General features: G+C 48.4%; 51 protein-coding genes and 1 pseudogene (1 of these 52 running past the window's edge). 20 read left to right on the forward strand and 32 right to left on the reverse strand.

What is annotated here, in order from left to right:
• Positions 1-323 precede the first annotated feature (323 nt).
• The 7 genes from I2I11_RS17095 to I2I11_RS17125 form a co-directional block, all read right to left on the reverse strand.
• Positions 324-1,178, reverse strand: coding sequence for an SDR family oxidoreductase (locus I2I11_RS17095; protein ID WP_196268964.1), 855 nt, complete (start codon positions 1,176-1,178; stop codon positions 324-326).
• Between the two features lie 104 nt (positions 1,179-1,282).
• Positions 1,283-1,954, reverse strand: a complete 672-nt coding sequence (locus I2I11_RS17100) for an alpha/beta hydrolase (RefSeq protein WP_196268965.1) — start codon at positions 1,952-1,954, stop codon at positions 1,283-1,285.
• 27 nt (positions 1,955-1,981) lie between these two features.
• Positions 1,982-2,815 (reverse strand): 4,5-DOPA-extradiol-dioxygenase, encoded by an 834-nt coding sequence (gene ygiD / locus I2I11_RS17105; protein ID WP_196269097.1) that lies wholly within the window; start codon positions 2,813-2,815, stop codon positions 1,982-1,984.
• Between the two features lie 115 nt (positions 2,816-2,930).
• On the reverse strand, positions 2,931-3,383 hold the full coding sequence (locus I2I11_RS17110) for a DoxX family protein (RefSeq protein WP_196268966.1): 453 nt from the start codon (positions 3,381-3,383) through the stop codon (positions 2,931-2,933).
• 19 nt (positions 3,384-3,402) lie between these two features.
• Positions 3,403-3,975, reverse strand: coding sequence for a YceI family protein (locus I2I11_RS17115; RefSeq protein ID WP_196268967.1), 573 nt, complete (start codon positions 3,973-3,975; stop codon positions 3,403-3,405).
• Positions 3,976-4,048: 73 nt separating this feature from the next.
• The gene (locus I2I11_RS17120) at positions 4,049-4,711 is read right to left on the reverse strand and encodes an NADPH-dependent F420 reductase (protein WP_196268968.1); all 663 of its coding nucleotides are present in this window, start codon (positions 4,709-4,711) and stop codon (positions 4,049-4,051) included.
• Between the two features lie 105 nt (positions 4,712-4,816).
• Positions 4,817-5,398, reverse strand: coding sequence for a Crp/Fnr family transcriptional regulator (locus I2I11_RS17125; RefSeq protein WP_196268969.1), 582 nt, complete (start codon positions 5,396-5,398; stop codon positions 4,817-4,819).
• 543 nt (positions 5,399-5,941) lie between these two features.
• On the opposite strand from I2I11_RS17125, the pseudogene uraH reads away from it, so the two are divergent.
• From uraH to I2I11_RS17140, 3 genes and pseudogenes are all read left to right on the forward strand, one after another.
• A pseudogene (gene uraH / locus I2I11_RS17130) lies at positions 5,942-6,219 on the forward strand (hydroxyisourate hydrolase).
• Between the two features lie 618 nt (positions 6,220-6,837).
• Positions 6,838-7,929: an amidohydrolase gene (locus I2I11_RS17135; protein WP_370583004.1), complete on the forward strand. Its 1,092-nt coding sequence runs from the start codon at positions 6,838-6,840 to the stop codon at positions 7,927-7,929.
• 19 nt (positions 7,930-7,948) lie between these two features.
• Positions 7,949-8,590, forward strand: a complete 642-nt coding sequence (locus tag I2I11_RS17140) for a trimeric intracellular cation channel family protein (RefSeq protein ID WP_196268970.1) — start codon at positions 7,949-7,951, stop codon at positions 8,588-8,590.
• A gap of 338 nt (positions 8,591-8,928) precedes the next feature.
• Here I2I11_RS17140 and I2I11_RS17145 read toward each other — a convergent pair whose 3' ends face one another.
• The 6 genes from I2I11_RS17145 to I2I11_RS17170 form a co-directional block, all read right to left on the reverse strand.
• A complete protein-coding gene (locus I2I11_RS17145; RefSeq protein WP_196268971.1) occupies positions 8,929-9,462 on the reverse strand; it encodes a dihydrofolate reductase family protein in 534 nt (177 codons plus the stop codon).
• An 81-nt stretch (positions 9,463-9,543) separates the two neighbouring features.
• Positions 9,544-10,278: a helix-turn-helix transcriptional regulator gene (locus tag I2I11_RS17150; RefSeq protein WP_196268972.1), complete on the reverse strand. Its 735-nt coding sequence runs from the start codon at positions 10,276-10,278 to the stop codon at positions 9,544-9,546.
• A 121-nt stretch (positions 10,279-10,399) separates the two neighbouring features.
• Positions 10,400-10,729, reverse strand: coding sequence for a hypothetical protein (locus tag I2I11_RS17155; protein ID WP_196268973.1), 330 nt, complete (start codon positions 10,727-10,729; stop codon positions 10,400-10,402).
• Between the two features lie 929 nt (positions 10,730-11,658).
• Entirely contained in the window at positions 11,659-11,877 is a 219-nt protein-coding gene (locus tag I2I11_RS17160) for a tyrosine-type recombinase/integrase (RefSeq protein WP_370583005.1), read from the reverse strand.
• Positions 11,878-12,162: 285 nt separating this feature from the next.
• Positions 12,163-14,127 (reverse strand): DNA topoisomerase (ATP-hydrolyzing) subunit B, encoded by a 1,965-nt coding sequence (gene gyrB, locus I2I11_RS17165; protein ID WP_196268974.1) that lies wholly within the window; start codon positions 14,125-14,127, stop codon positions 12,163-12,165.
• Between the two features lie 320 nt (positions 14,128-14,447).
• Positions 14,448-15,083, reverse strand: coding sequence for an SIMPL domain-containing protein (locus tag I2I11_RS17170; RefSeq protein WP_196268975.1), 636 nt, complete (start codon positions 15,081-15,083; stop codon positions 14,448-14,450).
• 142 nt (positions 15,084-15,225) lie between these two features.
• Here I2I11_RS17170 and I2I11_RS17175 point away from each other — a divergent pair, with 142 nt between their 5' ends.
• Complete coding sequence (locus tag I2I11_RS17175) at positions 15,226-15,555, forward strand: DMT family protein (protein ID WP_196268976.1); 330 nt, start codon at positions 15,226-15,228, stop codon at positions 15,553-15,555.
• 244 nt (positions 15,556-15,799) lie between these two features.
• Complete coding sequence (locus I2I11_RS17180) at positions 15,800-17,290, forward strand: P-loop ATPase, Sll1717 family (RefSeq protein WP_230680386.1); 1,491 nt, start codon at positions 15,800-15,802, stop codon at positions 17,288-17,290.
• Positions 17,291-17,489: 199 nt separating this feature from the next.
• Here I2I11_RS17180 and I2I11_RS17185 read toward each other — a convergent pair whose 3' ends face one another.
• Positions 17,490-18,269 (reverse strand): phytanoyl-CoA dioxygenase family protein, encoded by a 780-nt coding sequence (locus tag I2I11_RS17185; protein WP_196268977.1) that lies wholly within the window; start codon positions 18,267-18,269, stop codon positions 17,490-17,492.
• A gap of 271 nt (positions 18,270-18,540) precedes the next feature.
• Here I2I11_RS17185 and I2I11_RS17190 point away from each other — a divergent pair, with 271 nt between their 5' ends.
• From I2I11_RS17190 to I2I11_RS17205, 4 genes are all read left to right on the forward strand, one after another.
• Complete coding sequence (locus I2I11_RS17190; protein ID WP_196268978.1) at positions 18,541-18,924, forward strand: hypothetical protein; 384 nt, start codon at positions 18,541-18,543, stop codon at positions 18,922-18,924.
• Positions 18,925-19,136: 212 nt separating this feature from the next.
• A complete protein-coding gene (locus tag I2I11_RS17195; RefSeq protein WP_230680387.1) occupies positions 19,137-19,577 on the forward strand; it encodes a hypothetical protein in 441 nt (146 codons plus the stop codon).
• Positions 19,564-20,250 (forward strand): SCO family protein, encoded by a 687-nt coding sequence (locus tag I2I11_RS17200; RefSeq protein ID WP_196268979.1) that lies wholly within the window; start codon positions 19,564-19,566, stop codon positions 20,248-20,250. The genes I2I11_RS17195 and I2I11_RS17200 overlap by 14 nt, the downstream gene beginning before the upstream one ends.
• A complete protein-coding gene (locus tag I2I11_RS17205) occupies positions 20,237-20,647 on the forward strand; it encodes a c-type cytochrome (RefSeq protein WP_196268980.1) in 411 nt (136 codons plus the stop codon). Before I2I11_RS17200 ends, I2I11_RS17205 begins: the two co-directional genes overlap by 14 nt.
• A gap of 212 nt (positions 20,648-20,859) precedes the next feature.
• On the opposite strand, the gene nudC is transcribed toward I2I11_RS17205, so the two are convergent.
• The 3 genes from nudC to I2I11_RS17220 form a co-directional block, all read right to left on the reverse strand.
• Complete coding sequence (gene nudC, locus I2I11_RS17210) at positions 20,860-21,819, reverse strand: NAD(+) diphosphatase (RefSeq protein WP_196268981.1); 960 nt, start codon at positions 21,817-21,819, stop codon at positions 20,860-20,862.
• A 31-nt stretch (positions 21,820-21,850) separates the two neighbouring features.
• On the reverse strand, positions 21,851-22,423 hold the full coding sequence (locus I2I11_RS17215; RefSeq protein ID WP_196268982.1) for a heme NO-binding domain-containing protein: 573 nt from the start codon (positions 22,421-22,423) through the stop codon (positions 21,851-21,853).
• Between the two features lie 88 nt (positions 22,424-22,511).
• Positions 22,512-22,925, reverse strand: a complete 414-nt coding sequence (locus tag I2I11_RS17220; RefSeq protein ID WP_196268983.1) for a hypothetical protein — start codon at positions 22,923-22,925, stop codon at positions 22,512-22,514.
• Positions 22,926-23,152: 227 nt separating this feature from the next.
• On the opposite strand from I2I11_RS17220, the gene I2I11_RS17225 reads away from it, so the two are divergent.
• Entirely contained in the window at positions 23,153-24,799 is a 1,647-nt protein-coding gene (locus I2I11_RS17225) for a UxaA family hydrolase (protein WP_196268984.1), read from the forward strand.
• Positions 24,800-24,912: 113 nt separating this feature from the next.
• Here I2I11_RS17225 and I2I11_RS17230 read toward each other — a convergent pair whose 3' ends face one another.
• The 15 genes from I2I11_RS17230 to I2I11_RS17300 form a co-directional block, all read right to left on the reverse strand.
• The gene (locus I2I11_RS17230) at positions 24,913-25,305 is read right to left on the reverse strand and encodes a VOC family protein (RefSeq protein WP_196268985.1); all 393 of its coding nucleotides are present in this window, start codon (positions 25,303-25,305) and stop codon (positions 24,913-24,915) included.
• Positions 25,306-25,348: 43 nt separating this feature from the next.
• Positions 25,349-26,587, reverse strand: a complete 1,239-nt coding sequence (locus I2I11_RS17235) for a dienelactone hydrolase family protein (RefSeq protein WP_230680388.1) — start codon at positions 26,585-26,587, stop codon at positions 25,349-25,351.
• Between the two features lie 198 nt (positions 26,588-26,785).
• Entirely contained in the window at positions 26,786-27,604 is an 819-nt protein-coding gene (locus tag I2I11_RS17240) for a rhamnogalacturonan acetylesterase (RefSeq protein ID WP_196268986.1), read from the reverse strand.
• Positions 27,605-27,801: 197 nt separating this feature from the next.
• On the reverse strand, positions 27,802-28,557 hold the full coding sequence (locus tag I2I11_RS17245; protein WP_196268987.1) for a rhamnogalacturonan acetylesterase: 756 nt from the start codon (positions 28,555-28,557) through the stop codon (positions 27,802-27,804).
• 95 nt (positions 28,558-28,652) lie between these two features.
• Positions 28,653-30,401: a glycoside hydrolase family 28 protein gene (locus I2I11_RS17250; protein ID WP_196268988.1), complete on the reverse strand. Its 1,749-nt coding sequence runs from the start codon at positions 30,399-30,401 to the stop codon at positions 28,653-28,655.
• A complete protein-coding gene (locus I2I11_RS17255) occupies positions 30,379-32,109 on the reverse strand; it encodes a glycoside hydrolase family 43 protein (RefSeq protein WP_196268989.1) in 1,731 nt (576 codons plus the stop codon). The genes I2I11_RS17250 and I2I11_RS17255 overlap by 23 nt, the downstream gene beginning before the upstream one ends.
• 39 nt (positions 32,110-32,148) lie before the next feature.
• Positions 32,149-33,882: a FlgD immunoglobulin-like domain containing protein gene (locus I2I11_RS17260; protein WP_196268990.1), complete on the reverse strand. Its 1,734-nt coding sequence runs from the start codon at positions 33,880-33,882 to the stop codon at positions 32,149-32,151.
• 30 nt (positions 33,883-33,912) lie between these two features.
• Positions 33,913-34,902 (reverse strand): pectinesterase family protein, encoded by a 990-nt coding sequence (locus I2I11_RS17265; protein WP_370583006.1) that lies wholly within the window; start codon positions 34,900-34,902, stop codon positions 33,913-33,915.
• A 7-nt stretch (positions 34,903-34,909) separates the two neighbouring features.
• Positions 34,910-36,139 carry a glycoside hydrolase family 88/105 protein gene (locus tag I2I11_RS17270; protein WP_196268991.1) on the reverse strand — a complete coding sequence of 410 codons (1,230 nt, stop codon included), beginning with the start codon at positions 36,137-36,139 and terminating at the stop codon, positions 34,910-34,912.
• A 58-nt stretch (positions 36,140-36,197) separates the two neighbouring features.
• Positions 36,198-37,139, reverse strand: a complete 942-nt coding sequence (locus tag I2I11_RS17275; protein WP_196268992.1) for a pectinesterase family protein — start codon at positions 37,137-37,139, stop codon at positions 36,198-36,200.
• Positions 37,140-37,147: 8 nt separating this feature from the next.
• The gene (locus I2I11_RS17280) at positions 37,148-38,581 is read right to left on the reverse strand and encodes a pectate lyase family protein (RefSeq protein ID WP_230680389.1); all 1,434 of its coding nucleotides are present in this window, start codon (positions 38,579-38,581) and stop codon (positions 37,148-37,150) included.
• 93 nt (positions 38,582-38,674) lie between these two features.
• Entirely contained in the window at positions 38,675-39,958 is a 1,284-nt protein-coding gene (locus I2I11_RS17285; RefSeq protein WP_196268993.1) for a DUF4861 domain-containing protein, read from the reverse strand.
• Between the two features lie 201 nt (positions 39,959-40,159).
• Positions 40,160-41,749, reverse strand: a complete 1,590-nt coding sequence (locus I2I11_RS17290; RefSeq protein ID WP_196268994.1) for a DUF5123 domain-containing protein — start codon at positions 41,747-41,749, stop codon at positions 40,160-40,162.
• Positions 41,750-41,767: 18 nt separating this feature from the next.
• The gene (locus I2I11_RS17295; RefSeq protein WP_196268995.1) at positions 41,768-43,600 is read right to left on the reverse strand and encodes a RagB/SusD family nutrient uptake outer membrane protein; all 1,833 of its coding nucleotides are present in this window, start codon (positions 43,598-43,600) and stop codon (positions 41,768-41,770) included.
• A 34-nt stretch (positions 43,601-43,634) separates the two neighbouring features.
• Positions 43,635-46,889, reverse strand: coding sequence for a SusC/RagA family TonB-linked outer membrane protein (locus I2I11_RS17300; protein ID WP_230680390.1), 3,255 nt, complete (start codon positions 46,887-46,889; stop codon positions 43,635-43,637).
• 485 nt (positions 46,890-47,374) lie between these two features.
• Here I2I11_RS17300 and kduI point away from each other — a divergent pair, with 485 nt between their 5' ends.
• The 10 genes from kduI to I2I11_RS17350 form a co-directional block, all read left to right on the forward strand.
• Positions 47,375-48,214, forward strand: coding sequence for a 5-dehydro-4-deoxy-D-glucuronate isomerase (gene kduI / locus I2I11_RS17305; RefSeq protein WP_196268996.1), 840 nt, complete (start codon positions 47,375-47,377; stop codon positions 48,212-48,214).
• A gap of 3 nt (positions 48,215-48,217) precedes the next feature.
• Entirely contained in the window at positions 48,218-48,385 is a 168-nt protein-coding gene (locus I2I11_RS17310) for a hypothetical protein (RefSeq protein WP_196268997.1), read from the forward strand.
• Between the two features lies 1 nt (position 48,386).
• Entirely contained in the window at positions 48,387-49,421 is a 1,035-nt protein-coding gene (locus tag I2I11_RS17315; RefSeq protein WP_196268998.1) for a LacI family DNA-binding transcriptional regulator, read from the forward strand.
• Between the two features lie 155 nt (positions 49,422-49,576).
• Complete coding sequence (locus I2I11_RS17320) at positions 49,577-51,010, forward strand: tagaturonate reductase (protein WP_196269104.1); 1,434 nt, start codon at positions 49,577-49,579, stop codon at positions 51,008-51,010.
• A gap of 65 nt (positions 51,011-51,075) precedes the next feature.
• Positions 51,076-52,476 carry a glucuronate isomerase gene (gene uxaC / locus I2I11_RS17325; protein ID WP_196268999.1) on the forward strand — a complete coding sequence of 467 codons (1,401 nt, stop codon included), beginning with the start codon at positions 51,076-51,078 and terminating at the stop codon, positions 52,474-52,476.
• Positions 52,477-52,485: 9 nt separating this feature from the next.
• Positions 52,486-53,505, forward strand: coding sequence for a sugar kinase (locus tag I2I11_RS17330; protein ID WP_196269000.1), 1,020 nt, complete (start codon positions 52,486-52,488; stop codon positions 53,503-53,505).
• Complete coding sequence (locus I2I11_RS17335) at positions 53,495-54,157, forward strand: beta/alpha barrel domain-containing protein (RefSeq protein ID WP_196269001.1); 663 nt, start codon at positions 53,495-53,497, stop codon at positions 54,155-54,157. The genes I2I11_RS17330 and I2I11_RS17335 overlap by 11 nt, the downstream gene beginning before the upstream one ends.
• A gap of 29 nt (positions 54,158-54,186) precedes the next feature.
• Positions 54,187-55,500, forward strand: a complete 1,314-nt coding sequence (locus tag I2I11_RS17340; protein ID WP_196269002.1) for an MFS transporter — start codon at positions 54,187-54,189, stop codon at positions 55,498-55,500.
• A 455-nt stretch (positions 55,501-55,955) separates the two neighbouring features.
• Positions 55,956-57,260 (forward strand): DUF4861 domain-containing protein, encoded by a 1,305-nt coding sequence (locus I2I11_RS17345; RefSeq protein ID WP_196269003.1) that lies wholly within the window; start codon positions 55,956-55,958, stop codon positions 57,258-57,260.
• Between the two features lie 250 nt (positions 57,261-57,510).
• Positions 57,511-57,671: the beginning of a glycoside hydrolase family 88/105 protein gene (locus tag I2I11_RS17350; RefSeq protein ID WP_230680392.1), read on the forward strand. 1,162 nt of this gene lie beyond the right edge of the window; the window shows 161 of its 1,323 coding nt (coding positions 1-161); the start codon lies at positions 57,511-57,513; its stop codon lies beyond the right edge, outside the window.

Consider the following 57,671-nt stretch of genomic DNA (forward strand, 5'->3'; position numbering starts at 1 on the left):
AGCAGGCTTGTTGAAAGCAAATTTGCATTCTCTTCGCTTATGGTAAAGATATGAGGTTCGATATTTCACTCCTTCGGTCTACTACAATGAAAAGCCGCTTCACATCAAATGGAGCGGCTTTTTTGTTTTCAGAGTAACAGAAAAAAAATTTCTTCTATTGCTGTCCCTTGTTACCCCTTAAGCTCTGTTCAACTTAGTTGCATTAAAAGCTCATCCCTTTATTAAACTGTATATTGATGTATGACGGGCTATTTTTAACAAAGGCCTTTAATTAGTCTAATATGTCTACTTATTAATCTTAGCTATAAAATATCAAACATAGCCTATACCACTCCTTTTAACGTTTCATCTACAGTGTCAGACAATGGCGTGGTTGGCCGCCTGATCAGTTTAGAAAGCTGTCGGCTGTCATTATGCAAAGCACCCTCCGAAGCAGAAACATCCCAGCCGGCAATGGCCTGAGCCAAGCCTTCCGGTAGTCCGAAGCCTGCCAGTGCACTTGCATACTCTGTTTCCGGCAGGTTCTTATAAGGAATGTCTTTGCCGGTCTGGCGGGAAATCTCGGCTGCCAGATCACTCAACGTATACGCTTCGTCTCCAGCCAGTTCGTATACTTTGCCTTCGTGACCTTCTCCGGTCAGTACCGCAACTGCTGCATCAGCAAAATCTTCTCTGGATGCAGATGAAATCTTGCCTTCTCCGGCACTACCCATAAAGGCGCCACCTGCAAGCGCTCCTTGTATCGAGCCGGTATAATTCTCAGTGTACCAGCCATTTCGCATAATGGTGTAAGGTATACCTGCTTCTTTCAGCATAGCTTCTGTTGCGCGGTGCTCATCAGCAAGGCTAAGGGTTGAAGTGTCTGCATGGAGCAGGCTGGTATAAACGATGTGTTTTATACCACTTATTTTGGCAGCTTCAATCACGTTCTTATGCTGAGTAGCACGCAGCCCCACCTCGCTGGATGAGATCAAAAGCAGGGTATCTATGCCCTGCAAAGCGCTGTTCAGCGTTTCCGGTTGGGTATAATCCGCTTTCCGGACTTCTACGCCCAATGCTTCCGCTTTTTGCGGCGTACGTACCAGCGCTACAATTTTATCCGGGTCTACCTTTGCTTTTAGTTTTGCAACAACTAGCCTTCCTAACTGGCCTGTTGCTCCTGTGATACCTATTTTCATAATTATTATTTGTAGTTTATACTTTAGTTTTACTATTTAAGCAAAGTACTTATACCTGCTATTGTCAGTTGTTACTGAACTCAAGGGAAAGTAACCGACCACACTTAAGTTAGGTTCTTCAGCCAGTCACGTACATCTACTATTAACTCTCCTGTGATCTGATGTCCCATATTTAATTCATGGTAATCAGGTGTAATCCCTTTACCTTCTAAAAACACTTTTGCTTCGCGGGCATAGTGTACAGGCAGGGTGCCATCTTGCGTGCCATGCGCTATCAACACATTCAGGTTCTTCAGTTTATCCGTATCTGTAACCAAAGGTCTTATTTCCTCAAGTATTCTTCCACTGAAAGCGATTACTCCGCTCACCAGTTCAGGCTGTGTCAGGCCAATCGTGTAACTCATGATGGCGCCTTGGCTGAATCCGCCCAGGTATACTTCATCTAAGTTATACTTCGCTTTTACCTGCGCTACAAACTCCTGAATAATGTTCCGGCTCTGCGATTCCTGTGCAGCGTTTATCTCCGGCTTACCCGTTGAAAAACCGACCTGATACCAGGCAAAACGTTTTTCTCCCAGTACAAAGGGACCACGCGGCGAAATTACCGTAAAATTTTCAGGTATGTAGGGTGCCAGGCTCATCAGATCCTGCTCGTTGCTTCCCACCCCGTGCAGCAGGATCAGCGCTTTTTGCTTTTCAACACCTGCAACTGCGGGGCGCACTAGGTATTTTAGCACCAGGTCCGATTCAGCTACATTAGTTTGTTGGCTTTCCATATTCTGATATTTTATACTTTATCATTATTATCCGATCTTCACCGACGTCATAGTCAGTGAGCCGCCCACTACTTTGTCGTTAAAGAAAGTAACATCGTCCATCGCACCTTTCAACCCTAGGGTATACATCAGCGGCCAGTAGTGCTCCGGCGTTGGGATAGCGAGTGCGGCTTCTTTGCCAAGGCTATCATATTTTATCAGCTTGTCGTGGTGGCCGTTGCTGATGAGATCTTTAAATGTCGAATTTATCTGCTTCGCCCAATCATAGCCGTATTCCGGCTCATTCATTTTGTCCCAGGCCACCATGCGCAGGTTGTGCACCATGTTGCCGCTTCCCATGATAAGCACTCCTTTTTTTCGAAGGCTTGTCAGTTCTTTCGACAGATCGTAATGGTACTGCGGACCTTTGGTGTAATCTATACTTAGCTGCAATACCGGAATATTGGCTTCCGGGTACATGTGCCGGATAATGGTCCAGGCACCGTGGTCCAGTCCCCAGTCATGGTCCAGCGCTACATCAGCCGATTTGATAATAGAAGCTGTTTCCCTGGCCAGCTCCGGGTTGCCCGGCGCCTTATACTGCACATCAAACAGCTCCTGCGGAAAGCCGCCAAAGTCGTGGATGGTTTGCGGAAAATCCATGGCCGTAATGCGGGTGCCTTTGCTCAGCCAGTGTGCCGAAACTACAAGCACCGCCTTGGGTGTAGGCATCTCCTTAGCCAGCTTTTTCCAGTACTGGCTGAAAACGTTGTCTTCTATGCCGTTCATAGGTGAGCCGTGTCCGACAAAAAGAACTGGCATCAGCTGCTCCTGCTCGCTTAAGTTATCTGTAAATCTGTTAAATGCTGCTATCGTTGTCATACCTGCTACTCCTGTAATTAATGTTTTAATGAACTGATTCCTTTTCATAAAAGCTCAGTGTGTTTAATATGAAGTAAAGAAAACCTCCTCTTCCTGCTGAAATGCTCACAAAGAATTATTCCATAGAAAGCCTTCTGACATAAACCGCCTCCGATAACTTTTGCTGCAACAAATGGTCAAGAGCGTATTTACCGCTACCCATAAATAAGAGTGTTATGTAAGGCAACAGGTAAAGTATAGCTAGCTCTTTCTGAGCAAACGGATCTGCGCCGTGCACAAAAAATGCAGCCACCAGCATGGTAATGATCAGTGGAATAACGGCCAGCCTTGTTCCCAGTCCGACCAGGATCAGTACAGAGCAAGCCACTTCGGCAAAAACGGCCAGGGTAAGAGAGCTTGCTGCGCTTAGTCCAAAAACAGCCGGAAACTGTAACGCATCACCGGAGAAAAGCATCTCCAACTTAGGTAAGCCGTGGGCCAGCATCAGGCCGGCCACACTTACTCTTACTATCAGCAGCGCCACATGTTTATTACCGCTGCCCAGATAAAAATTTATGAACTTTCCCATAGTTGGTTTCTACTATTACTTATTGAATGAATTCGCCATCGGCCTTGATGCGTACTTCGTCGCTGATCATTGGAGCCGGGAAGCCACTGCCCAGGTTAAAGTCGGAGCGCTTGATCGTGCCTGTTACCTGGAAACCTGCTGTTTGTTTTTTGTTCATCGGGTTTTCAACTGTGCCCCTGTATACCATGTCCATTGTAACGGGCTTGGTAATACCGTTCATGGTTAGGTTGCCAGTGATTTTGTAGTTGTCCTTGCCCTGCTTTTTAACAGAAGTACTCTTATAGGTCAGGGTTGGGTATTTTTCTGCGTGAAAGAAATCTGCGCTCTTCAGGTGTGTATCCCTGTCTTCTACTTTGGTATCGATAGATGCTGTTTTTGCTGTCAGTTCAACTACTGCGTCACTGAAATCCGGTTTAGCAGAAGTGATCTTCACATCGAAGTCGTTGAAGGTACCGGTCACATCGGCAATACCCAGGTGAGAAACCGTAAAGCCAAGCCGCGAATGAGCGTCATCATTCGTCCAGGTACCGTTCAGGATCGTGAAGGCCGAAAGAGAAAAGAAAGCGAATACTATAACTAATAACTTTTTCATTTTGATTTAAATGTTTGTGGTTGAATAAATGGTGTGAAGGTGTAACCCAATGGATTACTGAATTCTGATGGCCTTACCGGTGTAAGATCTTCCAGCCTGCCAGCCAGTTGTAATCATACTTCATGTTTAACTGAATGAGCAGCAACTGCATACGCTCCAACGTACCGCTCACAGCCAGATCACCCGCTATGACGGGATTAAAACCGGCGGTGCTTACCAATTCAGAAACGGTCTGCAAGGCCTCCCCGTCATTGCCTGCTATAAAGGCATCTGCCTGCTTGCCATCTATCACCGGTGTGGAGAAATCAGCGGCAAAAGTGGTGTTGAAAGCCTTTATTACTTTTGAATTTGGCAACAACTTCTGCAATTCTTCAGCGGCGCTGGTATCAGGCGCTGTTACTAATCCATCATAAGTGTCGTTCAGTGGGTTGGCAATGCTGATAACGATCTTCTGGTTGGCTACTTCCCGTATCTTTTGGGCTACTTTTTCTTCAGCAGCATAAGGAACAGCTGCGATGATGATGTCGGCTTCCCAGGAAGCATCCACAGCGCAATCTACTGTTTCTACCGTGGCGGCTGGCTTACTTTTTTTAATTTCATCTGCAACAGCCTGCACTTTGTCTTGCTCACTGGCGCAAAGAAGTAATCTGTAATTGCCCTTTGCCAGGCTTTTTGAAATGGCAGCCCCCATGTTTCCGGAGGCTCCAATAATGGCGATTGTTTGTATTGTCTTCATAATTATTATCTTTTAACAATACAAAGGTACGGCCACGAAAAGCCCTGCGCATTGCGCCTTGTCAAGAAAAACCCTTGACTTTTGTCAATGAAACAGAAGGGGGCTTTATTTACGGTCGGCCATTTTCTTTCTTACCCGGCTCAGGGTTTCGGGCGTCAGGCCGATGTAGGAGGCGATCATGTGCTGCGGCACGCGCTGGGCAATGTCCGGGTACGTTTCGGTGAAGCGGGTGTAGCGTTCATCTGCAGGCAAACTGATGTTAGAGGTCAGGCGCCGTTGCAGGGCAATGTAAGCACCTGTAATAAGCAGTCGTATGTATTTTTCGTATTTTGGCTGAGTTCTGAGGAGTTCTTCGTGCGCAGTGCGGGTAATCAGCAGTAGTTCGGCATCTTCCAGGGCATCGATGTTATAAGTGGCAGGTTCAGCAGTCAGGAAGCTGAAAAGGTCCGAAATCGTCCAGCCTTCTATAGCAAACTGAATGATGTGCTCATTACTGTTTTCGTCGACAGTGTAGGCGCGAAGTGCCCCTTTCTCTACAAAGGAGATGGCTTTGCACACATCCCCTTCCTGTAAGATGTATTGTCTTTTCCGTAATTTCTTAGGAGTAAGGTATTCTTTTATCTGCTCCTGCTCTTCGGAAGTAAGCGGAACCTTCTCATTAAATTTCTGAAAGAAAAGCTCGTTCATTGATTGTTTGAGTATAGAGAATTTTAAATCTGCAGCCCATCTGGCACACAAGTATAATTCATAATTATAAGCAGATATCCTACAACTTCAGTTTCACATAGAGGCTAATAAACAAGATTCCTTTTAAATCTGCAATTATCCTTACTATCTCATAATATTCTATACATATCATATGGCACAAAACTTACTAAAATGAAAAATCAGAACACTGTAAGCTAGCTAGTAATAGCTACATGCGGTATACTTCTTCTCTCCTGCTACAGCGAACAAGCTGATCAACAAACAGCGTCTATACAGAGCTCCAGGAACCAGAATACAGGTTCACAGACAACCACAGAAAATCAGCAACCCGTTGAAGAGTGCTTACACAGCTTATGCTCCCTGGACTTTCAGTTCTACAACAACCAGGATTGGGATGCTTTTTTAGTTTTATCCCTGTTGTTTCTTCTGGCAACAAGCGTAGCCTTTGCACAGACCAACCCCTACCAGTTATCAAGTCATATTCTGGATATTTCTACCGGTACACCTGCCAAAGGAGTTCCGGTGAGGTTAGAAAAGCTGGATGAGAAGACCCAAGTATGGAAGCAGCTGGATGAGAAAGTAACAGACGAAAACGGCGCATCAAGGAGTTCCTATCCACCAAAAAAGATAACAAAGGCGTTTATCGACTCCGTTTTTTAATGGCTGATTATTTCAAAAGCCAACATACCGAAAGCTTCTATCCGTTTATTGAGGTAGTTTTCCAAATCAAAGACAGCGAGCATTACCATGTTCCTATCACAATGCCTCCTTACGGTTACGCTACTTACAGAGGAAACTAATACTACTTCAATAAGAGCCATCACACGGGTTACTTCTTTAGCCCGTGCCACGCCCCGGCTAATTCCTTCTTATTCTTTTCAAGCTCATGCCTCGCTCCCTTCCTGAAGCAGGCATGGGCCTGCTTTTTACAAACTAAACTTGACTTGTAGCTTTTCTGATTTCCGGGAGCTAACATTCGAGGCTGTTTTAAGGCTTATAGTTCACCTGGTCTGAAAAATCAAAAAGGCGTGGGTAAAGTTCCTTGGTGAAAAGGCAGCTAAGGAAACAAAGCAGGTAGAATAAAAGCCGTCCTATAAATTTATGGCCCGGACTGATAGTATAAATATACGGTATGCAGCCGGCATTGGGCTGCTGTTTAACGTATTTATGATTGTAGTACAATCCCGATGAGCAGCCCGAAAGATGCGATTGCATTATCCGATTATAATTTTCCGATCAAATTAACCTTACATGTATGGACATTCCTCAAATAATAGCTTTCAATACTAAGCTGGACAGCTTTATAGATCAGCTGCTGCCCGAACTCGAAGCGATCTATAAAGATATTCATCAGAACCCGGAGTTGTTTCCGGACATCCAGGATTGCTGCAGATTATTTAACCCGATACCAGTTCAAAGTGACAGCGGGTATCGGGGTGACCGGTGTAGTAGGTATAATGAGGAATGGAGACGGGCCTGTGGTGATGCTTCGGGCGGATATGGATGCGCTTCCTGTTACAGAAGACACGGGGCTGCCTTATGCCAGTACGAAGGTAGCCAGAGATCCGGAAGGAGTTGAAGAAGGCGTGTCGCATGTATGCGGACACGACCTGCATGTTACCTGGCTGATGGGTGCAGCCAGGTTATTTTCGGAACATAAGGACCTTTGGCAGGGAACGTTGATGGCCGTCTTCCAGCCCGGCGAAGAAGTTGGCCGTGGGGCGCAAAGTATGATTGATGATGGCATGATGGATCGCTTCCCCAAGCCGGATATTATTCTGGGGCAGCACGTCATGGTGGGCGAAGCTGGTACAGTTGGTCATCGCAGCGGTGCTATTTTATCTGCCGGAAACAGTCTTAAAGTGAAACTTTTTGGCCGCGGCGCACATGGTTCCCAGCCACAAACCTCTGTTGACCCCGTGGTGATGGCGGCAGCTACCACCATGCGTTTGCAAACCATTATTTCGCGTGAGGTAGCGCCCATAGAAAATGCCGTACTAACCGTTGGCGCCTTACAGGCAGGTACCAAAGAAAATATTATCCCCGAAGAGGCCACACTGAAGTTAAATATCCGCACCTTTAATGATGTCGTACGTGACCATATCCTTTCAGCAGTTAAGCGAATATGTTGTGCGGAATGTGCTGCCTCCAATGCACCCAGAGACCCGGAATTTACGGAACTGGACAGTTATCCGCTTACGGAGAATGATGCCATGGCCACCGCAAAAGTAGCTGAAGCCTTTGAAGCACAGTTTGGGGATAGATCTTATGAGACCAAACCAGCTTCTGCCAGCGAAGACTTCAGTGTTTTTGGGCGGAACTGGAAAGTGCCATATGTTTTCTGGTTTGTAGGTGGAACCGATCCCCAAACATACCTGGAGGCAAAAAAAGCAAATAAAATAAATTCCATACCTAGCAATCATTCGCCTAAATTTGCGCCTGTACTAAACCCGACCTTAAAAACCGGCTTGCTAACGATGATGACAGCCGCTGCAGCCTGGTTCAATTAACGGGGCTTGGATTATCAGGATGAAAGAACTACACTCTTTATATTATGTACTCGAACTGGCAGGCACTTTTGCTTTTGCCATAAGCGGGGCAACGGCCGCAAGAAAACGCAACCTTGACCTCTTTGGAATCTGCGCGATAGCCTTTACAGTGGCCTGCGGCGGCGGTATTATCCGCGACCTTTGTATCGGGGCTATTCCACCGGCCGGATTAACGAACTGGCATTATCTGGTTGTGGCCATTATTGCTGCCGGGCTAACCATCAGATTATATCCTGTTGTGCAGCGGCTTAACCGCCCGGTACTGTTCTTCGATGCCGTAGGCTTATCATTGTTCGCTGTAACAGGTGCAGAAAAAGCGCTGACATATGAACATAACGGAGAAGTTGCCATTCTGCTGGGCATCACTACAGCTGTTGGAGGCGGCGTAATACGTGATGTTTTACTCACCCGGATCCCTGTGATTATGGAAAAAGAGATTTATGCATCGGCTGCGCTACTAGGTGCTGTAATTGTAGTTTTAGGAAATTATCTGAATTGGATACCAAGCGATTGGGTAGCGATCATTGCTTTAACCGCCTCTTTTACCTTACGAATGTTGGCGCTCCATTTTCATTGGAACCTGCCTACTCCTTCAAATGATAAAACCGGGGCGGATAAATAAAATATCAGGTAATGTATTATAAAGTATAAACCACTTTCCCATTCCGCACAATACTATATGATAATTCAGGTAATGGCTTGTTGCTAAAAGCAAAACTATTTAACCTTGAAGTAAGCCATTAATCTCACCAAAACTTGATAGAAAAGGTCCGATAATTCTATCTGACGGGCTACCAATAGGGAGAAGCCAGTTTCACGACTGCTTTTCCCTCTTTCTATTTGCCCCGTTTTATGCGAAATAATGTTGTTCCTTAAATCAGCCTTATTTATAGTTGTTGGGTTTTCTGGTGTATACCGGCCTCGTACAGGTAATAGGTAAAGCTCTGGCGGTTTGCTGTTCTATGACTTACGTTTGTAATGCAGCTGCGTTAATCCTGTATCAAATGTTTTTGCCTGCACAAGTTCAAGTAGTTGTTCAGGTCTTCCGTCTTTGAATAGCCTTGTTCCATTACCAACCAATATGGGAATGACGGAGATAATAAATTCATCAATTAAATCATTTTTTAAAAGTTCATTTATTATTTCCGCTCCCCCGTCACAGTAAATATTTTTCCCGTTTTCTGATTTTAGTTGTTGCACCAGTTCATATATGTCACCTGTGTAGAACTGCGTTTTCCCAACACCAGGCCTGTCTTTTCTTGTTATGACGTATACATTTCTTTCTCCGTTGTCGTAGTGAGATGGACCTATTTCTTTTGTCACCCAATCGTATGTTTTTCTGCCAAGTATGATGGTATCTATCGTATCGGTAAATTCTTTGTATCCATAGTCTTCTCCTTCTTTTTCCATTAATTTCAGAAAACTAAGGTCATCATTGGGTTTTGCAATGTAGCCATCTAAACTTGTCGCTATAAAAATTGATAATTTTCTCATTTTCCTTTAATTGGTTTGTTTATGTTCCTCGCTGCAAAGTGAAGAGGAGGCACTCCTTTTTACTTTGGAAAAAACGACAAATTAAAGTTGCGATGGTGAAAGTCCGGTGTTGCGTTTGATTTCGTTTGTAAGATGCGAATGGTCATAAAAACCACACTCAAAAGCAATATCTAATAAACTTTTATTATTGTCTAAGTTTTTAATTCTAGTCAAAGCATTCTGAAAACGGACAATATTTGCATACGCTTTAGGTGTAATTCCAACGTGAGTTTTGAAATTTCGCTCCAGCTGTCTTATTGATGTGAAATTTCTTTTGGCAATTTCGTTTATGCTTAATTGCCCGTTCGAGTGGTGAATATCGTCAATAACCGTTTGTAACAGTCTCTTTTTGCTCTGTAATCTGTCAATAAAAAAGCTATTCAGATAGTGAACTGGGTTTTTAGTGGTTTTATCAACGTCGAACGAATATGTGTTTTCAAGCTGAACAGTTTTGTCTGTGAGTTCATTTTGCGGAGCATAATTATAAAAGTTGGAGAACGCTCCGGGCTTAAGGCAGACACCAAACAGATGTGTGTCGCTTTCAATGAAACTGTCTTTAAATGATGTCATTGCTCCTGCAACATACGTCTTACCAAAATTCATTACAACTGTACCGTTGTCAGTAATACAAGTACTTCCTGCATTGAGAACCAAACCGGAACATCCATCAGGGAAATTTCGCTCCCAATATCTGTCATTTTCATCACCTTTCAACTCCCAAAAAGAATGAATGTATGGCTCTAATGCAGTACAGGGTTTTATTTCATTATATTCCATAGATTATAGAATCTCGTTTTACAATTTCGGTCAACGTTCTTGGCTAAACGACGGCGAGGGCCGCCGTATAGGTGTGGTTAGGCAAAGGAAGTTTTTTAAACACTTATTGTAAAATCTTAACTCATTTTAAAATTACAACCAGTATTGAACAGCCAACTAATATATATCCCCAATATTCCATGGGAATAAAAAATAATTCATGTTTGGTTTTAAAGGTAACTTCTTGCCTTGTTTCCTTGTCAATAAATACTTTTCCTTTCTTATTATTAAGACCTTTACCAATTAAACCTATTATTATTCCTGCTATAAAAAATGCTACTACCATTGGACTTTTATTTTCCTGATAGTAGTTTTCATCATTAGTTAACGATTCGCTAATAAGTTCACCTGCAAGTAGTGCCAAAAATGTAATGACTACTACTAAAAAGCCCATGCCTCTCCAAATTATCATATATTTAAATTTTTACATTATTTTGCCTAGCGTGTTTGTGCATAATGTGGGCAAGGCGTAGCCAAAGCCTAAATTATGCACCTTGTTGGGCTATCGTTTTTATACTATTAACTTAGTGACTCATGCTACTCTAAATCCAAGGGAAGAAACTAATATGTTTCACATGCTTATTTATATACTTATTTAATAAATGACAAATAAGAGGCAAAGATTGAATGTACTCGACTTAATTGTCGCTTCTCTCTACCTATACTACCGAAAGAGAGAAGACCATTTTTTAAGCGCATTTTGGGCTAAGTTTTTTTTGGCAGTCATTTCTACTTTATTCATCTTTATTCCAATTAGAGTCATAACTCAGTATGTTCCTATAAATTGGCGATGTAGTTTTGATAATTACCTGTTGATAGTGTTTTTCCTCCTATGGGGAGTAATGTATGTAGTATTAAGTATAGGTACTATCCCGTTTTCGGACCTTGCCAGTATTGAGCTACAAGCCGATGAGTACAAGAGAGGTAATCGTTTAGCTACCGTATGTACAGTAATATGTTTTGTTATGTTTGTGTCAGTAATGTTTTTAATGGGGCCAAGCGGAGCAGGATGCTGACATAATTTAGGTAAGCCTCCAAATGCAAGTATAATAAAGTCAGCTCTTCTATCCGTTCGTCTCAAAACCTCTCAGCAGTTATTTGTGCTGGAAATCAACACTCCTATGATTTGAATGCAGCCCAACTATAGTGTATAAGGAGGACTTCCGGTTATTGGCCCTTTAGCTGGAATGCTCGGAGCCTGCTTTTTACAATCTTCAGGCTTCAGATAAGGCACCGACTTCATGCTTGTATACATTTTAAAATAAAGATATAACACTTCTATACATTATCAAGCGGGCTTACAATACTTTTCAGTCCGTGGCTGGTGATGTGGTTGTAAATCTATGTGGTCTTGCTGCTCTTGTACCCCAGCAGCGACTGAATGTAGCGTAGGTTTATGCCCTGCTCCAACAAATGCGTGGCAAAGGAACGCCTGAGCGTGTGCGGCATGGCTTTTGTCTTTACCCCCATCTTTTCCTTACAGGCATGAAAGACGCTCCTTAGGCTCTCTGACGTGTACTGCCCGCCATGTCGTCCTTCAAAAGCCACTGCTTTGAGCACTGTAAGCAGGGCATGTATGGACGCGTGGGCCGGCGGCAGGGTAAAAGCAGCGGAGCGCCGGCACCCAGGTGGCTGTGTTGCTACACTACAGGCACTCCTATGTCTTTATTAAACTGAAAGCTAAGTTGTACCAAAGCTTTGCCATCCTACCCGAAGAGAAGGTGCTCGTCGTAAATCACCAGCCTTTTACGGAGCAGAAACTCAGGTAAAAGCACCACAAAAAGCAGCGGCTGTACCTCAGGAGAAGTACAGCCGCTGCTTTTTAAAGTATGAGAGCCGAAAAATTTATACGTCTATGCGGGCATACTTGGCGTTGCGCTCAATAAAGTCGCGGCGCGGCCCTACTTCGTCGCCCATCAGCATCGAGAACAGGTGATCAGCTTCGGCCGCCGACTCAATCGATACTCTCTTCAGGCTGCGGGTATCCGGGTCCATGGTTGTATTCCAGAGTTGCTCAGGGTTCATCTCGCCCAGACCTTTGTAGCGCTGCACGCCCACACTGTCTTCACGGCCTTTGCCCAGTTCCTGTATGGCATTTATCCGGTCCTGCTCGCTCCAGCAGTAGCGCTCTTCCTTGCCTTTCTTCACCAGGTATAGTGGCGGAAGCGCGATGTAGATATAGCCGTTTTCTATCAGCTCTTTCATGTAGCGGAAAAAGAACGTCAGAATCAGGGTACGGATGTGAGAACCGTCCACGTCAGCATCCGTCATGATGATTACCCTGTGGTAACGCAGTTTTGTCATATTCAGCGCCTTGTCGTCGTCTGCCGTGCCGAAGCTCACGCCAAGGGCCGTAATCATGTTCTTGATTTCGTCGTTCTCGTAGATGCGGTGCTCCTGCGCTTTCTCCACGTTCAGGATTTTACCGCGCAGCGGCAGTATCGCCTGAAACTTACGGTCGCGCCCCTGTTTGGCGGAGCCACCGGCTGAGTCGCCCTCTACCAGGTATATCTCGCAGTTTTCCGGGTTATTATCGGAGCAGTCGGCCAGCTTGCCGGGCAGGCTGGTGCTGGACAGGATGCTCTTGCGCTGCACCATTTCGCGGGCCTTGCGGGCGGCAAAACGGGCCTGCGCCGCCAGTATAACTTTCTGTACAATAATACGGGCCTCTTTCGGGTGCTCCTCCAGGTACTCATTCAGCATCTCGCCTACCGCTGTATCCACAGCGCCGGATACTTCCGAGTTGCCCAGCTTGGTCTTGGTCTGGCCTTCAAACTGCGGCTCCGCCACTTTCACCGAGATAACGGCTGTTAAACCTTCACGGAAGTCATCGCCGGCAATTTCAATCTTCACCTTGTCCAGCATACCGGATCTATCGGCATAAGATTTCAGGGTACGGGTAAGCGCGCGGCGGAAACCGGCTACGTGCGTGCCGCCCTCAATGGTATTGATGTTGTTGACGTACGAGAAGATGTTCTCGGCATACGAAGTATTGTACTGCAGCGCAATCTCTACGGGCACGCCGTTTTTCTCGCTCTCGACATGGATAGGCTCCGGAATCAGGTTTTCGCGCGTTTCATCCAGGTATGTCACAAACTCCTTCAGGCCGCCTTCAGAATAGAAAGAATCCTTGTTGATGGGTTCGCCCTGTTCGTTGCGTTCGCGCAAATCCTGCAGGTTAATGCGTATGCCTTTGTTCAGGAACGACAGCTCGCGCATGCGGCTGGCAATGGTGTCATACTTAAAATCGGTAGTGGTAAAGATTGACGCATCGGGCAGGAAACGCGTGGTGGTACCTGTTTCGTCTGTCTCTCCTATTTCACGTACCGGGTATTGCGGCGCCCCAATTTTGTAGGCCTGTTCAAATACTTTTCCGTTGCGCCGTACGGTTACAAGCAGGTCTGTGGAAAGTGCATTTACGCACGATACCCCCACACCATGCAAACCGCCGGAAACTTTATAGGTATCTTTATCGAATTTACCGCCGGCATGCAGCACCGTCATTACAACTTCCAGGGCTGATCGGCCTTCTTTCTGGTGAAAGTCTGTAGGTATCCCGCGCCCGTTGTCGGACACGGTTACGGAGTTATCTTCGTTGATGGTTACTGAAATTTCGTCACAATGACCGGCCATCGCTTCGTCGATGGAGTTATCTACAACCTCCCACACCAGGTGGTGCAGCCCCTTTATACCGATATCGCCGATGTACATGGCCGGGCGTTTGCGAACCGCCTCCAGCCCTTCCAGTACCTGAATACTATCTGCTGAATAATTATTGGCTATTTGTTTTGTTGCTTCTACTTCACTCATGTGTGTTATACTGTAGATTAGTAGGTAAAATTACTACTTTTATTTTGTTTATACTATACTTTTGGCAGCCTTGCCTGCTGCTGTACAAGCATCGCTTCTGCACACCGGCAGTGCCGCAGGTATAAGCGCCTGATTATTAACAAAAATGCCCCCTGTTTAGTGCCTGTAACAGGCGGTATTCCTCTCTAAAATACAAAAAACTGCAGATAATAAGCAGCCCGGCTGAAGTATAATACAGTAGGCCTGATGTGGCAGCAATAGTGCGCTCCAGCACTTGCAGTTGTATGTACTGTCGGGCTGTTTATACTTGTCCGGGCGTTTTAATCTAGCCGGGCTTTCACTCTTACCCGTGCCACCATTCTCCGGTTAAAATCATAATATTCGGGACCATAGGGCGTGGTATTATCCAACTCCTCTATGCTGACAATCTCATACGTGCGGTTTTTGCCTGACAGGAAGGTAAGCTTTGCTTTTGCGTCGCTGAGCGCCTGCTGCAGCATCTGCTGCTGCAATTGCTTTTCGCGGTCCGGCTCCAGGTACGAACCGGTAATGTTGATGCTGAACGGAAAACTGCGCTGCAACAGGTCCGCGGAAATCCGGCTATACAACGCGCTGTCTTTTACAGATAGCAGGTAGGTGACACTGGTCTGGTACATGTCTTTGCTGATTCCGTGGCCCGTTTGCCCGGGCATGTAGTTCACGTAAATACTTTCGTTGGTTTTCACCATGCCGGGCACTTTCTGCCGCAGCGAGTCGGCCCAGGCTACAAACTGGTCGCGTGTATCCAGGGGGCCATTATACGACAGGTTCAGGCGGTAGCCTGTTTCGGGCATTTGCTGTTCGTGCTGTCCGATTACCTCCACGTAATTCTCATTGCCGGTTTCCCGCAATTCGCAGCTGCTCAGGGCAAGCCATCCGGCAGCGAGCGCCAGTGTGGTCAGGTGCATTCTTTTCATAGTGGTACAGGCTTGGTATATATAGCTTTTAAATAACGAAAAAATGGCCGGATGATTTTATTTCCCGCGCTTAAAATTTCAGGAAAAGAGATGCCCCAGTTCAGCTGTTTTTTGCGGAGATTTGTGCATTAAACCCAATATTATGCGAACCGTTCTGCTGCTGCTTGTTTCCAACATCTTTATGACTTTTGCCTGGTACGGCCACCTGCGCTTCAGGGAAGTAGCGCTTTGGAAAGTAATACTGGTGAGCTGGCTTATCGCTTTTTTCGAATACTGCTTTCAGGTGCCGGCCAACCGTATTGGCTACGGGCAGTTTTCCGCTTTTCAGCTCAAAACCATACAGGAGGTCATCACACTCACGGTATTTATCGGTTTCTCGGTTTTATACCTGCGCGAAGAACTGAAATGGAACTACATTGTTGGTTTTGTGCTGATACTTGCGGCTGTCTTTTTCGTTTTTAAAAAGTGGTAAGTATAGGCTTGTGTGCGTGCTTCGAAAGCCTGCAGGTATTATCAGCTACCTGGCAGTTGATAATACCTGCTTGCAGTAAAACTTTTTACAAATTTATAATTTAATTCTGCTATATTTCTATTAATAATAATGCATCTCCAGCTTTTTGGAAGCCTCGGCTTCTCCCTACATAATGCAGAAAAGCGTAGGTTCACGTTAAGTTATAAGCAATATTAAAAGACAAACCCGACAAATAAAATAAGATATGATAGACATCAAAGAATGGTTACCTGAATTTGAAGTTTCAGCAGAAACTGATACCGAACTTCAAGAATATTTTCTATTGACACCCGAATTAGAAAAAATAATAAACAGTAAATATTGGTTGCTTCTAGGCAGAAAAGGAACGGGAAAGACGGCAATTTATAAATATCTGGAAAAATCAAATCCCTCAACGATAAATAGCAATATTGTTGTGTCGTTAAATTTCAAAGACTATCCATGGCCAGCCCATAAGTTATATAAAGAATCTATTGCAGGTGAGTTAAGTGCATATCAAAAAAGCTGGCGTTTTTTATTTTTTGTAAAACTTATCTCACGTTTAGTTGAAGTTAAAGAAAACAATTCTGAAAGTCTTTCCAAAGAATTAAAGTGGGCAAAAAAATACATTGAAAAAGTTTTCGGAAATCCTGACCCAAGTATTATGGAAGTGTTATTTTCAAAACTTGCTAGGATTAAAAAACTTGCTGGTCCAGGAATGGAACTTGATGAAACAAGTTTCAATGTAGGTGAGGTTTCATTTGACGATGTTGCTGATAATAAAGAACTACAAAGCACATTAAGGTCAAACGCTTTTACTCTGCTGTCATTTTTCGAGACAATATTTAAAAATAATGTAGGAGACAAGAAGTTCCTAATCATACTTGACCAATTGGACGAAAATTGGTTAAATGGTGAAATAGATGAATATAGCAAAGTCTTAATCAACTTAATAAATGTTTGTAGAAATATTGGAATCGATGACACCCTGAAAAAGAATCTCAAAGTAATCCCATTTTTAAGGACAGATATTTATGAAACTTTACGATTCAACGACAAGAACAAATTGTATCAAGACAGTGCAATTGTACTTGCATGGGACAATGATTCTTTAGACACAATGTTCTTAGAACGAGTTAAAAAATACAAACCCGAAGAAGTTGAGCTTGAATTAAACAAAAAATGTGATTCTTTATTTGAAGCATCTTATGTTAGACAAGGGACACCACCATTTAAATATATTACGAGGCGTTCGTTCTTCAGACCTAGAGATGTTATTATTTACTTTAATAACATTAGAAAAAAGCATACGCCTAACAAAACAGGACTTTATACAACAACGGAATTATATGACGCAGCAGTTGATGCATCAGTTAGTGTTTACAATGAAATAATTGATGAATGGTCTAATCAGTTTCCTGATATTGAAAAGTTATTTTCAGTATTACAGATAATTCAAGTAGAAACATTTACTTATTCAGAATTTGAGAATAAATATAAATTAGAGTTTCCTGATGCGACAGAAGGCAATTTGCGTAAGCACATCAATTTTCTGTTTGACAATTCAATAATAGGACAGAAAAAACAAGGACGTTGGGAATATCTATCAAGTCTACCAAATTTAAAAATGAATATTGAAAAACCATTTAGAACGCATCAATCATTGAAATATCGTTTGCAACTGACTGAAAGTAGACCGGGACAAAATGACGAATGAAAGAACTACTGCTCATGACAGGCGTTTGGCAAAAAAGCGAGTTCAGTGCTTAAATGAAGCTTTGTGCTTCGTATCAAGTTCAGTGCTGGCAGAAAGTTTAGTGCTTCGAAATCCACTTCTTCGCCAAGCGCCAAACTGTTAGCGGCAGCCCTAAAAGATGCTGCCAAACCGACAATATCTTCTGACCAACATTTTCCGGCTACTCCAAGGCTAAACGAATTGCCTGTTCAACCGGAGCATAGCCGGCACCCGAATCTGCAATGGTTAATTCATCCCGAAGCAACAAAGGAGGCTGCGCCATAAATTTAGGCGTGCTACCTTTGTGGGCCTGGGCTGCATGCACCAGAAAAGGATGACACAAGTAAACTGTACCGGCCTTACCGGTTGCATAAACTTCTTCGCGAGCAGGAAGTTCATGCAGCTTACTTGCCAGCGCCATAAAAGAAAGACCGGCATCACCCTCTTTATACAAGAGCTTTGCAACATCGATGTGTGATTTCTTGTAAATAACTGTGGGGGCATCATTTTCACTGACATCTGAATACAAAACCAACATCAACAAGGCTCTGCCTTTTGATTTGACGTTAACACGCCATTCGAAATAATTGGCAGGGTCATGGCCCGGGAAACTTGCATCGACATGTTTCCCGGTGTCGTTTGGTTGCTGTCGGGATGGAAATCTAACGGGAAAGGTGCCCACACTTTGGCAAGGCATCCATTTACCAGCACCAATCAACTGATCAAAAGCTGCATGTAATTTTGGTGTATTCACTGAATCTGTAAAGGAGCGTTGCGTGTACATTCCCAGGCGAATGACAGGCTCCGTCCACGAACCAGGATCTGTTCTTTCGAAGGGAATGTCTTTCCATAAAATATCCACAACCTCTTCAGCCATTTGTAAAGGAAAAGCATTATCAATGCGGATAAAACCATCGGCAATAAACTGCTCAATATCTTTTTTACTTAATCTGCCTGCCATAATATTCAGGTTTTTAGACTATGAAGCAAAGCGAACCTACATCGGGCAACATGACTTTATTCAATAAACAAATTGACCATACCTGGACAATAACAGAGAAGGAATCAGAAAAGATTAGTAAGCCACGGCTCAGGAGCTAAGCCCGGAAGGAATAGTACAGCCTTACCGTCATTTTAACAGCACAAATATAAAATAATCTTCAAACTGTCAATAAGTATAAGCAGTCCCTCATAAACTTGCACTTGCCAACCTGCGGCTATACCTTTGCAGTATGTGGCGAAGCTACGCAACCGGCCTGAGTTTTTTAATCATCTACCTGCTGATGACGTTCCGTTATCTGGCTCCGGTAGTGCATTACCAGCTCAACTATACTTATATGGCCACTGAGCTCTGTGTAAACCGCGACAAACCCATTGCCATGTGCAACGGCAAATGCGCCCTTAAAAAAGAATTGCGGCAGCTACATACCGGCAGCAATGCCAAAGATGCACTACTACACTTCGTCAGCACCTATCATATGGCAGAAGCATTGCCCAATGCGGCCATTGCACTCCATCTGCCTTTTATGCCGCCGCAGCTACCCCCACAGGACGGCTATACCTCAAAGCGGCAATGTGTATCTGTGCTGCCGCCTTACCACCCGCCACAGGTATAAACTGGCTTACCCTGCCGCCGCAAAGTATATAGGCAAAATCAAACACGCATGCTGTTTGTTGTTATTTTGATGCGTGAAAAAGACCAGGCACAGTTCTTTTGATGAACCGGCGCCTGATTCCGTATGAACTGTAAACTTTTCAATTTGCACGCGGCGCATGTCCTTGATATTCTTTTATTGATTTACTTTTATTGATTCTATACTTCGCAAGTATGCTAACTATAAAAAAGCTATTAATACTGCTTGCTGTGCCCTGTGTGCTCCTGACTGGTTGCAACAGCGGGCCATCTGCACAGGAACAAAAGGCAGCACTGGAGGGGCAGGTAATGCAGGTACACGACGAGGCAATGGCCAAAATGAGCCAGACCTACCACCTGCGCCGCGATTTGCGCGCCCTGCGCGACACGCTGGAGGCACAGCAGGCCGACTCGGTTGCCCTGCAGCAGTTGCAGCAACACCTGCAGCAGCTCAGCAAGGCCGATGAAGCCATGATGGACTGGATGCACCAGTACCACGCCCCGGACAGTATGGCACACCAGCAAGCCATGGATTACCTGCGCCTGGAGCAGGAAAAGATAAATAACGTGAATGCCAAAATGGACAGCGCCATCAGCGCCGCCCGCAAAACCTATACTGCTTATGAACAGAAATAACAATAAACCTATCTTTGAGCGTCTGATAGCTGTGCTGGCCCTCTCTGCCCTGCTGCTTTATGGCTGCGACAGCAAAACCGGCAACACGGAGCAGACACTGCCCATACTTGGGGAGCGGCAAATAGTGGAGCGCCAGGTAAACGGTCAGACCGTGGAAGACACAGCCTACTTCACCATTCCCCGGTTTGCCTTTGTAGACCAGGACAGCCAGCAGGTTACCAACCAGACTTTCGACAACAAAGTATATGTTACTGATTTCTTCTTTACGACCTGCCCCTCCATTTGTCCTAAAATGAAAACGCAGATGCTGCGCGTGTACGACAAGTATAAAGACAATCCCGATGTGCTGCTGCTTTCTCATACCATCGATCCGGAGCATGATTCGGTAGCGGTGCTGAAGGATTTTGCGGAGCGGCTGGGTGTATCTTCGGATAAATGGCACTTTGTAACCGGCGACAGAGACAGCATTTATGCCATAGCGGAGAAGTACCTGGTGCCGGTGCAGGAAGATGCGGGCGCGCCGGGCAATTTTACGCATGGCGGCCATTTTATGCTGATAGACGGCAACCGCCACATACGGGGCGTATACGACGGCACCGATCCCGCCGAAGTAGATCAGCTCATGAATGACATCCCCTTGTTGCTGAAAGAGACACGGCATGAGAAAAAGTAGACTGGCAGCGGTGATGCTGGGCCTTGGCGCCCTCATCACCCTGACCCAATGCTTCACTGACAAGCAGAACGAAGGGGAGCGCGTATACGCCGCCAATTGCGCCAGTTGCCACATGGACGATGGCAGCGGCCTGCGCGGTGTTATTCCGCCGCTGGCCAACTCCGATTACCTGGCCTCGCACCGCAAACAGCTGCCCTGCCTGGTGCGCCAGGGCTTAAACGGCGAAATAACCGTCAACGGCATCCACTACAACAGGCCCATGCCTGCCTCCGAAAAGCTGCGCCCCGACGAAATTACAAACCTGCTCAACTACATCCAGACCAACTTCGGCAATCAAAACGAACGCTATACCATGCAGGAAGTAAAGAAATATCTTCAATATTGCCCGCAATACTAAGTATAAGGCAGCTTGCGCTATATAAAACAGACCGGTTTCTGGTAATTAAAACTATCACTGTTCTCTCCAGGGAGCTCACCCTAAGAAAAAATAAAAGTGTATGGTGCTGGTGCCAGCTTTTTAAGGTTACCTGTATCTAATCAGTCTTTTAGAGGCTGAGGATAGGTTATTTTTCTTCAGCGAAAGTAAATAGCACTCTGGCTTAAGTATGATTAAAGATTCCGTTCAGGAAGGCCCTGCATCACCTCCTCCAGTTGATGGCCTGGCGCAGCATTGTACCAGTCGCGGATCAGGCGATACGAAATAGATACCTGCGGCGGCAACAGGAAAGTACCCTGCTGCAGTCCGTCTGCAATTTCCTGTCGTGTAAACCAGCGGGCATCTTCCATCTCGTTGTAATTTACGGCCAGGCTGCGGCTGCTGGCCGTGGCCATAAAGCCTGCCATAACAGAAGCCGGAAAAGGCCAGGGCTGCGAGGAATGGTACGTTATACTGGCCAGCTGCACTCCTGTTTCTTCCATGGCTTCGCGCGCTACCGCCTGTTCCAGCGTTTCACCGGGCTCCAGGAAACCGGCCAGCGTGGCGTAGCGCGACTTAGGCCAGGTGGCCTGCCGCGCCAGCAAACAGGCATCGCCTTCGGAAATCAGCATTATCACAGCTGTGTCGGTTCTAGGGAAGTGAAGTTTGCCGCAATCCGCATTAGAGCACTGCCGCACATGGCCTGCTTCAATATTGTAGGTTGGCGCACCGCAGTTGGCACAGAAGTGGTGGCCCAAGTGCCAGTGTACCATGGCACGGGCATAGGCAAGTATGGCGCTCTGCTCCTGCGGCAGCTGCAGGGCTACATCTTTTAAGTCCCGGAACAGGTATGACGCAGTTTTCGGATACTTTGCTAATACATCCGGATGCTTTTCAAAACCGAGCGCAAAATAGGGCACCTCATCTGCAACACCCAGAAATACTTTTGCTTTGGCCACCGGCTCCAGCACTTCGGCCTCCTCACGCGGGAGCAGTACGGCCGTTATACTATCCTCCTGCTGCACAAAAAGGTTCAGGCTGTCATGTATAAGTATAATCCGGGCCTGCGGGTGGTTCCAGAGATGCGTTTGCTGTGCCGCGTCAGTCCGTGCTTCAAAATCGCGGTTCAGCGGGTTATGCGAAAAGTAATTCATGTTTTGAACAGCTTTAAATACCGGAGACAAATCAGGTCAGAAAATCTACCTTTATCTGTACTCTTTCCTCGTCGGCGGCTGTAAGGCGGGTAACGGCTATTTTGTCGCTTTCGTTGTAATACCGGGCAATACCCATGATGATGCCAACAGCAACGCCGGACATCCTGCGCTTAGAATAATAATCAACGATTAGCTGCCTGCTGCCTTTTTTGGTTACCAGCAGCATGGGCGGATTTGTGCGGCTGTCCTGCTTCTTTACGGCACCATGCATACTCCTTTCCGTATTCAGCAGCATCTCGTAGGTGCGCCAGTCGGGGTGTATGTATTTGTTGTAAATTAAAAGCAGGTCTGGTACCAGGAACTCACCAAACTGCTCCATAAGTTCATAAGCAGAGATGCCGGTTGTTTCAGAAGCTTTGCTGATAATGGCAAACAAGTCCCTGGTCGGGTACATTTCGTGCATCTGGTACAAAGAATTCTCATGGCCTGTTGACTCGAGTAGTTTTACCCAGGTACTGTAATCATACAAGCCCTCAATAAATCGTTTTAGCAATACGAAGATAGAACCATGCATCCTGTCTTCACTGTCTATATTTTTCTCCATCGGGTTGTCAGCGCTAAGTATACAGTGAATACTATGGTGCAAAGTTAACCCTGAAAAGAAGATATTAAAGAATTTATTGACCTTTAACTTACATGCTGCCCGTCAGCCACGCGACGGCGTCTGCTTTGCACGTAAAGTTTTTTATCAGAAAAGGGAGCAGTTGCGATTCCTCAATATGCCTGACATTGTTCTGGGCTGCTTCCTCTAAAGTGGAATTATATGATTCCAGGCGCGCAACTTTCTGCACACGGGTTTTCATAACACCCATCGCCAGGTACATGGCTATCTCCCGGCTTTCTTCCTCGCTTACAGAAATAACGGTTCTCGTAGAATCCAGTATAAGCCTTTTAACATCATAGCTTTTAATGATATCCACGATGATGTCGATGTTATGCTTTATTTCGAGAAGCAAATAACCATGCAAATCCGGGTACTCAATCTCTAAAATGTCAGTAGCAGGGTTGTAGTCTAATTTTACAATACTGTTCTGAAAAAGGACCATCTAAATAGTTTAAAGTATAATGTAAATATAGGAGTTTTTATTTTGGATGCCTTATGCTTATCTCAGAGATTATTTGAAAGATAAAAGTATGAAACAGTTCGTTGTAAGCAATCCGGTTATAGCTCCGCATCTGTTTCAATTAATTTCGTTTAAAAACTTTTAATTTTGCATTTTTTCGTTCATCTTGCATATGCGCAATCGATTGTACAAATTTTATTTTTATACGTATGTCGCACAAGTTTTTAAAAATACATCCCGACGATAATGTACTCGTAGCCCTGACCGATTTACCGGCAGGCGAGCAGGTGAGGTATGGGGATTTTACCATCACCCTGGTGGACGGGGTACCGGCGAAGCACAAGTTTGCCGTGCAGGACATGCTGCCGGAGCAGGAGCTTATTATGTATGGCGGCCTGGTGGGCAAAGCAGTACGTTTTATACCTGCCGGCGGCATCATCAGCACAGAGAATGTAAAGCACCAGGCCTCCTCCTTCAGTGGTAAAACAGCTACTACCGGCTGGCAGGCGCCGGATGTGTCGAAGTGGCAGAACAGGACTTTTATGGGCTACCACCGCGCAGACGGGCAGGTAGGCACCGCTAATTTCTGGCTCGTGATCCCGATGGTATTCTGCGAGAACCGCAACGTAGACACCATCAAGCAGGCGTTTATAGAAGAATTGGGCTTTGGCCACGTGGATGCCTACAAACATTATGTGCAGCAGATGGTGGAGCTGTTCCGCGCCGGCAAAACAGACGAAATCGCAACGCTCACGTTCCAGGACGGCTCCGCAAACGGTCACAAGCGTGTATTCGACAACATTGACGGCATTAAGTTTCTGACGCATGAAGGAGGCTGCGGCGGCACCCGCCACGATGCAAACATGCTGTGCGCGCTTCTGGCAGATTATATTCATCATCCCAATGTGGCAGGCGCTACTATTCTGAGCCTCGGTTGCCAGAATGCGCAGGTGAGCATCCTGGAGCAAAAAATAAAGGCACTCGACCCGAACTTCTCCAAGCCGTTGATTATACTGGAGCAGCAAAAAGAAGGAACTGAGCAGGTGTTGCTTTCGCAGGCTATCCGCAGAACGTTTCTGGCGATGGTAGAGGCCAACAAACTGCAACGGGCGCCTGCTCCATTAAGCAAACTGGTGGTTGGGCTTGAGTGCGGCGGGTCTGATGGTTTCTCAGGCATATCGGCTAACCCTACGCTGGGCCAGGTGTCTGACCTGCTGGTGGCTTTGGGTGGTAAATCCGTGTTATCTGAGTTCCCGGAGCTATGCGGTGTGGAGCAGGATTTGATAAACCGCTGCACTAACAACGAAATTGCTGAGAAGTTTGTGCACCTGATGCGTTCCTATGCCCGTGCGGCAGAGGCAGCCGGTTCGGGCTTCGACATGAACCCCAGCCCCGGTAACATCAAAGACGGCCTGATAACGGATGCGATTAAATCGGCCGGCGCTGCCAAAAAAGGCGGCACTTCTCCGGTGGTAGATGTGCTGGATTATCCCGGCTATGTTACCAAACCCGGCTTGAACTTGTTGTGCACGCCAGGCAACGACGTGGAGTGTACTACGGCACTTGCCGGCTCCGGCGCCAACATCATCCTGTTTACCACCGGCCTGGGCACCCCAACCGGCAATCCTATATCTCCTGTTATCAAAGTATCGTCCAACACCAAACTGGCGCAGCGCATGCCCGACATTATTGACATCGACACCGGCCCTGTGATTTCGGGAGAAAAGACGATTGAGGAAATGGGCGAAGACCTGCTGAACTACATCATCGAGGTGGCTAGCGGCAACATCATCGTCAAAGCCATGCAGCTTGGCCAGGACGACTTTATACCCTGGAAAAGAGACGTGTCACTGTAACCAAATTATTGGCGCATTTATACTTAAAACGGGTTGAGCTTCGGATGGAACTTAGCCCGTTTTGTTTTTCAGGCCCGCGAAGCATTGATTAACTGCTGATTGTTTTTCATAAACTAATATGCCGCCAGCATTGGCACGCTCCTTTTGCAAAGCTGCAGGGCCAGGCCCCAGGGGTCGCGGAGCATCACCAGGTGCGAGCCATCAGGCAAATGCTGGTCGGTTACCAGGCTGGCACCGGCAGCTATGAGCCGGGTTTTATCTGCCTCCGGATCTTCGGATACAAAAGCCAGGTGCACCAGCAACGGATTCATGGTGCGGTAGGGCGGCACCTCGTCTGCCGGGTTCCTGTAAATCTCGACCATGATGTTGCCGCTATCATCAACCATAAAAGTAGTATAGGGCGCTTCGGGCATCTGCCTGACAATGCGCAAGCCCAGGTGCGCCACATACCAGGTAGCCGTGGCAAGCGGGTCTTCTACATTGAGAGCAAAGTATTCCAGTTTCATAAGTCGTAAGTATTATAAGTAAGTATAGCGGCTGTTTTTATACTTATTTCAACCATTTCTCCAGCCAGGCGAAAGCATCTTCCTGCATCTGGATGTTCATAGAGTGGGGCACATCGTAGTAGCGGCATGAGAACTTTTCAGGCACTTTCATTTTATTGTAAACAGTAGCTAGTTTCTGCTCAGCCGCCTGCATGCCTTCTCTGCTAAAAAGCTTGTCCTGCAGGCAGTTCATCACCAGCAACGGGCGCGGGGCGTTCAGCGAGGCCACATCCGGCAAATCCAGGAACTGGTACTGGCGTGGCACATACATCATCCAGGTATGGTGGGCATGCTGCTGCAGCATCTGCGCATACGTGGTAGAAAAAGCCGCCACAACGCCCACTTTTATTCTTTCATCCAGCCCGAAAAGGTACGTACTGCGCAGCCCGCCCAACGACAACCCGATACAACCAATTCTGTTGGGGTCTACCTCCGGCCTGGAGAGCAGGAAATCGATGGCTACCCTGTCGCCCTGCATGATGATGCCCAGCCAGGTGGTGCCGGCGGTCAGAATCGTTTTCTCCATCTGTACTTCGTGTGCACCCGCCAGCTTGTTAAAAGCTTTGATACGGCCACTTTCGTCCAGGCCATCCAGCTGTTTATAGTAGGCTTCTGTGTCGTGGGGCGTAAGCAATTCGGGCAGCAGCTTTTGGGAACCGAAATAGTTGACATCAGGACAAAGCACCACAAAGCCGCGTTTGGCCAGCTCGTCAGCATAATACCTGCCATCATACAGGTTCTGGATGTAGTCTACCAAAATGGGCGGCGGATTGTCGGTTAAAGTATGTTTTTCCTTTCCGAAGAAATAAAAGCCGCCATGGTCGTGAAGGGCAATTATAGCTGGCGCCGGCTTTTTCAGGTTGTCCGGAATGAGCAGGTAAGCTTCGGTTTGCTGCAAAGCATTCAGGTTATACCGCACCAGGTACTGCGTATAGCCGTGCCGTTTGGTTGTTTTCAGGATTTGTGTGTTGAGCGGCGCAGGCCCGGGATGGTACGCCAGCAACTCATTCAGCTGCGCTCTGGCAGTGCGTCGCCACTTCTTGTCGCTTTTCCAGTCTTTGGCCAGGTACGACAGGCTGCTGTTGTGCTTGCCGGCATACGCATCCAGCAAAGGATAAAAATTACCAACATCGGATGTGGGTTGCTGCGCAAAAGCCGAAAAGCTGCACAGGTAAAGTATACACCCGAAGCAAAAGGCGCTTATACGTTTATACTTGTTTGTACGAAGGTTGTGGTTCATCATTAATTCTTTTTTTCTCGTAGGGACAAGTCGCGACCTATCCGCGCATAGGCCGGGCTATAAAACACCCCAGCAGGTATAGCAAATGGCCGCCATCTAAAGTATAGAAATCCTGTTAATCCATACATCCTGAAAATTCTGATTTAGATAAAAATCCGGTGCACGATTCGGACAGGTCGCGACCTGTCCCTACGAGGATTGTTATTTTCGGGCGGATGCTTTCTCTACTTTCAGGTTCTTCATCCCCTCAAACACCAGTTGCGCTACGGCTCTGGCACCTTCCGGCTGGAAATGCGTATTATCGTTTTCTCCTTCAGGATATGCGGTATACTTGCCGGCGGGCAGGTTCATGAAATAATGGGCCGTTACGTAGTCTTTGCCTTTGGCCATAAAGGCGTCGATGGACAGCTGGGTGAGGTCGATGAGAGGCACATGCAGTTCCCGGGCTACATCTTTTACGGCCTGCGGATAATCGCCATGCACGTTGCTGAGCTGCCCGTCCTTCCAGGGATAGTTGCGGTTAACGGGGGTAATGAGAATAGGTATAGCGCCTTTCTCCCGTGTCTGATTCACATACAGCCGCAAATATTCTTTGTAGCCCTGCACGTTCACATAGCGCTCTGGCTTATTAGCAGCAGCATCGTTGTGCCCGAACTGAATCATCACGACATCATTCTTTTTGAGCGCCTTATATACTTCTGCCCAGCGGCCTTCCTCAAAAAAGGTGCGGGTACTGCGGCCTCCACGGGCCTTATCCAACACAAGCACACTGTCTGCTTTAATGATATTCCTGATTTGTGCGAGGCTGTCGGAACTCAGAAAGGGCTGGAAGACCTGTCCCCAGCCGGTAATCGGATAGCGCTCGGTCATGTAATCCTTGTCGTCATAGTTACCGGTATAATCTGCCATGGTAGAATCGCCCACCAGGTAGACCTTTACGATCTTTTTCTGGAAAGCAGTAAAGGACATAAGTACCAGCCCAAAGCACAGGAAACCAAGTATAAAAAGTCTTTTTGTCATGAGATTTCTTCTGTAAAATAATCAGGTATAAAATAGTACTGTAATCGGGTGGCTGCCACAATATAGAGCAGCAACGTAAGTAGTGCCGGGATAGAAATAAACATGTATTATGCTTCTACTTTGCTGTCATCCTTCCAGGATGACAGCATGTAATAAAGACCTATTTACTTCAGCATAAACATACTTCTCAACCATACTTACTCTTTCAGATACTTTGCCAATTCCGGCAGGGCTGTTCTGATTTCGTCGGCTACCAGGTCGGCCACCCGGAAAGCGCCATAGGCGGACAGGTGCGTATCATCGTTGCGGCCTTCGGGCAGGGACTCGTATTCGCCGGGCGTGAGATGTAAGTATAGCGCTTTAGACCTTTCCTCGCCGTAGCGGCTTACCAGTTCTTCGGTTCGCTTCTGCAGGTCCAGCAGGGGAACGTTTAGCCGTGCGGCTACGTCGCGGACCACTTCCGGGTATTTGCCGTGGGTAGCTACCAATTCTCCGTTTTCAAACTTCCGCCGGACGATGGGCGTTGCCAGTACAGGAATGGCTCCTTTCGCCCGTGTTTCAGCAACAAAACGCTCCAGGTTGTGACGGTAGTCTGTTTCCGGGGCGGCGTAGCGTTTCGGGTCTTCGCTTTTCTCGTCGTTGTGTCCGAATTCGATGATAACGTAATCGCCTTTCTTGACCTCCTGCATCACCTTGTCCCAGCGGCCTTCGTCGCGGAAGCTTTTGGTGCTGCGCCCGTTCACAGCGTAGTTTTTTACCTCTACGCCATCTTTCAGGTATAGCGGAAACACCTGCCCCCAGCCCTTCTCCGGGTTGCCATTGCCGTAGGGCTTGTCGGCCACCGTAGAGTCGGCCACCAGAAAGATAATAATCGGTTTCTTATCCTGCTTCTGCACGTAGCTCATCAGCGGCAAAAGCAGGAGCATCAGGCTAAGTATACTTATACTTCTCATAAGTTAATGTGCTAATTTATAATGTGCTATTTATCAGCTGGATGAAGTATAGCTGCCAGCTTTTTGCATTTTTCCACCGGAGCTGCTATGAACCATTAGTCCAGCTGCACGGCTTTTTCGGGTACTTCGGGGCCGATGAGCAACTGCGCCGCCGGGCTGTTAAAGTCTTCTTTATCAAAGCTGATGTCCTGCGAGAGCTTGCCCATTACCTTTGCTTCCGCTCCCTTGCCCGCCGGGAAAGAGAAGTTCTGCACCGTAATGTCTTTGCTGTTATACAGTATAAGCGCAGGGCCATTTTCCTGAATCACTTTTACATTCAGCAGTTTCACCCCAGCGGCGTCCACCAGGGTGATGCCTTTAGCTGCTTTCAGAATTGCGTTTTCCAGGCGCACGTTTTGCAGGTTCATCTCCGGCAAGCCCTGAAAAGCGGCAGCCTGACTGGCTCCTGCCACCGTAATATTTTTCATGTAGATGTTCCGGAATGATGGCGTTTCTTCAGTTACCGGCACCAGCGTTTCATCCCGGGCTTCGGTGACTGCCTGCTGATCTTCTTCCAGGATAGGTGAGTTGCCGCCATAGAACAGGTTAAAACTAATGGCTTCGGAGGGAATATCGAGCATGTTGATGTTGGAAATGTAGATATTTTCTACCACGCCACCCCTACCCCGCGTGCTCTTAAAGCGCAGGCCAATGTCGGTACCGATAAACGTACAATCAGACACATGCACATTTTTAACACCACCCGACATCTCGCTACCTACCACAAAACCCCCATGCCCGTGGTACACCACATTGTTCCTGATAATCACGTTTTCGGTGGGTATACCACGGTCGCGGCCGTCTTTATCTTTCCCGGATTTAATGCAAATGGCATCGTCTCCCACATCAAAGGAATTGTTATAGATAACGGCATTTTTGCAGGACTCCAGGTCCAGGCCATCGCCATTCTGGGAATACCAGGGATTGCGGACGGTCAGGTTACGGAGCGTTATATCCTCGCACATAAGCGGGTGCAGGTTCCAGGCTGGTGAGTTCTGGAAAGCAGGGCCGTCCAGCAGTACTTTTTTGCAGTTCACCAGGCTCACCATCACCGGACGCAGGTAATCCTTCACGCTTTCAAACTGCTCTTTTGTCGTGAAATTGGGCACGTTGAAGTTATCGTTGCTGTCGCCGCGTTTCGAATTTTCTGAGGGGTACCAGGTCTTCTTATCATCGCTCAGCACACCGCCAGATTTTACCAGGTCTTTCCACTGCGAATCGGTCATTTTGCTTTTCTTTACCGGCCGCCAGGCGTCTCCCGAACCATCAATCACGCCCTGGCCAGTTATAGCCACATTTTCCAGCCCATTACCGCTAATCGGCGATTGACAGCGGTACGTGTTCAGGCCCTCGAAGCTGGTCTGAATAAGCGGGTAATCATCAAAATCAGCGCTGAAAATGATAGTAGAACCAGCCTCGGTATGTAAGTTGATGTTGCTTTTGAGCACAATGGGGCCTGTTAGCCAGATGCCGGGCGGCACCACAACCATGCCGCCACCTTTGGCAGCCACCGCGTTAATGGCCTTGGCAAAGGCTTCAGTATTCTTGGTAATGCCATCTCCTTTTGCACCAAAATCAACTATACTCACGCTGTTATTGGCAAAAGTTGGCTCCTGCACCCTCGGCATGTCGAACTCGATGCCCTGGTACAGCGCTGCATTTATATCTGCCTGTGCAGCGGCGACGGGCGCTGTGGAAGTAGTAGCCACCGGTTTAGAGGGCTGTTGCTGGCAGGAGAAAAGAAAAACAGCTGCTATACTTCCGTAGAAGCCTAATCGCTTTTTATAACCCTTTTGAAGTATCATTTTTTATACTTTGTTGATTCGATTGAAAATTCTGATTGTTTGGCGTGATGCGGAACCAGTCGTAATCGGCATAGCCGGAATCATTTGTTTTATCGAGGCGGGTAGCGAAAAGGCCAACTTTGGCCCCTATCCACCGGCCCGGCACGGCCGTAAAGGTGTCGGCAACGGGCGTATACTTGTCCCCATCCTCGCTGTAACTGAACCGGCATACAGCATCTTTCCCGACCGCCACCCGGAAGTATACGTCGTTGCCGTTCAGCTTCCCCAGCAACTGCTCCTGTTCCGGCTTGCCCTTGTCAGCAGCTTCGGCGGTAGTGTAGGCCACATAAATCCCGTCTTTTTTGCTCACCAACGAAATATAGGCATAGCTTTCGCCCATCACGATCAGGCCGGTGCGCTCGTTCTGCAGTTTGGGGTTTGGTGTAAAGTGGAGTTTGGTGGTGGCAGTAAACGTCTCGGCCGGGAACTTCTGCAATAACAAATTAGGCACGTCCCAGTAGTTCTTAAAGTCTTCGGGCACCTGGTCGGTAAACAGGCGCAGCTGCCCTTTGCCTGCTGCCGGAAAAGCCCAGGTAGCTTTCGGGTTGGCGTGCCACTGCCACTGCAGGCCCAGCGTGTTGCCCTCAAATTCATCCGATTCGGCCGGCGTAGTAACAGGGTATGTTTTGCCAACGTCCGGCTTTTTATAGCTCAGTACCGGCTGGCCTTTGCCGTCGCCATCTTTATCCTCGCCAATCACCGGCCAGTCGTTCACCCATTTCATCGGCTGCAAATGCACCACCCGGCCATACGCCTCTTTGTCCTGGAAATGCAGAAACCAGTCCTCCCCATTTTCCAACTCTACCCACGCGCCTTGGTGCGGACCGTTTATACTTGTGGCACCCTGATCCATCACTACTTTTTGCTCGTAAGGGCCATAGATGTTTTTAGCGCGCAGGGCCAGCTGCCAGCCGGTGGCCACCCCGCCTGCCGGGGCGAAAATGTAATAATAGCCGTTGCGCTTGTAGAACTTAGGCCCTTCCACGGTCGGGTTGTTGTCGTGACCATCAAATACCAGCACGCCTTCGTCCAGCACTTTGGTACCTTCAGGGTTCATTTTGTTTATGGCCAGCACGCTTTTTATACCTGCCCGGCTACCGGCAAAGCCATGCACCAGGTAGGCCTTTCCATCCTCATCCCAAAGCGGACACGAGTCTATCAACCCTTTGCCCTCCATTACCAGCACAGGGTCTTCCCAATCGCCTGCAGGGTCTTTGGTCTTCACCATGTAGATGCCATAATCAGGGTCGCCCCAGTAAATGTAAAACTCGCCGTTGTGGTGCCGGATAGACGGTGCCCACACGCCATTGCCATGCTGCGGCTTCGCGAAATGGTCGTAAGGCGGCAACCTGTCCAGGGCATAACCCACAATTTCCCAGTTCACCAGGTCTTTGGAGTGTAATATCTGCAGACCGGGAATGGAATTAAAACTGGAGGAGGTCATGTAAAAATCATCGCCCACACGGCACACGTCCGGGTCTGAGTAATCAGCGTGCAGCACGGGATTTTTATACATGCCATTGCCCTGGTCAGCCACCCATACTTCTGAAACGCCGGCAGCCGGTGCAGCCACTTTTGCAACCTTCGACTGGGCTGAACCTGAGGAGCCGGCACAGCTGCTCAGCAGGGCAACAAGGATAGTAGCGTATATAAAGTTCTTGTGCAGCATGGTATAAAATGTATTAAGATGATTAAAGAGGAAGCCTTATTATTTTTGCAGTGCCAGCCGTTGTACCACCCGCTCCTGCCCTACCTGCAGCGATGTAAAGTATAAACCGCAGGACAGTAAGTGCTTTTGCCTGCCGGTGCCGTCCCACTGCAGCTCATACTCACCTGGTGGCAGGGGCTTGTCCAGCAGCGTGGCGACCTGTTTGCCGGTTGTATCAAATATGGACAGCGTCACCTGCGCTGCCTGCCTCGTCAAAAACCTAAAAGTAGCGCTTTCAGAGAAAGGATTCGGATACACAAAGGCGCTGCTTCCGGCCGACACATCCTCCTTCAGGCCGGTAACTTCCGCCTGCGGCAAACTTCCGTTCAGGTATTCTTCGAGGTTGGTATAGCCGTTGCTGTTGTTGTCGTTGTTGCGGTCGGCGGCATTGTTGGGGTTCAGCGCATACTTTTGTTCCCAGCTATCCGGCATGCCATCGTGGTCGGCATCAGCAGGGGCGGGTGCCGAGGTTAAATCCGGCCAGCCTCCTACATCATTCTGACTATCGATGATACCGTTGGTGCTTCCGTTTGAGCCTGTTGCCGTGAACGTATTACTCCGCACACCACTAACCACACGTTCATCTACCGCATCCCGGTGCAGAGATGCACCGGCATTTTGCAACACCTTTTCGTAAGCTTCCTGTGCGGTATGGGTCGTCACGTTATTTGCAACAGGATGCGGCTGCGTTATGCGCATGGCTTCTTTTTCGGCATCCGGTATGGTTCCATAGCTGCTGTGAAACTGGTTGTACACGCCATAGGTCCAGTTGTCAGCTGTAGCCCGGGTACTTCCTTCTACAAAGTTGCCGTCAATAAAAAACTTACCCCAGATGCCGTATACCTCCGTGCCTTCTATTTTATTTTTATCAATGGAAAGGATGCGTTCTTTTCTGGTGGTAACTGGCCCCGGCTTGTAGTAATTATTTACGATATTCACGTTCATCGCTTCGCCGCCATAGGCACTGTTGCCGCCCCAGTTAAAAATAACATTATTGCGGACGTCTACCAGGTCTGCCAGCGCAAAGGCTTTGCCGGCTTCTTCGCCTAGCCTGGGGTTGCGGCTGTCGTGGTTTGCCAGCAGGTTATGATGGAAAGAAGCATTCTTACCGCCCCAGATGCCTCCGTAGCCGTGAGCACCTTTAGAATGAACCGAGTTGCGCAGGCTCTCCGAAATGATGCACCACTGCATGGTAAAATTCTCGTTTGCGTAAAAAGAGGCCGTTTCATCTATCGACCAGCTAAAAGAACAATGGTCAATCATCGTATTTTTAATACCTCTCCCCCATATTGCATCCAGTTCCCTTTGGCCAATGTCGCCCGGACGGATGCGCAGGTAACGAATAATCACATTATCAGCATCCACCACTATACCCGACCTTTTAAGACAGATACCGTCGCCGGGGGCCGTTTGCCCGGCAATGGTCAGGTTGCCGTTGCGAATAAGTAAATCTGTTTCCAACTGTATCGTACCGGATACCCGAAATACAATCGTTCTGGCCCCGGTTTTATTCACGGCATCGCGCAGGCTGCCCGCGCCCGAATCGTTCAAGTTGGTGACCTCGTACACGGCACCGCCCCTGCCGCCCGACGTATAGCGGCCAAAGCCCTCCGCTCCCGGAAAAGCCAGTTGCTGTGCCGTAGCTGCCTGAGAACCGCAAAGCAGCAGAACTATAGTCAAGGCAAAGCGCCACAGGTGCCGGAGTGCAGGTATAAAAGTAGAAGGTAGTGCCATAGGTGCTGGTTTGAACTATAAATCCGGACTTTATTTCTTTGTCTCGAAGGGCGGCCCAAAAGGCACCCAATCGCCGAAAATGTTTTCTAAGGTATAAGTGGCGGCCTGTTGCGTGGTGAGCAGGTGTGCCCAGTTAACGCGGGCTGCCGGCGCTGCGCCCGGACCTGTAGAGCCATACTCGGCATAAAAAGTCAGTTTCTCCGCCTCCGGTTTGTTCCAGTTGTTCCAGCCTTCGGGCTTTATCTGGTTGCCCATGTAGCAGTTGAGGTATACCGTTTTGGCATTCGGGCGCCAGGGCCGGCCCAGGTAAAACATGTGCTTTTCGGCATTACCCGTCAGGCGGCAGTTGCGGAACACAAAGCCGTAGGGCTGCCCCGCCTCCGTAGAAGCCGCCGTTACGTAGCCCCCACCTTGTTTGCAGTAAATCTCGCAGTCGTCAAACACAGCCGTAGACCAGCCGAAGATAAAATCCACGGTGCCCTCTATGTAGCAGTTTTTATAGTACTGGCGGCTCTTTTCGCCGTGCGGGTACAGCGTGTCCTGGAAACCCAGAAAGCGGCAGTTACGGAACGCCGCCTTATCGCCATCAACGCGCACGGCCACCGCCTGCCCTACCGGACCGGCCGCATTCTCGAAAGTGATGTTCTCGGCTGTAAATCCTTCCCCGAAAATATAAAAACTGGTAGAGCCCGTCGTGCCCATTTCCTCCCCAAACCTGTTCTTTTTAGAGGCATAATCATCGTAGGTCAGGATGGTGCTCTTTACATCTTCGCCCACCAGCGTAACAAATGTTTTGGTAGCCGGTAGCGTCAGCTTCTCTTTATAGGTGCCGTTTTTGATGAAGATGGTGGTGGTGCTTTTCCGGAAATCCGGCACGGCGTCAATCGCTGCCTGCACCGTTTTAAAATCGCCGCTGCCGTCTTTTGCCACCACAAAATCATACTGCTGCGCGTGCAGGTTGGCAACGCAGCTGCAAAGCAAAAAGGCAAGTATAAAAAGGAAGCGGTTGCTATACATCATAGTTTTTTTAGTTAGTGGCGGTGGTATCCGGCAAATCTTCGAGCTGGAGCGAGGCCATGATGAAAGGCGCTACAGCTTTGGGGTCGTTTTCACGGCGGGGCTCATTGATGTAGTAGGCGTAGGAGCCATCGCGGTAAGGATTGCCGCCCAAACCTGCCACAGCACAAACGTTGGTGATGCTGATGCTGCCATCGGGCTCTTCGCGGATAAAGTTCTTCAGGATGCCTGCATAGCCTTTTTTGGCCGCTTGCAGGTAGCTTTTGTCGATATACCCTTTCTTAGCGGCTTTGGCGAGGAAGTATACGAACATGGTGGAAGCCGACGATTCCAGGTAATTGCCTTCGCGGCCGCCCTGGTCTACTACCTGCCACCACACGCCGCTATCTTCGTCCTGGTAGCGCGTGATGGCTTTCGCCATTTTCCGGGTTAAGGCGATAATTTCATCCCGCTTCGGGTGATTTTCCGGCAGGTAATCCAGTACATCTACCAGCGCCATGGCATACCAGCCCATCGCGCGGCCCCACACGTTCGGCGACTGCCCGGTTTCCGGGTCCGCCCATTTCTGTTCGCGGCTCTCGTCCCAGCCGTGGCGCCACAGGCCTTTTTCCTCGTCCCAGGTATGCTTGTCTGCCAGAATAAGCTGTTTGGCTACATCGTCGTAAAGCGCTGGCTCGTGAAACACCGTAGCATACTGCGCCAGGAACGGCGAAGCCATGTACAAGCCATCGAGCCACATCTGGTGCGGGTATACCTTTTTGTGCCAGAAGCCCCCTTCTGAGGTGCGGGGCTGCGTGCGCATCTGGTCGCGGAGCTGTTCTATGGCCAGTTTATACTTGGGCGCACCTGTTTCTTTGTAAAGCGCAAACAGGAACTTGCCGGAGTTCACGCGGTCGATGTTGTAGTCTGCTTTTTTGTAGGTTTTGATAGTGCCATCGTCCGTAATCATGGTATCGGCGAACGCTTTGACATAGGTGTAGTATTTCTCATCGCCGGTGCGCTTCCATACCCGCTCCAGGGCGCTGGCAAAAAGGCCCTGGGTATAATCCCACTTCGGCTTCTCCTTAAAGTCTATCATCCAGCCCTCGGGGCTCCGCTTCATCTCAGAATTAGCCATCCAAACAGCGTAGGATTTTCCGTTTGCCGGGCGCACCGCAGCGGTTGCAGCAACGGGCTCCGCCGGCTTACAAGCAACCGTGAGCAGTACCAGCAAGAGTATGGCGTAAGTCGTTATTTTCATCCTGATAAATTTTATACCTGCGGCGCTGCTTTGCTATACTTGCCACCGGTTGTTTTAATTATGGTTTAGGCTGCCAGTTATCGGCACCCGCCAGCACCGTAGCCGGTGTATATTTCTTAGCCTCTTTCCGGGTCAGCTGCTTCGACCAGCCCACCCGTGTTTTGGGCGAGGCACCCGGCCCTGTCGATTTGTACTCGGCATAGAAGGTAGTTTTTTCGGCCTCCGGTTTGTTCCAGTTATGCCAGCCCTCGGGCCGGATGTTTCCGCTGAGTTTGGTATGGAGGAACACCGTTTGCGCGTAAGGTCGCCAGGGGCGGCCCAGGTATACTTTGGTGGCGTCGTTGCTGGTGGTGATGGTGCAATTCAGGAAAACGAAGCCAAAAGGCTGCCCCTGTGGGGTGGAAGCCGCCGTGATGTAGGAGTTCTTTTTGCAGTGGATGGTGCAGTTCTCGAAAACAGCCGTGGCGGGCCCGAAAATAAAATCCGTCGTGCCCTCGATGTAGCAATTTATGTAGTATTGGCGGCTGTTATCCACCCCGGCGTACAGGGTATCCTGGTTTCCAATGATGCGGCAGTTCTTAAATACGCAGCGGTCGGCCTCCACGTGCAGCGCCACGGCCTGCCCCACCGGCCCGGCCGTGTTCTCGAACGTAATATCCTCCGCCCTGAACCCATTGCCCTGCACCAGCACCGTGTAAGAAGTAAAGGTGTTGATGTCGCCTTTGCCGGAGTAATCGCCCCAGCTGATGATGGTGTTCTCCTTGTTCTCGCCGCGGAGCGTGATATCGGTTTTCCAGGAGGGGATGATGAGCTTTTCGTGGTAGGTGCCGGGCTTCACCAGTATCTCTACCCGCTCCAGCGGAAAAGCCCGCACGGCATCTACCGCTGCCTGAATGGTGGTATAGTCGCCGCTGCCATCCTGCGCCACCACCAGCTTTTGGGCCTGGGCGGGCACGTATAAAAAAGAAAGCAAAAGGACGATAACTGAAAGAAGGCGCATAAGTGAGGTTATTTTACAGGCTGCTCCGCCGCTACGATGCTGTTTAAGTATACTTCGAGGTTGGTGTATTGCTTGCTGAGTTTATACTGGGTGGCATCAGCTGCATTGCCGGGATTCAGCCCGTGCGTTTGCTCCCAGGCATCCGGCATGCCGTCCTGGTCGCTGTCTTCGGGCGACGTGCCGGAGGCCAGCTCGGGCCATCCGCCCACGTCTTTCTGCGAGTCGATGATGCCGTCGTTCTTCTGGCCATAAGGTGCTTTCCCGGTCCTGACTTCCTGCACAATGCGTTCATCCACTTTGTCGCGTCGGTAGCTGGCACCGGCTCTGGCCAGTACCTGCTCGTAAGCCTCCTGCGCCGGGTGCTGCGTAATTGCCTCCACCGGAAAAGCAGTTGCCACCACGACAGAATCCACGTGCTCCGCCTCTATGCCCAGCTTGTTGTTTTGCGTAACGGCAGGGCTGCCGTCCATGTAGTTCCCGCTTACATAAAAAGCACCAAAAGGCCTGTAGGGCTCCAGTATTCTCTCTTCTTTCGATGCGATGGTGGCAGGGCCGGGCTTGTAATAGTTGTTCACCATGTTGTAGCGGCCTCTCTCGCCACCGTAGGTGCTGTTGTGTCGCCAGTTAAAAATCACGTTATTCCGGAAATCCACCAGTTCATCGGGGGTATTCGGGGTGCTGCTGGAGCCACTGAAACGCGGGTTGCGGCTGGTGTTGCTGGCCAGCAGGTTATGGTGAAAGGTAGCGCCCTTGCCGCCCCAGATGCCGCCATACCCATGTGCTCCTTTTTCATGCACCGACTGGTTCAGGCTCTCCGCGATGATGGACCACTGTAAGGTAAAATTCTTGTTCCGGTAAAAAGAGGCACATTCGTCGGTGGCCCAGCTCATAGAGCAATGGTCAACTATAATGTTTTCGCGCCCCTTGTTGGCTCCCAGCGCATCTGCCTGCTCCATATCCGTATCGCCCATTCGGAAGCGCATGTACCGCACAATCACATTATCCGCTTTTATACTTACCGGATGGTTGCGGAGGGTAATGCCCTCGCCCGGAGCCGACTGGCCGGCAATGGTAATATCGCCGTTGTTGATATCCAGTGGCGACTCCAGCGGAATAGTGCCTGCCACCGCAAAGACAACCGTACGCGGACCATGCTTTTGGATGGCATCGCGCAAACTGCCCGGCCCGCTATCGTTCAGATTTGTCACTATCACTACCTGGCCGCCTCTGCCGCCGGTGGTATACTTGCCAAACCCTTCCGCTCCTGGGAAAGCCAGCGCCCGCTGCGTTTCCGGCGCCGGTACGGTAGCAACAGTTACAGTCGCGGTATCCGCAGCCGGAGTAGCGGCCGTCGTTGCTACCTTCTGCGAACAGCCCGCCAATGCCAGTTGAAACATGGAGCCAACGAAAGCAATGTGGGTTATCTTGTTTTTAAACTTCATCCTGATCTCTTTGTGTGGAGCCTCTCTTATACTTGAAGAAGGCTTCTGTTTATTTTCTTACCTCAGCTATTCCGGCTATACTTTGGTTTGGCGTTACTTGCTGCTATTGACATGCACCTGAACAGGTGCCGCCAGCTCCTGCGCGGTTTTGTTGAGGTATTCCAGGAACTGTTCCTCGGTTTTAATGCCCTGCGGTTCCAATTCCCAGGCAGCCAGGAAATAGTAGTCGAGCTTGCCGTTGGTTGGCTTTAGCTTCACCACGTGGCTATTGGCATCTTCTGTAAATGCCATAAAGTCCTGCGGGCGGAAAAGTACGGCAATGCCCAGTTTGTCTTTGTTCAGGCTCTGCGCTCCGTAGGTAGCCAGGTAGCCCCACTGTTTGTCATTCCCTTTACTTTTGAAGAGCCGGGCAGTTTTGTCTTTGTTGAGGCCGGTAACCAGGTTTTCCGGTGTGCCGCCTGTTACCTGTACCTGGTGGTGCGTCAGGCGCGTGCCGGCATGTATACTTAGCAGCGACTGCACATCCAGGTCCTGGCCCGCTACCTGCCAGCCATAGTAGTTGGTGAGAATGGACGAGTATACAGGCCCGTTCTCGGTTATTTTGCTGATGATGCTGTCTGTTTTTTCTATCCGCTGTGCATGGTCCTCTACAAACATACCCAGCGTGCCCACACCCAGCGATTTGCCCACTTTCAGCACATCCATGCCCCAGGGCTGCAGTTCGTGGTATGAGTCAAAGCCATCCAGGCCCACCTGCTGCAAGACCATATCCGGGGTTGTTTTGCCGAACACATCCGTACCGTTGCGCCAGTCCAGGTAAAAGCGGTAGCCCACCTTATCCGACTCCCAGCCGGGGCCTTCGTAGCGGATAAAGAAGGAGTGGTCGGTATGCTCGTCGGGCACCCGCAGCGAATCTACGTTCCGGAACTCCCCGCCAATGTATTTCTTGTTTTCGAAGTGGCCGCCAAACTTGTTGGAAAGCTCTGCCTGCGTGCGTTTGGCATACTTGTGCTGATAGGTGCCCTTCTCATTGTAGCGAATGGTGAGCGTACGCGCTGCTTTTGGCGCCATTTGGTCCAGCACCAGTATGATGCCCGCTTGCAGGTTATCCTTGCTGTTATACTGGCTGGGGATCTCTTTCTTACCATCAAGCACCACAAAAGCATCCGGGTTAAAAGCCGGTATCGCATTCCGGATTTCTGTGGCAGGTATAAAAGCGGCTACATCGCTGCGCGGCTGCGCCAGCGGGTTGGTCACGCTCACCGTAAACGTTTCACGAAATACCTGCTTCAGGTTCTGGGCGTTTACTTCGCCCACATGCAAGGTATAAAACAGTAAGAATGCGCAGATGGTCCGGAACTTTACCTGGTGGATCATAGGGTGCTATTTTAAGAGAATCTAAAGGAATGAACTGCCGGAAACGGTAAAGTTCCGCTCCATCTTTCATCAAAGGGATTGCTTATACTTTGCCTGCTGGTCTTTAAGTATAAATTATACTTGTAGCATGAACTCAGTCCACTAAAACATATTAGCTACCAGTTGCAGTTTGTATGGCTGCAACTGGCAGGTTAAAATAAACTATGGTCTCCATCTCGGATCTCCGGCACTGTTATAGCCACCGAAAGTTCTATCGACAAGGGTAAAGTTTCCGTTAGCCGGATCTGCAAATAAGTAAGTAGATGCCTTGTCATAAGAAATCAGATTGGGTAATGGATCTGAGATATTACTATAATCTGAAGTGCTGTAAGTACCCTTTAAATCTATACTTGTGCTGGCACCTGCTACAATCCCTTTAACGCCTGTACTTGTTTCTCCGGGTTTGGCCCAGCCCGGGCCTATGATGCAGTTATAGATTTTAATCAGCGAGGCAACATCATTGCTATTGTAGTTCACAAAGTAATTGCCGCTCAGCGGAGCTTCGTTGAAAGTGCAATTCTCAATCAGCACAGAATTTGAAGCAGACTTGCTTACTAATACATTTTGCGCCTTGTAAATGGTACTGTTGCGGATTGTAATGTTCTCTACCATGGCAGCTGTATTATCAACGTTAAGCACGCCGTATCCATTTATACTATCAATCACACAGTTCTGGTAGGTAAAATCTGAAATCAGAACCGGAGAAGATGATTTGATTCTGGCTACTCCCCTGAAACTCTGGATCTGGCAGGCATTAAAGATCACCTTGCCGACAGTACCTCCCTTTGATATGTTCATGACATAGCCCCCTCCAAAATCACCGCGCATCGAAACATTACTGAACTTTACAGAGTCAATAGCAGCGCCTTCTGACAGGTCAAAATTGCTGCTAAACTTAATACTGGCAATGTCATCAAAGCCAAGCCCGCTTAAAATTGTAACAGAACCGTTTAAACTTGTTGTAGAAGGAATGTTGTATGTCAGGCCTCTTTCCAGGATAATAACGCTCCCCGATGGTGCCGTTTGCAGGGCTTCATACAATGCTTCCGGATTGTCTTTTATTCCTCTCAGGTCAATTATATTACTATTTGGGAATACGAGCGGTACTTTTGTGGTGTAATTTTCCCAGCCTCTCATGGTCTCACCGCTATACAGGTAAATAATGTATCCGGTAGCGCCCGTTAGCCCGGTAACTACTTTTTGCTGGGCGGCAATATCATCTGCGGTAAGCGCTACTTCGCTCACTAGAGAGCTATCTGCGGCATTCAGTACCTTAATTGAGGTTACCGCATCTCCGCTGTTGGTCCAACGCACGATGGCGGCAACATCGGTTACATCATTTGAGGTGGGCGTAACCAGGATGGTAGGAAACTTTGCAGTTTTCATCTCACCCAGAAATGATAAGCCGGAATTTTTAGACGGATCCTGAGCCAGCGCCTGTACCTGAATCTGGTATAACTGATCCCACAGCAGGTCTTCAAATACAATGGCGTTGGTATCAACCTCTACTGAATAATCAATCGTTTTGAAGGTATCCCGGCTAATTTCAACCTTGTAGGCAACAGCGCCCTTGTTCTTTTGCCAGGATGCTGAAATCCAGTTTCCCTGCGACTCCATCAGCCCTTTTTGTACAGGTCTGAAAAGCCGGTCGGGGCCTGTTAACTCTTCTTCTTTCTCGCAGGCTGTCAGGAGAAGGAGGGCTGAGATCAGGCCCAGAAAAATATACTTTATATTGAAATACGTGCTGTCCATAATATTTAGTTTTTTTGTTTAAAACCCGTATCCGTCATTTTTTAACACTCCCAGGCTGCCGGTAACTGTTTCGCTCGGGATTGGCAGGATGTATCTAACCGGCGACATGCCGGAGTCGTCCTGATAACCTCTCCAGTTTCTAAGTATATAATCAGCAGGCCCCATGGTGGTGGTATTAATCAGGCCCCGCAACCAGGTAGTGCTGTAGTAGCCATCCGGATTATCGCCTTTGTTTGGCGAATCTACTACAGGCGGCACAACAGCAGGTCTTCTGAATTTATTCAGATAGGTTATGGTGCCATCAGCGTTCCGCTTGTAATAAAGGTAATCAGGGTACTTCGCGTATTCGCCGGCATTGTTGTAAGCATCCAGCCCCATTTGAATAAGTGTCCGCCTGGTCTCAGCCACTTTTTCACCGTACAGGCCCCAGCGGATGAGATCATACTTGCGCAACCCTTCACCGCCAAACTCCCAGGCCCTTTCATCTACTATAGCATTAAAAAACGCCTCCTTTCCTGAAACCGCGCTAATGTATTCGTCCACCTTGGCTGGCCAGGCGGATTGCGGGAAAGCGCGCTGGCGTACTTGCCTGAGTGCCTCTTTGGCCTCGCCTGTAGGCCCGCCGGAAATTTCATTCTCTGTCTCGGCCAGCATTAGCAGCACATCAGAATAGCGCATCACCGGCCAGTTAACACCGGTGCCTTTGGCAGAAGCTGCCCCCGGAGGTGTTTGCAGCCACAACCTGTTCCATTTGCCCGGCGCAATAGAAGTAACATCGACCGGTTGCTGCAATAAATTCTTGTCGTAGTAAACCAATGAGCATGTTACCCCCTGGCGTGTATCCAGTGTATCAAAAGAATAAAAATAACTTACTGGGAGGCTTATGTAGTTAGAGCCGGATCCATATGGATGCGTTCCGGCATCCACCCTGACACCGTTATTCCAGGCCACATCACCGAAGCCAGGATGAAAAGCAACTTCAAAAAGCACATCGCTATTCTCAGGAGAGATATATTCAACCTCATTGCGGAACACTTCTCCAAAATCAGGGTTAAGGCTATGGGGCTTTGTATTTACCAGCTTTTTAGTGTAGGTGTTGGCAATCTGGTAATACTCCAGGTAGTCGTCGCTTCTTTTTACCGACATGTCAGGATAAAGGGCATAGCCGCCACGCGTTAACGACAGGCGCGCAATCATACCCATCACAAACTCCCTGTTGATGCGCTCTATACCAAAATCCAGTTGATCTGCCCACATCATTTTCGGCTCTATCTCGATCAAATCCTGGATAAGCTGCGTAAGGATTTCATTTCTGTCAGTCCTTGGCAGGTAAAACTCATCTCCCGCTTTGGTAGGTGTTGTTTTAAAGGGCACATCACCCCAAAGGTTTACCAGATAATAATACCAGTAAGCGCGCAGCGTTAAAGCTTCTCCCAATAATTGATTCATCGTTGGGTTGCCCTGTTGGTATAAGGCGCTGTTTTCAATCCCTTCAATAGCCTCGTTCGCTCTGTTGATGGCGTTGTAGGCATTGTTCCAGACAACTCTTACATCACTATTGCTTGCTGTGGCCTCAAAAGACCAGACATCACGCCGGGCATTGTCGGGTGAACCACTCACGCCCCCGGCTTCAATGTCGGTGTTACCCATAAAGTTGCTGGAAAGCCTGGACGTGTATGCATCCTGATTGAAAAGCGCGTAGATTCCATAAACGGCCTTGGCTGCATCCGCTTCGCTGCTGAAGATATAATCCTGGGTAAAAGACGAGGGAGAATTTGTGTCCAGATAATCTTCGCATGAAGTGAAGAGCAGTGCCACTGTCACAACGCTGTATATAAATATGTTTTTCATCTTGCGCATGATTGATATACTTAGTGAATTGGTATTAGAAAGTAACATTAACGCCCAGGGTGAATGTGCGGCTTTTTGGATAGGCTGAGTAGTCTACCCCGGGAGTAAGCGCTGCGTAAGAACTGCTTCTGGTGGCGCTTACCTCCGGATCATATCCTGAATAATTTGTCCATAGCCACGCATTATACACAGTGCCATACACCCTGAGCTGGTTCAGACCAATTTTGGATATTAAGTTTTCAGGTAGCGAGTATCCCAATGTAACATTGCTCAACCGCAGGAAAGAACCATCTTCAATAGCCCAGGAGTGAATTACCGGCGAGGCCGTTCCCATAGAGAAGGGCGACCAGATGGTAGCATTCTGATTCAGCTCCCGTAACGCCTCCAGGTCTGTAACCAACTCACCGTTTGCATCGATGTATTTGAACCTGTTGTCAGAATTCATTGTGTTCAGCATGTTGCCATAATAGGTTCTGTGGAGCATGTTGAATGATATCTTGCCGGTATTGTACACGTCGTTGCCGTACACCCAGTTAAAGAAAGCGGAGAAATCAAAGCCTTTATAGGTAGCATTCAAACCAAAGCCACCACTATGCTTTGGCAGGGCGCTGCCAATAATCTGACGGTCACCTCCCGGCGTTATCACCCCATCTCCATCTAAATCTTTAAGCTTTAACACGCCGGGCCTTAGCGTAATACCACCAAGGTAAGAGCCGATATCAGCAACTCCTTCTTTCAGAGTATACCTGTTTGTATTAGGGTCGTATGCCTGAAAATCATCAACAGTATAATATCCGTCTGTAACATAGCCATACATCAGGCCAACAGTTTCACCAACATTTACTCTGTAATCATCCCGCTCCTTCAGGTCTGTACCAGCCCAGTTTGAATAAAACACCTTGCTGTCTACACCATCCAACTCATCAATTTTAAAGCGGTTTATGCCTATATTGAAGTTTGCTGTAAGTGTAAAATCTTCTGTCTGTACAATACTGCCATTCAGGCCCAGTTCTACTCCTCTGTTAGACGTTTGTCCGATGTTACGCAACTGTTTTGTATAGCCCAGATAAGGCGGGATGTCTGACTCTACCAACAGATCTTTGGTGATATTCCAGTAAGCATCAAAAGTACCATACAGGCGATCGTTGAATAAGCCGAAGTCAAGACCGGCATTTCTGGTTACAGTGGTTTCCCATTTCAGCGCAGGATTTACCAGCACGTCTGATGCGGCCACATAGTATGGCTGCGCAACATCGCCGAAACCAATTGGTCTGTTGTCAGAGATGGCATACGTGCGTCTGAATGCATTATCCCCGATGCGGTTATTCCCGGCTTCACCATAGCTAAGACGCAACTTCAGGTCCGTTACCACGGGAAACTGATCCATAAAGTCTTCTTCAGAAATTCGCCATGCAGCTGCAGCCGCCGGGAAGATGCCCCATTGGTTACCAGGAGCAAATTTGCTGGACCCATCCGCACGAACGGTTAAGGTAAACAGATATTTGTTCATCAGCTGGTAGTTGGCGCGGCCAAAGAAAGATAAAAGATGGTCCGGAATATCTACATAGGTCGACTGCCTGTCAGGAGTACCCAAAGCCATGTTGGCGAAAAGCACTTCAGGTTCCAGGTTCTCGGCAAAATATTTAGCTCTCTGAAATCTGGAGAAACCTGTACTCTGAATCAACTCCTGCCCTACCAGCAGGTTCAGGTCATGAATATCGTTCCGTTTTAAAGTATAATTAAGGGTGTTGGCCCAGCGATATTTTTGCCCCTGTGAATTCGTAATTTCTCCTAAGGGCAGGTTACCGCCCACGTTCCTGGATTCGCCGGTTAAAGGGCCGTAGTAGCGTTTATTTTCACCAAAGTTAAAATCAGCGCCAAACTCAGAACGATACATCAGGTCTTTTGTAATAAACCACGAAAGAGCAGCGCTCATGTTGAGCGTTTTGTTCACTCTGTTTCTGTAGTCCTGCGCAGCAAGCTCCGGCGGACTGATCATACTTCTCAGAAAATCTTCATAATCATTGCTGGCATCCGCTTCAGACGGATCAATTTCTATGGCATCAGCTATACCGTTTACAGGGCGTGTCGTTATTCCATCGGATATCCTTATGCTGGAACTGCCTGAAGTACCGGCGCCATCTATGTTGGTATTTGAAAACCGCGTAGCCAAATCAATTTTCAGTGATTTGGAAATCTCATGGTTCAGCTTAAAGTTAAGGTAGGTTCTTTCGTAAGCAGAACCTATCATCAAGCCTTCATCTTTGTTATTGGTAACACTAAAGCTCATTTTTGTCTTGTCCGTTCCTCCTGTAATACTCAGGTTATGAAACTGCGACAAGGCCGCATCCCCAAATAGTTCTTCCTGCCAATCGGTTCCGCGCTGTCTTTTATAGAGTTCCAGGTCGTCGTACACGCCAAAGTACCTGGTAAAATTTTCTACATCGGTTGTACCTCTCAATTTGGCATATTCATACTGCGCCAGCACAAACTCGTAAGGAGATAATACTTCTAACTTTCTTGGCAAAGCCCTGGCCTGCACATAGCCATTATAAGAAACAGAGGTTTTGCCGCTCTTGGCACTTTTAGTGGTAATAATAACAACACCATTTGCACCTCGGGCGCCATAAATAGCTGCTGAAGCTGCATCTTTAAGAATGTCTATGCTTGCAATGTCGGATGGCGCTATATCATTTATGCTTCCCACCGGAAAGCCGTCGACGATGTATAAGGGAGAATTATCCTGTGTAACAGAACCGCCGCCGCGCACACGGACTACGATTTCTGCACCCGGGGCACCATCGGTAGTCGTTACCTGCACGCCAGGCATTCTGCCGGTCATGGCCTCAGCTACGCTGGAAACAGGTATCTTTTTCAGTTCAGCGCCCGACATGGATGACACCGCTCCGGTTAAGTTCTCTCTCTTAATTGTTCCATAACCGATAGACACAATTTCTACCTCCTCCAGGGCTTCTGCATCGGGCGAAAGAGACACATTAATGGTTGACTGCCCATTTACGGGCACCTCCTGCGGCTCATAACCTATAAAGGAGAATACCAGTGTGCCATCTCCATCTGCCAGGGGCAAGGTATAACTGCCATCCACGCCTGTAGCAGTGCCTTGCGTTGTCCCTTTCAGGAGCACCGTCACGCCTGGCAAACCTTCCCCTTTTTCATCAGTCACTTTCCCTTTTACAGAGAAGCCCTGCGCCAGAGCCGCTGTCATGGCTGTAAGGAAAAGCGGTATCACAAACAGATACCTAACCTTTCTGAGTATAGCGTTTTGCATAGGTAAAATTTAGTTATTGTTAAATTGTTTGATTATTATCTTAAATGCTTTAAACCCTAATCTCCGGCATCCAAAGGAATTTACAGGGAGGCCAACGGCTTAAGCTTATTCCGGCAGATAAAACAAGCTTGCCCAGCTATCTTCTAGGCTGCGGCAGCTTATACCCGAACGCCAGACTGCATATAAAACCAACGCTCCATGAGGTCTGATACTGACTAATCACTTACTGTCAGCAGTTGATTGCTTGCGCAAACGATTGCATTTTATGAAAATCAATTTAGATATACAAATTTTATTGCCACAACTTGTAAATATTATTTAAAAACCTCGTTTAAAATCAAAAATGGCCTGTTCAATAAATAGCAGTACTTACTCACTATTTTCCCTACGCTATTTAATTTTTAATTTTTTGAAGCATATTACAACATTTAATCAAAATCTATTATAAATTGCGCAAACGGTTACACAAGTTAAAGTATAAATCAATGAGTATACACTACACCACCAGGCACGCCAGCCACCCCCTCGATGCCAAAGCTTATGACACCACTAAACTGCGCGAGCACTTCCTGATTGAGGATCTTTTCCAAGATGACAAGATACAGGTGGTGTATACTTTATATGACAGGTTGATTGTAGGTGGCGCCACCCCGGTAAACACGCCTTTGAAGCTGGAAACTTTTCCGACGCTCAAATCAGAGAACTTCCTGGACAGACGGGAACTGGGCATCATCAACATCGGGCCGGAAAGCACTGTCGTGGTAGACGGAGAAACATTTACCCTCGCCACCAAAGAGGCTTTGTATGTAGGAAAAGGCACAAAAAAGGTTATCTTCCAGCCTGCCAGAGCGGGTAATGCTGCATTTTACTTCAACTCTGCCCCTGCGCACCACCCTTATCCTACCAAAAAAGTATCGCTGGAACAGGCAGAAACAGTTGAGACGGGGTCGCTGGAAAACTCTAACCACCGTACTATCCGCAAACTGCTTATCAACTCCGTAGTAGAAACCTGCCAGTTGCAGATGGGCCTTACCGATCTGATGCCCGGCAGCGTATGGAACACAATGCCCGCCCATACTCACGACCGGCGAATGGAGGCTTATTTATACTTTAACCTGCCGGAAGACCAGGTGGTATGCCATTTTATGGGCGAGCCATCCGAAACGCGCCACCTGTGGGTAAAAAACCAGCAGGCGGTCATTTCGCCGCCCTGGTCTATCCATAGCGGTGCCGGTACTTCCAATTATACTTTTATCTGGGGCATGGCCGGAGAAAACCTGGACTATAACGACATGGACAAAGTAGCACCGGCCGATCTCAAGTAGCTGATGACGGTTCTGTTCAATGTACCGGGCAGCATCGCGGCGGTTATAGGAGGCGCCCACAAGCCGGAAATGGCTTTGAGCCGCGCCATACTTGTGAGCAAGGGCAACACGCCCGCTACAATGGATGCAATACTGGCTGATTACAAAGCATCCGCAGGCATATATAACTGAAATGGCAAACAAACCAAAGGTAACGATACAAGACATTGCTGCGAAGCTGAACATAACGGCTTCCACTGTGTCGCGCGCCTTAAACAATAATCCCAGGATCAGCGAAGCAACCCGCAAAGCTGTACTCAAGACCGCCAAACAGCTGGACTACCAGCCAAACAACATCGCGGCGGCGCTGCGCAATGGCAAAAGCTACATTATCGGCGTAATTGTACCCACAGCCGACCGAAGCTTTTTCGCCTCGGTGGTGCGGGGCATTGAGGAGATTGCAAACAACCTGAACTATAAAGTTATCATCTGCCAGTCTTACGACCTCTATGAAAAAGAGGTGCAGACTGTTGATGCGCTGCTGAGTGCCCGTGTAGACGGCATTATTGCTTCCATCGCAAAGACAACAAACAACTTCGACCACTTCAAAAAGGCTATCACCCAGGGAATGCCGCTGGTGCTCTTCGACAGAACAACCGATTTGCTGGAAGTGAGCCAGGTAGTAATTGATGACTATTTAGGCGCATACAAAATAGTGGACCACCTGATCCAGCAGGGTTGCCGCCGCATTGCTCACTTTACCAGCCCAAGCCAGATAAGCATTTACAAAGAGCGTTTCCGGGGATACACGGATGCGCTGAAAGCCCATGATATTCCTTTTGAAGAAGAACTGGTAGTGAAAAGCAACATGCAGCTGGAGGACGGCCGCGAAAGTATGCTGCAGCTCCTGAAGCTGAAGCAACTGCCGGACGCCGTTTTCTCTGCCAGCGACTACGGTGCCATGGGCGCCATGCAGGTGCTAAAGGAGCGTAAAATCAGTATACCGGCTCAAATTGCCCTGGCAGGTTTTGGCAACGAGCCCTTTACCTCTTTTACTGACCCTACGCTTACCACTATAGATCAGCGTAGTATAACGATGGGCAACCTGGTGGCTGAACTATTTTTCGAAAACTACAAAGCAGCCGACAAAAAATTTGTTCCTCAGAAAACAGTGCTAAAGCCGGAATTGATTATCAGGAACTCAACATTGCGAAACAAACGAGAGTAAGTTCTCATCCGCCTTGCCGGTGAGCTGGCATCGGCGGAAATGTTTTTACATGTGGTTACAATCGATCGCATGTATAGTATAACGGTTTCACCTTACAGCGGCATCAAGTATAACAGCTAAAAAGATTTCCTTTTATCCACATGAACAAAGATAGTATACAGCCATTAAACCGGGAAACAGCGCCAGCAGCAACGCAGCGGCCCGTAAAAGTCCTTCAGTTTGGTGAAGGCAATTTCCTGCGCGGCTTTGTGGACTGGATAATTGATATTCTGAATGAAAAAGCTGCCTTTAACGGCGATGTGCAGGTGGTGCAGCCCCGCGATAGAAGCCGCAGCATTATCCAGGCCCTGCAGCAGCAGGATGGCTTGTATCATGTATTGCTGAGCGGCATTCAGGATGGCAGGCTTTTGCAGGAGAAGCGGCTGATTACCTGCATTGCAGGCGCCTCGAACCCTTATGATGATTATGACGCTTACCTGAAGTATGGCGAGAACCCCGACCTGGCATTCATCTTCTCCAACACCACCGAAGCGGGTATTGCTTACGATGAGCGGGATACAAGTATAAACGCCATCCCTGCCAGCTTTCCGGGCAAACTCACCGCTTTGCTTTACCACCGTTTCAGGCACTTCGATGGCGCAGCCGGCAGCGGCCTTACCATCATCCCGACAGAATTGATTGAGAATAATGGCGATGCTTTGCGGCAGGTCGTGCTGCAGTACGCGCAGACCTGGAACCTGCCGGCAGAATTTTCTGGCTGGGTACAGGAGCACCTTATTTTCTGCAACACGCTCGTGGACCGCATTGTACCCGGTTTTCCGAAAGAGAATATCATTGAAATTCAGCAGCAGTTGGGCTACGAAGACAAGCTGGTGGTGCAGGCAGAACCTTATCACCTGCTCGTGCTGGAGGCGCCGGCGTCAGTGCAGCAGGCCTTCCCTGCCGGGGAAGCGGGCCTGCAGGTTAAACTTGTAGAAGACCTTACGCCTTACCGCACCCGCAAAGTTCGCATCCTGAACGGTGCGCATACCGTCCTGGTGCCGGTAGCTTATCTGCTGGGCCTGCGCACCGTGCGCGAGGCGGTGGAAGATGAGCAGGCAGGCACGTTTGTCCGTGAGGCTATTTTCCGGGAGATTATCCCGACGTTGGATTTACCTGAAGCTGAGTTGGAGCAGTTTGCCCGTGATGTGCTCGATCGCTTCCGCAATCCTTTTATCCGTCACGAACTGATTTCGATTGCGCTGAATGCCGTTGCCAAGTATAAAGTGCGGGTGTTGCCATCGGTGCTCGAGTATAAAAAACGCACCGGCCGCCTGCCCGACAAGCTGCTGCATGCCCTGGCTGCCCTCATCCTTTTTTATAAAGGAGTGTGGAATGGCGAGGCCATACCACTGAACGATACCCCGGAAGTACTCCATTTCTTTGCACAGGCATGGGAAAACGGGTCTGCCGCTGAAGTGGTAGGCCGGGTGCTCGCCAACAAAGATTTCTGGGATACAGATTTAACTCAGGTAGCAGGATTGCCGGACATGGTAACAGCACACCTGCAGCAACTGCTGCTTACTGAAAAGCAAATGAATAAAGCTTAAGCGGGTACCTGTGTGAACACAGCAGTCCTGTGAAGAATTATCACTGAACCTATACTAACATACAGATGTCATTCATTGACGAGAACTTTCTTTTAGAAACAAAAACTGCCCAACAGTTATACCACGGGCATGTCCAAAACATGCCCATCATTGATTACCATTGCCACCTGTCGCCTGAAGCAATTGCCAACGACAGAAAGTTTGACAACCTGACACAGATTTGGCTGGAAGGCGATCATTATAAGTGGCGTGCCATGCGCACCAATGGTATTCCGGAGAGGTATTGCACCGGCGATGCGGACGACTTTGAGAAGTTTGAGAAGTGGGCTGAAACAGTGCCCTATACCATGCGTAACCCACTTTATCACTGGACACACCTCGAGCTTAAAAGGTACTTTGGAGTAAACAAGATCCTGAAGCCTGAAACAGCCAGGGAAATTTATGAAACCTGTTCGGCACTGCTGCAAACAGATGCCTACAGTGTTCGCAATATCCTGCTGAAGATGAATGTTGCCGTGGTCTGCACCACTGATGACCCTGTTGATACCCTGGAACACCATCAGAAAATCAAAGCAGATAATTTTGCGGTACAGGTGCTTCCCGCTTTCAGGGCAGACAAAGCCATGGCTATCGAAGACCAGACAGGCTTCTTATCTTACCTTCAGAAACTGGAGCAGGCATCCGGCATTTCTATCGGCAGTTTCCGGCAGTTGCTCGGTGCCCTGGAGCAACGCCATAACTTTTTCCATGCCAACGGCTGCCGCCTCTCCGATCATGGCCTGGAAACCATGTATGCCGCCGCTTATACCGACACGGAAATTGAAGATATCCTGCAGAAAGCACTGCAGAAAAAACCGCTGAACCAGCAGGAAGTGCTGCAGTTTAAGTCAGCCATGCTGGTGCACCTGGCCCTGCTGGACCACGCCAAAGGCTGGACACAGCAGTTCCACCTCGGAGCTTTGCGCAATAACAACACCCGCATGATGCGTGAGCTGGGCGCCGACACCGGTTTTGATTCCATCGGCGATTTTGATGTAGCCCGCCCTTTGTCCAGGTTCATGGACAGGCTCGATAATTCAAACCAGCTGGCCAAGACCATACTTTACAACCTGAACCCGGCACAGAACGAACTGTATGCCACGATGATTGGCAACTTTAATGATGGCAGCACACCGGGTAAAATACAGTATGGGTCCGCCTGGTGGTTTCTGGACCAGAAGGACGGCATGGAAAAGCAACTGAATGCGCTTTCTAACATGGGCCTGCTGAGCCGCTTTGTAGGTATGCTGACCGACTCCAGGAGCTTTATGTCTTTTCCGCGGCACGAATATTTCAGAAGGATACTTTGCAACCTGCTTGGCAATGATGTGGAGCAGGGTGAATTGCCTGCCAGCGAAATGGAATGGCTAGGCCAGATGGTGGAGAACATCAGCTATTATAACGCAAAATCATACTTTAACTTTTAAGCAGCTTGTATGGGAAAAGTGCTTTCGTTCGGCGAGCTTTTGCTTCGGATTTGTCCAGATGAAAACGGGCAATGGCTGGAGGAAAACAGCCTTCCTTTTTACGTGGGCGGCGCCGAGGCCAACGTGGCCACGGCTTTAGCCCGATGGGGCATTCCGTCAGCCTACCTCACAGCGCTGCCCGACAACTATATCTCCGGTGAGCTGGTCACTTACCTGCAGAACCAGCAGGTACAGATGCGCGATACCTTTTATCATGGTGATCGCCTCGGCCTGTACTATCTTGCCAAAGGGAAAGACCTTAAAAATACAGGCGTCATTTACGACAGGAGCGGCTCAGCTTTTGCCACCCTCAGGCCCGGCATGATAAACTGGGATGCTGTTTTTGAAGGTGTCAGCTGGTTTCATTTCAGCGCCATCTGTCCCGCTATTACGCAGGCAGTGGCCGATGTATGTGCAGAAGCCCTGCAGATAGCCACACAGAAAGGAATCACTGTTTCGCTCGACTTGAACTACCGCGCCAAGCTGTGGAAGTATGGCAAAGCCCCGGAGGAAGTAATGCCGGCGCTGGCGCAACACTGTGACTTGATAATGGGCAACATCTGGGCGGCACACACCATGCTGGGCATTGCTTTAGATGAAAGCCTGACAGAAGCCAAGCACAAAGACAAGCTGGCGCAACATGCCCGCATCACATCAGAGGCCATCATTAGGCGGTTCCCCAGATGCCGTATTGTTGCCAACACCTTCCGCTTCGACCAGCAGGAACAGGGAATCCGCTACTTTACGGCCTTGTATACAGACGGCGCTCTTTCGATTTCAACAGAATACAACACCGACAAGATACTGGATAAGGTAGGCAGCGGCGACTGCTTTATGGCCGGCCTTATTTATGGCTTCTACAACAACCTGGCGCCTGCCCATACTTTGGAACTGGCAACGCTGGCTGCCTACAAAAAGCTGTTTATTCCCGGCGATGCAACCACCACGCCCATAGCAGAACTCAAAAACACCGTACCTTATGCAAACTAAAGAAAATGCCTTGGCGGCCATCCTCAGCCAGGGGCTGCTGCCGCTGTTCTTTTACGAAGATCCGGAGGTAAGCCTCCAGGTGATAAAAGCCTTGTATAAAGCCGGCATCCGGACGCTGGAGTATACCAACCGGGGGACGGCAGCGCTGGAGAACTTCACTTACCTGAAGCAGGAACTGAGCAACCAATATGCGGACCTGCACCTGGGCATCGGCACCATCAAGACAACTGCGGAGGCGGAGGCTTTCATCAAAGCCGGGGCTGATTACATTGTGTGTCCGGTCGTAAACCCGGCTGTAGCAAGTATAACCCATGAAGCCGGCCTGCTGTGGATACCGGGCTGCTTTACCCCTACCGAAATTCATGTGGCACAACAGGCTGATGCTGCCCTCATCAAGCTTTTCCCGGCTAACATACTCGGACCGTCTTATGTCGCTTCTATCAGAGAGTTGTTTGCCGGGCAGCTGTTTATACCAACCGGCGGCGTGGAGATGAACCAGCAGAACATCAGCGCCTGGTTTAAGGCAGGCGTGTGCGCCGTGGGCATGGGCAGCAAGCTCATCAGCAAAGACATACTCGAACAGCAGCAATACCAGCAGTTGCAGGAACTCACAACCCAGGCCCTGCTGCTCGTGAAAAACAGCAGAAAATAAACCTGTATTAACCTAAAGCTTCCGGAATTATGCTCAAGACTGAAACATCAACTATCACCAACCAGCCTAAAATTGGCAATTACCGCTGGGTGGTAGTCTCCCTGCTGTTCTTTGCCACTACCATCAACTACCTCGACCGGCAGGTTATTGGTTTGCTAAAGCCTACGCTGGAACAGGAATTCAACTGGTCTGAGCAGGATTACAGTTATATTGTCATGGCATTTTCGGCTGCCTATGCGCTGGGGTTGCTTGTGTTCGGAAAGCTAATTGATAAAATAGGAACCAAACTGGGTTATACCATCTCCATTGTGATTTGGAGCGTTGCAGCTATCGGCCATGCTCTGGCTAAAAGTACTTTCGGGTTTGGGGCTGCCCGCGCCGCTTTGGGTATAGGAGAAGCAGGAAACTTTCCGGCAGCCATCAAAGCGGTTGCTGAATGGTTTCCTAAACGGGAGCGTGCCCTGGCAACCGGTATTTTTAATTCCGGGGCCAACATAGGCGCTGTAGTGGCCCCTATTATGGTGCCGGCCATACTTGGCGCCTACGGCTGGCAGGAAGCTTTTATTATAACCGGCGCTATTGGTTTTGTATGGCTTGTCTTCTGGCTGATATTTTATGAAGTACCCTCCCGCCACAAACGGCTCACTGCTGAAGAATACGCGTTTATCCACAGCGACAGCGAGCAGGTGGTGATAGAACCGAAAGGCTCTGTTAGCTGGGCAAGATTACTAAGTATAAAACAGACCTGGGCTTTTATTTTTGGTAAGCTCCTGACCGATCCTATCTGGTGGTTCTTCCTGTTCTGGCTGCCTTCTTATTTCTCAACTACTTTCCACCTGGATCTGACAAAACCAAGTCTGCCGCTGGTAATTGTATACACGGCTACTACCTTTGGCAGCATTGGCGGCGGTTATCTCTCTTCTTTCTTTATCCGTAAGGGCTGGCCGGTGTTTAAAGCGCGCAAAACCGCTATGCTGGTTTTTGCCTTGTGCGTAATACCCATTATGGCGGCGCGTTATGCTACAGATATCTGGATGGCAGTGGCTTTGATTAGCCTTGCGGCGGCGGCACATCAGGCCTGGAGCGCCAATATCTTCACCATTGCTTCCGATGTATTCCCGAAGCGGGCCGTTAGTTCTGTAGTAGGCATTGGTGGTATGGCAGGCGCTGTGGGAGGCTTCCTTTTTCCGGCACTGGTAGGATTTATCCTGGACATCTACAAAAATGCAGGAAATATAACTGCCGGGTATAACATCATCTTTATCATCTGTGGCTTTGCTTACCTGCTGGCCTGGTTCCTGATGTATTTGCTGGCACCCAAAATGGAACAGGTGGAAGTATAGTAATCAGGTAAAAGATAGTATCCAGGCGTTTTCGTTAAATCATACGGTCTTCATACTTCCGGTATCAGAAATACTTAAGCACTGCGCAGGCTTTGCAGGAGGAAGGATAGTGCTTACCAAAAGTATGCACAACGATATCCATGATTATAGGATAAAGTGAATCTTGCAGTTTTACGCGCTAATCATGATTCCGATAAGGTTCAGTTGCTCATGCCGTTAATCAGTATGCTGCTTTTGGGCAGATTATCAAACTTAAAGAAATCATTATTTTTATAAAATACAGTCGGGCATCAGGTTCCGGCTTTGGTACAGGCCGGCAACCCGCAGGGTACATATTGGCCAGCAGATAGCGGTTTCAGGTATAAACTTCGCTTGAGCAAGTAAATATTACGTTCGGCATGCCTTAGCCAGTAACAGCCAGTTTAATTATTTAACACCATACAGAATCTTTACTGATGAGAAAAAGAGGAATTATCATACTTTCCTTTGCCTGCTTATGCGGCTCGCTCCTCTCCTGCGAGTCTGGAAAACAGAGTAACACGCAGGAGCTTGTGCTAACGAACCTTTCTGCTGTTAAACTGATGGACAAAGCCATCGCTATCAGCCGCGGAAAACTTTCTGAAATTCCGGAGGGAAATGTTTTTCCGGTGCTTCTAACAGAAACCGGCGATACGGTAGCAGCACAACTAGACGATCTGAATGCCGATCAGCAATGGGACGAGCTCTTCTTTGTTACCGACCTTGATGCTAGAGAAAAAATGACACTGCAGCTTTATTGGGTAAATACGCAGCCAGGCTATACAAAACGCACCAGTGTCCGGTTTGGAAAACGTTCCGCAAAGGATGCACCTGTGCAGCCTAAAACCCGGGATACGCTGCTTGCAACCCAATTGCCTAAGAGCGCCGGTTATGGATATCAGCCATACCAAACAGACGGCCCAACCTGGGAAAATGACAAAGTTGGCTTCCGCCATTATTTTGATGGCCGCAATGCGAAAGACCTGTTTGGGAAAAAGGTATCATATATGTCGCCGGACAGTGTAGGCATCAATGCCGAAGGCGCTGTAGAAGACAATTACCATGTAATGGCAGACTGGGGGCGCGATGTGATGGCCGTTGGCAATTCAGCGGGCATTGGAGGTCTTGAACTGATGATTGGCGATAGCATTTACCGCCTCGGCGTTTTGCCCAACGATACAATAAATAATGTCGAAAGCACCGTTCTTGATGTTGTTACCGAAGGTCCTGTGCGCTCTATACTTCACCTGACTTATAACAACTGGCATCCGGACGGCACCAACCGCACCTATCATTTAGAAGAGCAGCCTGCCATCTGGCCGGGCATGTATGCCTACCGCAATACAGCTACAATCTCAGGTTTGCAAGGTGATGAAATGCTGCTCATAGGGATCAACAACCTGGATCCAACCGACCCCATAAAAGAGATTCCGGTAGATGACAAATGGATAGTGCTGCTGACACACGACCGGGAGACCTACAACAAAGAATGGATACTGGGGCTGGCGCTGATACTGCCAAAAGAGCTTTACCAGGGTTACTTGGAAGCGCCCAAACAAGGAAGGCTTTCGCAGGCCTATTTTGCTAAAATGAAAGCAAAGAACAATCAACCTGTGAACTACTTCGCTGTTGGTGGCTGGGAATTAAGCCATGAGACATTTAAGGACCCTGCCTCTTTCCGGAATTATGTATTGGATTTAACGCGCCAACTGGCCGCTGATGTGGATGTGCAGGTAAAATAATAAATCATTTTTCTACACTGAGAACGGGACAGCACAGGATAGTATGTTGTGCGTAGCTGCCTATATTGACACCTACTCCTCGTTCTATCTCAACTATAAGAGTCAGACAAATTACCTGTAGAAGATGGGTACCTTATAATTATAATCCCTGCTCATGAAAACTACAGGAAAACAGCCGGCTCAAACAGACTCTCATAACATTGCTCAATGCCTATGCCTTGTAGCCAGGCCGGCTCTGGTAGCTGTAGCTTTGTCATTTTGTATTAGCCCGTATGCCGGAGCACAAACAGCCCCACAAGGCACCGATTCCACAACGCCGCTACACCTGCTGCAGCCTGATTATCCAACACCTTATGGTAAAACCACGGTAGACGATATTACAAAAGTACTGCAACGGGTATATACCTACTT

This window comes from Pontibacter rufus (genome assembly GCF_015694705.1).
In the GTDB taxonomy this organism is placed as follows: Bacteria; Bacteroidota; Bacteroidia; order Cytophagales; family Hymenobacteraceae; genus Pontibacter; species Pontibacter rufus.

What these genes read in the sequence shown, in the direction of transcription:
- I2I11_RS17095 (WP_196268964.1), bottom strand. Translation starts at nt 1,178, where the DNA reads ATGAAAATAGGTATCACAGGAGCAACAGGCCAGTTAGGAAGGCTAGTT.
- I2I11_RS17100 (WP_196268965.1), bottom strand. Translation starts at nt 1,954, where the DNA reads ATGGAAAGCCAACAAACTAATGTAGCTGAATCGGACCTGGTGCTAAAA.
- ygiD (WP_196269097.1), bottom strand. Translation starts at nt 2,815, where the DNA reads ATGACAACGATAGCAGCATTTAACAGATTTACAGATAACTTAAGCGAG.
- I2I11_RS17110 (WP_196268966.1), bottom strand. Translation starts at nt 3,383, where the DNA reads ATGGGAAAGTTCATAAATTTTTATCTGGGCAGCGGTAATAAACATGTG.
- I2I11_RS17115 (WP_196268967.1), bottom strand. Translation starts at nt 3,975, where the DNA reads ATGAAAAAGTTATTAGTTATAGTATTCGCTTTCTTTTCTCTTTCGGCC.
- I2I11_RS17120 (WP_196268968.1), bottom strand. Translation starts at nt 4,711, where the DNA reads ATGAAGACAATACAAACAATCGCCATTATTGGAGCCTCCGGAAACATG.
- I2I11_RS17125 (WP_196268969.1), bottom strand. Translation starts at nt 5,398, where the DNA reads ATGAACGAGCTTTTCTTTCAGAAATTTAATGAGAAGGTTCCGCTTACT.
- I2I11_RS17140 (WP_196268970.1), top strand. Translation starts at nt 7,949, where the DNA reads ATGAAAGAACTACACTCTTTATATTATGTACTCGAACTGGCAGGCACT.
- I2I11_RS17145 (WP_196268971.1), bottom strand. Translation starts at nt 9,462, where the DNA reads ATGAGAAAATTATCAATTTTTATAGCGACAAGTTTAGATGGCTACATT.
- I2I11_RS17150 (WP_196268972.1), bottom strand. Translation starts at nt 10,278, where the DNA reads ATGGAATATAATGAAATAAAACCCTGTACTGCATTAGAGCCATACATT.
- I2I11_RS17155 (WP_196268973.1), bottom strand. Translation starts at nt 10,729, where the DNA reads ATGATAATTTGGAGAGGCATGGGCTTTTTAGTAGTAGTCATTACATTT.
- gyrB (WP_196268974.1), bottom strand. Translation starts at nt 14,127, where the DNA reads ATGAGTGAAGTAGAAGCAACAAAACAAATAGCCAATAATTATTCAGCA.
- I2I11_RS17170 (WP_196268975.1), bottom strand. Translation starts at nt 15,083, where the DNA reads ATGAAAAGAATGCACCTGACCACACTGGCGCTCGCTGCCGGATGGCTT.
- I2I11_RS17175 (WP_196268976.1), top strand. Translation starts at nt 15,226, where the DNA reads ATGCGAACCGTTCTGCTGCTGCTTGTTTCCAACATCTTTATGACTTTT.
- I2I11_RS17180 (WP_230680386.1), top strand. Translation starts at nt 15,800, where the DNA reads ATGATAGACATCAAAGAATGGTTACCTGAATTTGAAGTTTCAGCAGAA.
- I2I11_RS17185 (WP_196268977.1), bottom strand. Translation starts at nt 18,269, where the DNA reads ATGGCAGGCAGATTAAGTAAAAAAGATATTGAGCAGTTTATTGCCGAT.
- I2I11_RS17190 (WP_196268978.1), top strand. Translation starts at nt 18,541, where the DNA reads ATGTGGCGAAGCTACGCAACCGGCCTGAGTTTTTTAATCATCTACCTG.
- I2I11_RS17195 (WP_230680387.1), top strand. Translation starts at nt 19,137, where the DNA reads ATGCTAACTATAAAAAAGCTATTAATACTGCTTGCTGTGCCCTGTGTG.
- I2I11_RS17200 (WP_196268979.1), top strand. Translation starts at nt 19,564, where the DNA reads ATGAACAGAAATAACAATAAACCTATCTTTGAGCGTCTGATAGCTGTG.
- I2I11_RS17205 (WP_196268980.1), top strand. Translation starts at nt 20,237, where the DNA reads ATGAGAAAAAGTAGACTGGCAGCGGTGATGCTGGGCCTTGGCGCCCTC.
- nudC (WP_196268981.1), bottom strand. Translation starts at nt 21,819, where the DNA reads ATGAATTACTTTTCGCATAACCCGCTGAACCGCGATTTTGAAGCACGG.
- I2I11_RS17215 (WP_196268982.1), bottom strand. Translation starts at nt 22,423, where the DNA reads ATGGAGAAAAATATAGACAGTGAAGACAGGATGCATGGTTCTATCTTC.
- I2I11_RS17220 (WP_196268983.1), bottom strand. Translation starts at nt 22,925, where the DNA reads ATGGTCCTTTTTCAGAACAGTATTGTAAAATTAGACTACAACCCTGCT.
- I2I11_RS17225 (WP_196268984.1), top strand. Translation starts at nt 23,153, where the DNA reads ATGTCGCACAAGTTTTTAAAAATACATCCCGACGATAATGTACTCGTA.
- I2I11_RS17230 (WP_196268985.1), bottom strand. Translation starts at nt 25,305, where the DNA reads ATGAAACTGGAATACTTTGCTCTCAATGTAGAAGACCCGCTTGCCACG.
- I2I11_RS17235 (WP_230680388.1), bottom strand. Translation starts at nt 26,587, where the DNA reads ATGATGAACCACAACCTTCGTACAAACAAGTATAAACGTATAAGCGCC.
- I2I11_RS17240 (WP_196268986.1), bottom strand. Translation starts at nt 27,604, where the DNA reads ATGACAAAAAGACTTTTTATACTTGGTTTCCTGTGCTTTGGGCTGGTA.
- I2I11_RS17245 (WP_196268987.1), bottom strand. Translation starts at nt 28,557, where the DNA reads ATGAGAAGTATAAGTATACTTAGCCTGATGCTCCTGCTTTTGCCGCTG.
- I2I11_RS17250 (WP_196268988.1), bottom strand. Translation starts at nt 30,401, where the DNA reads ATGATACTTCAAAAGGGTTATAAAAAGCGATTAGGCTTCTACGGAAGT.
- I2I11_RS17255 (WP_196268989.1), bottom strand. Translation starts at nt 32,109, where the DNA reads ATGCTGCACAAGAACTTTATATACGCTACTATCCTTGTTGCCCTGCTG.
- I2I11_RS17260 (WP_196268990.1), bottom strand. Translation starts at nt 33,882, where the DNA reads ATGGCACTACCTTCTACTTTTATACCTGCACTCCGGCACCTGTGGCGC.
- I2I11_RS17265 (WP_370583006.1), bottom strand. Translation starts at nt 34,902, where the DNA reads ATGATGTATAGCAACCGCTTCCTTTTTATACTTGCCTTTTTGCTTTGC.
- I2I11_RS17270 (WP_196268991.1), bottom strand. Translation starts at nt 36,139, where the DNA reads ATGAAAATAACGACTTACGCCATACTCTTGCTGGTACTGCTCACGGTT.
- I2I11_RS17275 (WP_196268992.1), bottom strand. Translation starts at nt 37,139, where the DNA reads ATGCGCCTTCTTTCAGTTATCGTCCTTTTGCTTTCTTTTTTATACGTG.
- I2I11_RS17280 (WP_230680389.1), bottom strand. Translation starts at nt 38,581, where the DNA reads ATGAAGTTTAAAAACAAGATAACCCACATTGCTTTCGTTGGCTCCATG.
- I2I11_RS17285 (WP_196268993.1), bottom strand. Translation starts at nt 39,958, where the DNA reads ATGATCCACCAGGTAAAGTTCCGGACCATCTGCGCATTCTTACTGTTT.
- I2I11_RS17290 (WP_196268994.1), bottom strand. Translation starts at nt 41,749, where the DNA reads ATGGACAGCACGTATTTCAATATAAAGTATATTTTTCTGGGCCTGATC.
- I2I11_RS17295 (WP_196268995.1), bottom strand. Translation starts at nt 43,600, where the DNA reads ATGAAAAACATATTTATATACAGCGTTGTGACAGTGGCACTGCTCTTC.
- I2I11_RS17300 (WP_230680390.1), bottom strand. Translation starts at nt 46,889, where the DNA reads ATGCAAAACGCTATACTCAGAAAGGTTAGGTATCTGTTTGTGATACCG.
- kduI (WP_196268996.1), top strand. Translation starts at nt 47,375, where the DNA reads ATGAGTATACACTACACCACCAGGCACGCCAGCCACCCCCTCGATGCC.
- I2I11_RS17310 (WP_196268997.1), top strand. Translation starts at nt 48,218, where the DNA reads ATGACGGTTCTGTTCAATGTACCGGGCAGCATCGCGGCGGTTATAGGA.
- I2I11_RS17315 (WP_196268998.1), top strand. Translation starts at nt 48,387, where the DNA reads ATGGCAAACAAACCAAAGGTAACGATACAAGACATTGCTGCGAAGCTG.
- uxaC (WP_196268999.1), top strand. Translation starts at nt 51,076, where the DNA reads ATGTCATTCATTGACGAGAACTTTCTTTTAGAAACAAAAACTGCCCAA.
- I2I11_RS17330 (WP_196269000.1), top strand. Translation starts at nt 52,486, where the DNA reads ATGGGAAAAGTGCTTTCGTTCGGCGAGCTTTTGCTTCGGATTTGTCCA.
- I2I11_RS17335 (WP_196269001.1), top strand. Translation starts at nt 53,495, where the DNA reads ATGCAAACTAAAGAAAATGCCTTGGCGGCCATCCTCAGCCAGGGGCTG.
- I2I11_RS17340 (WP_196269002.1), top strand. Translation starts at nt 54,187, where the DNA reads ATGCTCAAGACTGAAACATCAACTATCACCAACCAGCCTAAAATTGGC.
- I2I11_RS17345 (WP_196269003.1), top strand. Translation starts at nt 55,956, where the DNA reads ATGAGAAAAAGAGGAATTATCATACTTTCCTTTGCCTGCTTATGCGGC.